Origin of the sequence: Marinobacterium arenosum (assembly GCF_019795155.1) — a bacterium.
GTDB classification, from domain to species: Bacteria; Pseudomonadota; Gammaproteobacteria; order Pseudomonadales; family Balneatricaceae; genus Marinobacterium_C; species Marinobacterium_C arenosum.
This window is the reverse complement of record NZ_JAILYN010000019.1, coordinates 1-57,671: the sequence shown is the minus strand read 5'-3', so window position 1 is coordinate 57,671 and position 57,671 is coordinate 1. Positions and strand designations below refer to the sequence as shown.

Annotated in this window: 44 protein-coding genes (1 of these 44 running past the window's edge); 18 read left to right on the top strand and 26 right to left on the bottom strand. The window is 62.8% G+C overall.

Annotated elements, in window-relative coordinates; all coding sequences use genetic code 11:
- The 4 genes in view from K6T12_RS10570 to K6T12_RS10555 are tightly spaced (at most 32 nt apart) and all read right to left on the bottom strand, a layout consistent with a single transcriptional unit that may run on beyond the window.
- Nucleotides 1-1,174, bottom strand: partial view of a multicopper oxidase family protein gene (locus tag K6T12_RS10570; RefSeq protein WP_222222232.1) — the 5' portion only. It extends 338 nt beyond the left edge of the window; only the first 1,174 of its 1,512 coding nucleotides appear in the window; its start codon is at nucleotides 1,172-1,174; its stop codon lies off the left edge, out of view.
- 14 nt (nucleotides 1,175-1,188) lie between these two features.
- A complete protein-coding gene (locus tag K6T12_RS10565; RefSeq protein WP_222222230.1) occupies nucleotides 1,189-2,958 on the bottom strand; it encodes a GMC family oxidoreductase in 1,770 nt (589 codons plus the stop codon).
- Entirely contained in the window at nucleotides 2,958-3,557 is a 600-nt protein-coding gene (locus K6T12_RS10560) for a hypothetical protein (RefSeq protein ID WP_222222228.1), read from the bottom strand. Before K6T12_RS10560 ends, K6T12_RS10565 begins: the two co-directional genes overlap by 1 nt.
- A gap of 32 nt (nucleotides 3,558-3,589) precedes the next feature.
- Nucleotides 3,590-4,678 (bottom strand): amino acid ABC transporter substrate-binding protein, encoded by a 1,089-nt coding sequence (locus K6T12_RS10555; protein ID WP_315853593.1) that lies wholly within the window; start codon nucleotides 4,676-4,678, stop codon nucleotides 3,590-3,592.
- A gap of 267 nt (nucleotides 4,679-4,945) precedes the next feature.
- Here K6T12_RS10555 and K6T12_RS10550 point away from each other — a divergent pair, with 267 nt between their 5' ends.
- Nucleotides 4,946-5,857: a DMT family transporter gene (locus tag K6T12_RS10550; protein WP_222222226.1), complete on the top strand. Its 912-nt coding sequence runs from the start codon at nucleotides 4,946-4,948 to the stop codon at nucleotides 5,855-5,857.
- 141 nt (nucleotides 5,858-5,998) lie between these two features.
- Entirely contained in the window at nucleotides 5,999-6,910 is a 912-nt protein-coding gene (locus K6T12_RS10545; RefSeq protein WP_222222224.1) for a DMT family transporter, read from the top strand.
- 6 nt (nucleotides 6,911-6,916) lie between these two features.
- On the opposite strand, the gene K6T12_RS10540 is transcribed toward K6T12_RS10545, so the two are convergent.
- Nucleotides 6,917-8,050 carry a methyltransferase gene (locus K6T12_RS10540; protein WP_222222222.1) on the bottom strand — a complete coding sequence of 378 codons (1,134 nt, stop codon included), beginning with the start codon at nucleotides 8,048-8,050 and terminating at the stop codon, nucleotides 6,917-6,919.
- A 218-nt stretch (nucleotides 8,051-8,268) separates the two neighbouring features.
- Here K6T12_RS10540 and K6T12_RS10535 point away from each other — a divergent pair, with 218 nt between their 5' ends.
- Together K6T12_RS10535 and K6T12_RS10530 are read left to right on the top strand one after the other, a co-directional pair.
- Nucleotides 8,269-10,605, top strand: coding sequence for a putative bifunctional diguanylate cyclase/phosphodiesterase (locus tag K6T12_RS10535; RefSeq protein WP_222222220.1), 2,337 nt, complete (start codon nucleotides 8,269-8,271; stop codon nucleotides 10,603-10,605).
- Nucleotides 10,606-10,694: 89 nt separating this feature from the next.
- Nucleotides 10,695-11,831 carry a response regulator gene (locus K6T12_RS10530; protein WP_222222218.1) on the top strand — a complete coding sequence of 379 codons (1,137 nt, stop codon included), beginning with the start codon at nucleotides 10,695-10,697 and terminating at the stop codon, nucleotides 11,829-11,831.
- A 15-nt stretch (nucleotides 11,832-11,846) separates the two neighbouring features.
- On the opposite strand, the gene K6T12_RS10525 is transcribed toward K6T12_RS10530, so the two are convergent.
- The 10 genes from K6T12_RS10525 to K6T12_RS10480 all read right to left on the bottom strand — a co-directional run bounded on the left by K6T12_RS10525 (nucleotide 11,847) and on the right by K6T12_RS10480 (nucleotide 25,757).
- Nucleotides 11,847-14,060, bottom strand: coding sequence for a putative bifunctional diguanylate cyclase/phosphodiesterase (locus K6T12_RS10525; RefSeq protein WP_222222216.1), 2,214 nt, complete (start codon nucleotides 14,058-14,060; stop codon nucleotides 11,847-11,849).
- A gap of 220 nt (nucleotides 14,061-14,280) precedes the next feature.
- Nucleotides 14,281-15,654, bottom strand: a complete 1,374-nt coding sequence (locus K6T12_RS10520; protein ID WP_222222214.1) for a DegQ family serine endoprotease — start codon at nucleotides 15,652-15,654, stop codon at nucleotides 14,281-14,283.
- Nucleotides 15,655-15,729: 75 nt separating this feature from the next.
- Complete coding sequence (locus K6T12_RS10515) at nucleotides 15,730-16,704, bottom strand: DUF4340 domain-containing protein (RefSeq protein ID WP_222222212.1); 975 nt, start codon at nucleotides 16,702-16,704, stop codon at nucleotides 15,730-15,732.
- Nucleotides 16,705-16,714: 10 nt separating this feature from the next.
- Nucleotides 16,715-19,588 carry a Gldg family protein gene (locus K6T12_RS10510; RefSeq protein WP_222222210.1) on the bottom strand — a complete coding sequence of 958 codons (2,874 nt, stop codon included), beginning with the start codon at nucleotides 19,586-19,588 and terminating at the stop codon, nucleotides 16,715-16,717.
- Nucleotides 19,578-20,516: an ABC transporter ATP-binding protein gene (locus K6T12_RS10505; RefSeq protein WP_222222208.1), complete on the bottom strand. Its 939-nt coding sequence runs from the start codon at nucleotides 20,514-20,516 to the stop codon at nucleotides 19,578-19,580. The genes K6T12_RS10510 and K6T12_RS10505 overlap by 11 nt, the downstream gene beginning before the upstream one ends.
- A 390-nt stretch (nucleotides 20,517-20,906) precedes the next feature.
- A complete protein-coding gene (locus K6T12_RS10500) occupies nucleotides 20,907-21,386 on the bottom strand; it encodes an Hsp20 family protein (RefSeq protein ID WP_222222207.1) in 480 nt (159 codons plus the stop codon).
- 276 nt (nucleotides 21,387-21,662) lie between these two features.
- Nucleotides 21,663-22,970, bottom strand: coding sequence for an ATP-grasp domain-containing protein (locus K6T12_RS10495; protein WP_222222205.1), 1,308 nt, complete (start codon nucleotides 22,968-22,970; stop codon nucleotides 21,663-21,665).
- Between the two features lie 321 nt (nucleotides 22,971-23,291).
- Nucleotides 23,292-24,884: a chaperonin GroEL gene (groL, locus tag K6T12_RS10490; RefSeq protein WP_222222203.1), complete on the bottom strand. Its 1,593-nt coding sequence runs from the start codon at nucleotides 24,882-24,884 to the stop codon at nucleotides 23,292-23,294.
- A gap of 26 nt (nucleotides 24,885-24,910) precedes the next feature.
- Entirely contained in the window at nucleotides 24,911-25,204 is a 294-nt protein-coding gene (locus K6T12_RS10485) for a co-chaperone GroES (protein ID WP_222222201.1), read from the bottom strand.
- A 316-nt stretch (nucleotides 25,205-25,520) separates the two neighbouring features.
- Nucleotides 25,521-25,757: a hypothetical protein gene (locus K6T12_RS10480; protein ID WP_222222199.1), complete on the bottom strand. Its 237-nt coding sequence runs from the start codon at nucleotides 25,755-25,757 to the stop codon at nucleotides 25,521-25,523.
- A 162-nt stretch (nucleotides 25,758-25,919) separates the two neighbouring features.
- Here K6T12_RS10480 and K6T12_RS10475 point away from each other — a divergent pair, with 162 nt between their 5' ends.
- Complete coding sequence (locus K6T12_RS10475; RefSeq protein WP_222222197.1) at nucleotides 25,920-27,452, top strand: carbon-nitrogen hydrolase family protein; 1,533 nt, start codon at nucleotides 25,920-25,922, stop codon at nucleotides 27,450-27,452.
- Nucleotides 27,453-27,728: 276 nt separating this feature from the next.
- Here the strand turns inward: K6T12_RS10475 and hydA are convergent, their stop codons facing one another.
- The 3 genes from hydA to K6T12_RS10460 all read right to left on the bottom strand — a co-directional run bounded on the left by hydA (nucleotide 27,729) and on the right by K6T12_RS10460 (nucleotide 32,043).
- Nucleotides 27,729-29,174: a dihydropyrimidinase gene (gene hydA, locus K6T12_RS10470; RefSeq protein WP_222222195.1), complete on the bottom strand. Its 1,446-nt coding sequence runs from the start codon at nucleotides 29,172-29,174 to the stop codon at nucleotides 27,729-27,731.
- Nucleotides 29,175-29,223: 49 nt separating this feature from the next.
- Complete coding sequence (locus K6T12_RS10465) at nucleotides 29,224-30,714, bottom strand: NCS1 family nucleobase:cation symporter-1 (RefSeq protein ID WP_222222193.1); 1,491 nt, start codon at nucleotides 30,712-30,714, stop codon at nucleotides 29,224-29,226.
- Nucleotides 30,715-30,801: 87 nt separating this feature from the next.
- Nucleotides 30,802-32,043: a Zn-dependent hydrolase gene (locus tag K6T12_RS10460; protein WP_222222191.1), complete on the bottom strand. Its 1,242-nt coding sequence runs from the start codon at nucleotides 32,041-32,043 to the stop codon at nucleotides 30,802-30,804.
- Nucleotides 32,044-32,524: 481 nt separating this feature from the next.
- On the opposite strand from K6T12_RS10460, the gene K6T12_RS10455 reads away from it, so the two are divergent.
- The 8 genes from K6T12_RS10455 to K6T12_RS10420 all read left to right on the top strand — a co-directional run bounded on the left by K6T12_RS10455 (nucleotide 32,525) and on the right by K6T12_RS10420 (nucleotide 40,086).
- Nucleotides 32,525-33,157, top strand: a complete 633-nt coding sequence (locus tag K6T12_RS10455; RefSeq protein ID WP_222222190.1) for a TetR family transcriptional regulator C-terminal domain-containing protein — start codon at nucleotides 32,525-32,527, stop codon at nucleotides 33,155-33,157.
- A 396-nt stretch (nucleotides 33,158-33,553) separates the two neighbouring features.
- On the top strand, nucleotides 33,554-34,693 hold the full coding sequence (cofG, locus tag K6T12_RS10450) for a 7,8-didemethyl-8-hydroxy-5-deazariboflavin synthase CofG (protein WP_222222188.1): 1,140 nt from the start codon (nucleotides 33,554-33,556) through the stop codon (nucleotides 34,691-34,693).
- A gap of 12 nt (nucleotides 34,694-34,705) precedes the next feature.
- A complete protein-coding gene (gene cofH, locus K6T12_RS10445; protein ID WP_222222186.1) occupies nucleotides 34,706-35,992 on the top strand; it encodes a 5-amino-6-(D-ribitylamino)uracil--L-tyrosine 4-hydroxyphenyl transferase CofH in 1,287 nt (428 codons plus the stop codon).
- Nucleotides 35,992-36,954: a 2-phospho-L-lactate transferase gene (cofD, locus tag K6T12_RS10440; protein WP_222222184.1), complete on the top strand. Its 963-nt coding sequence runs from the start codon at nucleotides 35,992-35,994 to the stop codon at nucleotides 36,952-36,954. The genes cofH and cofD overlap by 1 nt, the downstream gene beginning before the upstream one ends.
- Entirely contained in the window at nucleotides 36,951-37,586 is a 636-nt protein-coding gene (gene cofC, locus K6T12_RS10435; protein WP_222222182.1) for a 2-phospho-L-lactate guanylyltransferase, read from the top strand. The genes cofD and cofC overlap by 4 nt, the downstream gene beginning before the upstream one ends.
- Nucleotides 37,579-38,352: a coenzyme F420-0:L-glutamate ligase gene (cofE, locus tag K6T12_RS10430; RefSeq protein WP_222222180.1), complete on the top strand. Its 774-nt coding sequence runs from the start codon at nucleotides 37,579-37,581 to the stop codon at nucleotides 38,350-38,352. Before cofC ends, cofE begins: the two co-directional genes overlap by 8 nt.
- Nucleotides 38,349-39,041, top strand: a complete 693-nt coding sequence (gene npdG / locus K6T12_RS10425) for an NADPH-dependent F420 reductase (RefSeq protein ID WP_222222178.1) — start codon at nucleotides 38,349-38,351, stop codon at nucleotides 39,039-39,041. The genes cofE and npdG overlap by 4 nt, the downstream gene beginning before the upstream one ends.
- A 40-nt stretch (nucleotides 39,042-39,081) precedes the next feature.
- A complete protein-coding gene (locus K6T12_RS10420) occupies nucleotides 39,082-40,086 on the top strand; it encodes a TIGR03842 family LLM class F420-dependent oxidoreductase (protein WP_222222176.1) in 1,005 nt (334 codons plus the stop codon).
- 421 nt (nucleotides 40,087-40,507) lie between these two features.
- On the opposite strand, the gene K6T12_RS10415 is transcribed toward K6T12_RS10420, so the two are convergent.
- Complete coding sequence (locus K6T12_RS10415; RefSeq protein WP_222222173.1) at nucleotides 40,508-41,389, bottom strand: LysR substrate-binding domain-containing protein; 882 nt, start codon at nucleotides 41,387-41,389, stop codon at nucleotides 40,508-40,510.
- 107 nt (nucleotides 41,390-41,496) lie between these two features.
- Here K6T12_RS10415 and K6T12_RS10410 point away from each other — a divergent pair, with 107 nt between their 5' ends.
- Nucleotides 41,497-42,729, top strand: a complete 1,233-nt coding sequence (locus K6T12_RS10410; RefSeq protein WP_222222171.1) for an MFS transporter — start codon at nucleotides 41,497-41,499, stop codon at nucleotides 42,727-42,729.
- Between the two features lie 33 nt (nucleotides 42,730-42,762).
- Here K6T12_RS10410 and K6T12_RS10405 read toward each other — a convergent pair whose 3' ends face one another.
- Nucleotides 42,763-45,816, bottom strand: a complete 3,054-nt coding sequence (locus K6T12_RS10405; protein ID WP_222222169.1) for a sensor domain-containing protein — start codon at nucleotides 45,814-45,816, stop codon at nucleotides 42,763-42,765.
- A gap of 128 nt (nucleotides 45,817-45,944) precedes the next feature.
- Here K6T12_RS10405 and K6T12_RS10400 point away from each other — a divergent pair, with 128 nt between their 5' ends.
- Nucleotides 45,945-46,745 (top strand): ABC transporter substrate-binding protein, encoded by an 801-nt coding sequence (locus K6T12_RS10400; protein WP_222222167.1) that lies wholly within the window; start codon nucleotides 45,945-45,947, stop codon nucleotides 46,743-46,745.
- A 298-nt stretch (nucleotides 46,746-47,043) separates the two neighbouring features.
- Nucleotides 47,044-48,948: a bifunctional diguanylate cyclase/phosphodiesterase gene (locus K6T12_RS10395; protein ID WP_222222165.1), complete on the top strand. Its 1,905-nt coding sequence runs from the start codon at nucleotides 47,044-47,046 to the stop codon at nucleotides 48,946-48,948.
- A 26-nt stretch (nucleotides 48,949-48,974) separates the two neighbouring features.
- Here the strand turns inward: K6T12_RS10395 and K6T12_RS10390 are convergent, their stop codons facing one another.
- The 4 genes from K6T12_RS10390 to K6T12_RS10375 all read right to left on the bottom strand — a co-directional run bounded on the left by K6T12_RS10390 (nucleotide 48,975) and on the right by K6T12_RS10375 (nucleotide 52,537).
- Nucleotides 48,975-49,916, bottom strand: coding sequence for a LysR family transcriptional regulator (locus K6T12_RS10390; protein WP_222222163.1), 942 nt, complete (start codon nucleotides 49,914-49,916; stop codon nucleotides 48,975-48,977).
- A gap of 35 nt (nucleotides 49,917-49,951) precedes the next feature.
- Nucleotides 49,952-51,082, bottom strand: coding sequence for a M20 aminoacylase family protein (locus K6T12_RS10385; RefSeq protein WP_222222161.1), 1,131 nt, complete (start codon nucleotides 51,080-51,082; stop codon nucleotides 49,952-49,954).
- 122 nt (nucleotides 51,083-51,204) lie between these two features.
- Complete coding sequence (locus K6T12_RS10380) at nucleotides 51,205-51,705, bottom strand: hypothetical protein (protein WP_255611660.1); 501 nt, start codon at nucleotides 51,703-51,705, stop codon at nucleotides 51,205-51,207.
- Nucleotides 51,698-52,537, bottom strand: coding sequence for a DUF3100 domain-containing protein (locus K6T12_RS10375; RefSeq protein ID WP_222222159.1), 840 nt, complete (start codon nucleotides 52,535-52,537; stop codon nucleotides 51,698-51,700). Before K6T12_RS10375 ends, K6T12_RS10380 begins: the two co-directional genes overlap by 8 nt.
- Before the next feature lie 276 nt (nucleotides 52,538-52,813).
- On the opposite strand from K6T12_RS10375, the gene K6T12_RS10370 reads away from it, so the two are divergent.
- Nucleotides 52,814-54,076: a class I SAM-dependent methyltransferase gene (locus K6T12_RS10370; protein WP_222222157.1), complete on the top strand. Its 1,263-nt coding sequence runs from the start codon at nucleotides 52,814-52,816 to the stop codon at nucleotides 54,074-54,076.
- A 21-nt stretch (nucleotides 54,077-54,097) separates the two neighbouring features.
- Here K6T12_RS10370 and K6T12_RS10365 read toward each other — a convergent pair whose 3' ends face one another.
- Both K6T12_RS10365 and K6T12_RS10360 read right to left on the bottom strand, forming a co-directional pair.
- Nucleotides 54,098-54,526: an acyl-CoA thioesterase gene (locus K6T12_RS10365; protein WP_222222155.1), complete on the bottom strand. Its 429-nt coding sequence runs from the start codon at nucleotides 54,524-54,526 to the stop codon at nucleotides 54,098-54,100.
- A 248-nt stretch (nucleotides 54,527-54,774) separates the two neighbouring features.
- Nucleotides 54,775-55,869, bottom strand: a complete 1,095-nt coding sequence (locus K6T12_RS10360) for an AraC family transcriptional regulator (protein WP_255611662.1) — start codon at nucleotides 55,867-55,869, stop codon at nucleotides 54,775-54,777.
- Between the two features lie 640 nt (nucleotides 55,870-56,509).
- Here K6T12_RS10360 and K6T12_RS10355 point away from each other — a divergent pair.
- Nucleotides 56,510-57,475: a ChaN family lipoprotein gene (locus tag K6T12_RS10355; protein ID WP_222222151.1), complete on the top strand. Its 966-nt coding sequence runs from the start codon at nucleotides 56,510-56,512 to the stop codon at nucleotides 57,473-57,475.
- The last annotated feature ends 196 nt before the right edge of the window (nucleotides 57,476-57,671 follow it).

Below are 57,671 nucleotides of genomic sequence, written 5' to 3'. Positions count from 1 at the left end.
AGATATTGCCGGCCAGGCCGAACTCCAGCCGCCGACCGAAGGTAACGTCCTTCTCGTCGATATCTTTCAGCATTTCGCGCCCCGGCAAGCGACCGCTGAACAGCGGCATCTCCCGGACCTCCCCCTGAACCTCGATATCGGCGGCGATCAGATCGCGGCCATCGGCATCCTTGCCGACCACCAGCGGGTAACGGCCCGGCTTGCCGGCCTTGACCAGCAGGTCGGCACGGTTGCCCGGCACCATCGGTACCTGATCGACCCGCTTGGTCTCGTACAGCGGGTTGCCGTCATAGCAGAGCGCGGTGAACTGGTGATCGCCCAGTGCCAGCTCCATGTTCAGCTGATGGCTGGCATTGACCAGCCGCCAGCGCTGCACCTCGCCCGGCTGCATGCGGATCAGCGGTCGCAACTGGCCGTTGACATAGACCGGTCCCGGCTGGGCCAGCACCCGGTAGTCCTCGCACACGCCGTCGTCGTCGAACCGCTGGGTCTGGAAAACGATCACCTGCTCGCGGGCCGCCCGAATCTCGGGGATCCGGTCCACCTTGCCCTCGACGATCAGCGCCCCGGCCATGCCGCTGGCCACCTGCAGCGCCACCGAGCCATGGAAGTGGGCATGGTAGAAATAGGTGCCCGGTGGCTGGTCCTCGGGAATATCGTAGACGTAGTGCTGCCGCTCGTCGTGGCGGATCAGCAGCAGCACGTTGTCGGCCGGGCTGTCCGGCGAGACGTGCAGGCCGTGCACATGCATGTTGGTGACATTGAAGCCGCGCGGTGTGTTGTCGCCGATCTCCGGCACTGCGGTGCACAGAGCCTCCAGCGGATCGTACGGCAGCCGGTTGTGTAGCGACAGTCTCAGCTGGTCGCCGGCCTGAACCCGCAGCGTACGGCCCAGCGGGCCACCATCGAAGCTGCGCAGCATCACCGGCCGGCCGGCCAGGTCGTAGCGGCCGTATTTCGCCTCCATCTGCACCCGCAGCAATCCGTCCCGCGACACCTCCTCCGGCGGCTGGGCCAGCTCCGGCTGCGGCCCCACCGCCGCCAACGCGCTGCTGACCTGCGTCGGCACGCCCCAGCGGGCGCAGCCCACCACGCCGCCCAATGCGGTCGCGCCCATCCCCATCAGCAGGGTGCGGCGGTCAATTCCCGGCAATTTTCGATTCCTATTCGACATCTGACGGCTCCCGGTCAGTCCTTGAAGAAGTTGGCGGCGATCTGGTCGGCGCTGCGCAGCCCCAGTGCGGCGGCGGTCAACGAGGGCGACGCGCTGCCGATGGTCGGGTAGTTGCAGGTGCCGACGATATAGAGGTTTTGGTGATCGAAGCTGCGACAGTGGCGATCCACCACCGCGCTGGCCGGGTCATCGCCCATCCGCACGGTACCGGCGATCACCGCGTCGCCGGAGGTCAGGCTGTAGTAAGTCTTGTCCAGCTCGCCGCGTAGCAGCTTCTGCCAGTTCGCCTCGTTCGGTTGCAGCTGGCCGCCGTCGCGGCGGGCGACACCCATTTGGTTGAAAATCTTCAGATGAGCATCCCAGGCCACCCGGCAACCGCGCAGGGTGTAGTCATCCAGCTTGAAGTCGAGCTTGGGCCTCGGCAGGCCAAGTGGATCCAACTGGTCGTAGGCCAGGCTGACCCGGTTGTCCGGGTTCGGCATCACCTCGACGGTGCTGTGCAGGTTGACCTGGCGGGCGGTCATCTCGTCCACCCGCTGGCGCAACGCGCTGCCGAGATAGCCCTCGTCGATCGCCTGGGCCGCCTCGTCGAGCGGCCCGGTGCCGAACTTGAACGCGCCGTTGATGGTGAACGGGGCGATCGAGGCATACTCCTTGCGGAACTCGCCATCGCGCCAACCGCCGATGGCGCCGGTGGCGCTGACCGGCCCCCGGTAGGGGTAGACCGGATTATCGGCCGGCGCGTAGCCGACGGTGTTGATATTGGCAAAGCCCATCAGGTTGCGGCCGACCTGGCCGGAGCTGTTCGACAAACCGGCCGCCGGCACGTTCTCCTTGCCCGCCGACAGCAGCATCAAGCGCGGTGTTTCCACCGCGTGGGCCGCCAGCACGTAGATCTTGGCCCGGGCCAGGCCGAGGCTGCCCTTGGCGTCCTGATCGAAGTTGCGGTAGTAGATACCGGTCACCTGCTGTTGGCTTTCGTCCAGCGCCACCTGGACCGCCACCCGGTTGGCCAACACCCGGCTGCCCTGCTGTTCCGCCTTCAGCACATGCACATGGGCATCGTACTTGGCGCCGATCGGGCAGATCGGCAGGCAGCTGGCGTTGCCGCAGCACTGCGGCCGGTCATCGTAGGGCAGCGAGTTGCGGCAGTGTGGCAGCGGCTGGGTATCGTGACCGATCACCGCCTGGGCAACCTTGCCTACCTGGATATCCAGGTAGGAGCGCGGCACCACCGGCAGCGGGTAGGGATCTTTGCGCGGTGGCGCCACGCAGTCCGCATCGCCGGCCACGCCCCAGGCCTGCTCGACCTGGTAATAGTAGGGTTCCAGCTCATCGTAGCTGAGCGGCCAGTCGACCCCGACACCGTAAGCGCTGCGGGTACGAAAATCGTTCGGGTAGAGCCGCTCGGCATGACCGGTCCAGTGCCAGGAGGTACCGCCGACCAAGCGCATGAAGAAACCGGCGAAAGCGATCTGCTGCTTCGGCTGTTGCGGCTGGCCGGGCTTGGCCAGCCCCGGCTGGACGTAGTAGCTGAGCGGGTCTTTATCGTCCGGTACCGGCGCCCAGGGCATCATCCGGTAGGGGGAGTTGGCTTCCTTGTCCGGGTTGGCCTTGTAGCGGTTGATCGCGTCGACCCGGTCAACGCGGGCACCGGCATCCAGCACCGCCACGTTGAGGCCCTGTTCGGACAGCCGCCAGGCCATCAAGCCGCCGACCACGCCGGCGCCAATAATCACCACGTCGGCGTCGATCAGTTCCTGCGGTTGTTGTTCCATTTTCATCAGACGTTCTTCCCTGTCACTGCCACGGTTTCAGAAGGTGCCGGCGGCTCGGACCAGTAGCCGAACGGGCCGCCACAGGTGGCCGACGGCTTGGTAAAACTGCAGGCCTGCCAGCTGAGCGCCTCGTCATAGTCGATCACCGCAGTGACCGGCCGGCGCTGGTGGTCCGGGTCGATCCGCTCGCGCAGGTCGCCGCAGATGCGCTGCACCGCCGGATTGTCCAGGTCGGCCGGGCGCAGCTCGATCTGTCCCCGATACCAGACATTCAGCAGCCGGCGCGCCTCCGTTTCGAGACCGGCCCGGCGCAGCGCCTGCGGCAGGTCCTGTTCGGGCACCCGCTGCACCAGCGCCACCAGGCGCCGATAGGGCTGCTCGCCCGACAGCGTCAGCAGCGTCCAGATATCATCGGCCAGCTGCAGATAACTGCGGTCCAGCTCAATGCCGCTCAGTTTCGCCGAGGCACGTAGAAAATCCAGCCGAGCCGGGGTCGCCATCGCCTGCACGCCGCTCGGCAGCACAGACAAGGTGGCGGCCGCCGCCAGCGCCTGCAGCACCGCGCGCCGACTGGCGCTGGCGCCGTTGTTCCATTGCGAGCTCATCGTCCTTTACCTTCCCATTTCCGTTATTCAGGCTATTTAAACGGCGGCGCAAACAGCAGCCCGCCCTGCGACCAGAGCCGGTTCAGGCCGCGCTCGACGCCGATCGCCGAGCCCGGCCCGAAGTGGCGATCGTAGATCTCGCCGTAGTTGCCGACCGCTTTGATCACCCGGTAGGCCCAGGCCTTGTCCAAGCCCAACTGGGCACCGATATCGCCGCTGCTGCCGAGCAGGTTGCCGACCTCGGCTTCATTGTCGCCGTTGAGGTAGAGATCGACATTGCTCTGGGCGATCCCCTTCTCCTCGGCCAGGATCAGCGCATGCACCACCGAACGGACGATGCGCGACCACTGCGGATCATCGTTGCGCACCGTCGGGCCGATCGGCTCGCGCGAGACCACATCCGGCAGGATCAGATAGTCGGCAGGATTGTCGGCCCGGTTGGCGCGGTTGGTGGCCAGGTTCATCCGGTCGGCACTGTAGGCATCGCAGCTACCGCGGAAGAAGCTGTCGCCATTGGAGAACAGCACCTGGGCACCCAGCTGGCGGTGCTCGATCAGGTGAACCAGGTTACGGTGGCTGGTGGTGTTCTCGGTGACGCAGATCGACTTGCCCTTCAGGTCCTCGACCCGCCGGATACCGGAGCGCTTGCGGACCAGAAAGCCCTGGCCGTCGAACAGGTAGATGGTGGGGAACTCGACGTTGTAGCCGGATTCGCGGCCCAGCGTCCAGGTCGAGCTGTACATCACCACGTCGGTCTTGCGTTCCACCAGCGACGTGAAGCGGGTCTTGGCGCCTACTTCGACATACTGCACGAAGTCGGGGTTGCCGATGACCGCGGCGGCCACCGCCTTGCAGAAATCGACATAGAAACCGGCCCAGACTCCGGCGGTGGTGATCGCACTGCGGCCGGGATCATCCGGAAAAACGCCGCAACGCAGGTCGCCGTTGAGCTGCACCCGCTGCAGCGTGGAAGACGCCGCGGCGGTCTTGCTGTCCGCCGCCACGGCGGGTAGCGATGTAACCAGCGTTGCGCACAACCCCAGTGCGGCCACCAGCCGGCCTGCCATGGTCTGCCAGCCCTTCGGCTGCGTTCGCTTGATCTGTTTATCCAGTGTTTTCACCCAAACCTCCTTGTACCCTTAAATCGTGACAAGCCGGATAAACAGCACGCTACGATGATTTAGCCGGAAAAAAAAGCGCTTTCTGGTATCAGTTCCCCCTATTTCCAAGCAAGGCCCTCAGCAGAGCTGTCTTTAGACGTCGCTCTTGGGCCTACCCGCGACCTTCGCACGGTACTCAGTCGCCGCCATATTCCAGCGGCTGAACAGATTCGATACCGTGCCGCTCTGCGCTCCATATCTCTTTCAGTCCCGACAGGTAGCGGAAATATGAGCAAACAACATCTCGACAGCTTGGCGATCGGCCTGTTGACCTTACTGTGCCTGGCGTTCGGCTTACAGCAGATCGCCATCAAACTGACACTGGCCGATATCCCGCCACTGATGCAGGCCGGACTGCGCTCGGTCGGCGCCACGCTGCTGCTGTGCGGCTGGCTGGTCTGGCGCGGCGAACGGGTCTGGCAGCGGGACGGAGTCGAGCTCTGGGGCCTGCTGACGGGCCTGCTGTTTGCCGGGGAGTTCATGCTGCTGTACTGGGCGCTGGAGCACACCGGCGCCGCACGCGCCAGTGTCTTCTGGTACACCTCACCGTTCGTGGTGGCGCTGGGCGCCCAGCTGTTGATCCCCGGCGAGCAGCTGGGCCGCCGTCAACTGGTCGGCCTGCTGTGCGCCTTTACCGGCGTGGTGCTGGCGTTCGCCGACGGCTTGACCAGCGGCGGTCAGCTGCTCGGCGACCTGTTGGCGATCGGTGCGGCGATCCTGTGGGGCGCCACCACCGTGGTGGTCAAGGCCAGTCCGCTGGGTCGCCAGTCGGCCGGCCGGGTGTTGCTGTACCAACTGGCGGTGTCCGCCCTGCTACTGCCGCTGGCCAGCTGGGCCTGCGGCGAGAACGGCAGCATCCGGCTGAACTGGCTCAGCGGCGGCGCGCTGGCGTTCCAGACGGTCGGCGTCGCCTTTATCGCCTACCTGGCCTGGTTCTGGCTGATACGCCACTACCCCGCCTCGCAGATCGCCACTTTCAGCTTCCTGACCCCACTGTTCGGCGTCCTGCTGGCTTGGTGGTTGCTGGATGAACCGCTCAGCGGTTACTTCCTGGCGGCGCTGACGTTGGTGGCGGCCGGTATCTACCTGGTCAACAAGCCGAATACCCGGGTCGTGGCGGAGGCCGTCGAAGCGTCCTGAAATTGATCGTGCAACAGGCCGGCGCCGCCGGCCATGAAAGCAGCAACTCAGAGTTTCCGCGGTTCACCAGCGGTCGTGAATCCGTTACTGTGCTGCCTCGCTCCCCACATTTTCCTCCATCCCGCTACAGATACCGGATTCATGAGCAAACAGCATCTCGACGGCTTGGCGATCGGCCTGTTGACCCTACTCTGCCTGGTTTTCGGCTTACAGCAGATCGCCGTTAAGCTGGCGCTGGACGACATCTCATCGCTGATGCAGGGCGGTCTGCGCTCCATTGGCGCCACCGCCCTGCTGTGCGGCTGGATGGTCTGGCAGGGGGAGCGAATCCGGCAACGGGACGGAGCCGAACTCTGGGGCTTGCTGGCCGGGCTGCTGTTCTCGGCAGAGTTTGCCCTGCTGTACTGGGCGCTGGAGTATACCGGCGCGGCGCGGGTGACGGTGTTCCTGTATACCTCGCCGTTCGTGGTGGCGCTGGGCGCCCAGCTGTTCATCCCCGGTGAACAGCTACGCCGGACACAGCTGTTCGGCCTGCTGTGCGCCTTTGCCGGGGTGGTATTGGCCTTCGCCGATGGCCTGGGCAGCGGCGGCCAGCTGCTCGGCGACCTGCTGGCAATCGGTGCGGCGATCCTGTGGGGCGCCACCACGGTGGTGATCAAGGCTACGCCGCTGAGCCGCCAGTCGGCCAGCCGGGTGCTGCTGTACCAGTTGGCGCTGTCCGCCCTGCTGCTGCCGCTGGCCAGTTGGCTGTTCGGTGAACCCGGTGTCGAGCGGTTGCACTGGAGCAGCGCCGGTGCACTGGCCTTCCAGACCGTCTGCGTGGCTTTCGCCGCCTATCTAAGCTGGTTCTGGCTGATGCGCCACTACCCCGCCTCACGGATCGCCACGTTCAGCTTCCTGACCCCGCTGTTCGGCGTCCTGCTGGCCTGGTGGCTGCTGGATGAACCGCTCAGCGCCAACTTCCTGGCGGCCCTGGCGCTGGTGGCAGCCGGCATCTACCTGGTCAACAAGCCAAAAGCCCGGCTGGCGGCGGCGATCGAAGGGAAAGGTTAGCCCGACTCAGCGTTTGCAGGCCCGCAGAATCACGAACTTACGGTTGGCAGCCACCGTCTCGCAGTTGCCGAACAACTGCTTGAGACGGAGATGGTAACCGAGGTGGCGGTTGCCGATCACCCAGAGCTCACCGCCGGATTTGAGCACCTGCTTCGCTTCCTTGAACATCTGCCGGGCGATGAAGTCGCCGACCACGTTGTGCTGGTGGAACGGCGGATTGTTCAAGATCAGGTCGGCGCTGTTGCGCTCGATGCCGGCCAGGCAGTCGGTGGCCTGAAAACGGGCTTCACGCACCTCGCCGTGGGCGGCGATAAAGTTGTCTCGCGCCGACGCCACCGCCATGAAGGATTCGTCGACGAAGGTCAGCGTGGCGTTGGGATTGCGCTCGGCAGCGATCATCCCGACCACCCCGTTGCCGCAGCCCAGATCGACGATATGGCGCGGCGCATCGGACGCCGGCAGGTGCTGCAGCAGGAAACGGGTCCCGATATCCAGGCTGTCTCGCGAGAATACGCCGGCGTGGTTGCTGAGCCAGTAGTCGGTCTGCTCCAGCTTATAGCGACTGGGGTATTTGTCCGGCGCCGGCGGCAAATCCGGATCCGGCTCGGCAAAGATCAGCCGCGCCTTCTTCTGCGCCAGCGAGGTACGGGTCGGCCCGAGCAGCGTGTCGAACAGTTTCAACGTCGAAGTATGGATCGACTTGACCATACCGGCTCCGATCACCCGGCTGCCGGCATGCAGCAGCGGCCGCAGCCGGGCCAGTTGGTGCTCCAGCATCGCCAGGCTCTTGGGTACTTTCAGCAACACCAGATCGAACGGACCGGCGGGCTCGCTGAGGCTATCCAGCAGGGCGACCGATTCAAGGGCCACCCCGTTCTCCGCCAAGTTCGCCCTGGCGCCCTGGTGAGCCAGGTAGGAATCGCTGCTCATCACCGGCTGGTAGCTGTGCAATACAACGCTGAGCGCACCGAACTGATCGTTCAGAATCAGAATCCGTCCCCCTTGCGCCGGCAAGCCCTGCTCGGCGAGATAGTTAAGCAGGTACTCGTCGGCGGCATCCCAGGCGCGCAGAGTTTCCTTCGGACGTAACGGGTAGCGGTTCAGGCGAAATTCGCCCTGGGGAACAACGAGGGTTTGCATCGGAATCGGATAGGCTCGGCGGACAGAACAGGGGCCGCATTTTAGCACAGTGCGCCCCTGGCGCCGTAACCGGCCTTGCCCACGATCAATGATCCGGCGAGCGGGAATTGACACCACGCGGTCAGCGTTGAGATAGTGCGACACCGCTCACACGGCTCGTGCAACATTGCCGGCCTGGAGCTATGGTTATCCTTATTGTTCACTCCACTGGTGTTTGAATGCTGCCCGCCCTCCGGCGTCTCTGTAACCTTCTGCATCTGCCAGAACTACTTGCCAGCGGCGCGTTCCGACTGGCAATTCTGATCAGTCTGTTCGGCTGGCTGTTCGACGCGGTCATCGACTCTCTGCTGCAGGATACAGCCTTTCTTTCGGTTCTGATCTCGCCCTCCATAGAACATTTACATGATCGCCTGCCCGTCACCCTGATGATTCTGCTCGCCGGCCTCATCATCGGCTGCTTACAACAACGCCACCAGCATCAGCAGGAAGAACTTCAGCAACAACGCGCCCTGCTGCAACAGATCATCGACTCCGCGCCGGAGTGCGTCAAAACCGTTGCCGCCGACGGCACCCTGCTGGATATGAACCCGGCTGGGCTCCGTATCATCGGTGCCGACAACCTGCAGCAGGTGCAGAACAACAGCGTCTACCAACTGATCGCCCCCGAAGACCGGGACGCCTATATCGCCTTCAATGAAAAGGTCTTCCAGGGTCAGGCCGTTCAGCTGGAGTACGATATCATCGGCCTGGACGGCCGGCGAAAACGGGTCGACAGCCATGCGGTGCCGCTGTACGACGACCAGGGCAAGGCCAGTGCCCACCTGGCGCTGACCCGCGACATCACCGACCTCAAGCACTCCCAGCGCTGGCTCAAACAGTTCTCCAACGCCATCGAGCAATGCGCCAGCGTGGTGATGATCACCGACACCGAGGCGAAGATTACCTATGTCAATTCACGTTTCTGCGAAGTAACCGGTTACAGCCAGCAGGAGGTAATCGGGCAACCGGCCGGCCTGCTGCGCTCAGGCAAGCACAACAAGGCGCTCTACCGTCAGCTCTGGCAGCAGATCAGCCAGGGACAGGTCTGGCGTGGCACCCTGCAGAACCGACGCAAGGATGGCGGTTTCTACTGGGCCGCGCTGGTCATCTCGCCACTGCGCGACGACGCCGACCGCATCGACCGCTACCTGTGTACCCAGGAGGATATCACCACCACCCATCAGCTGAACGAGCAGCTCGACTACCAGGCCAGCCACTGCCTGCTGACCGGCCTGATCAACCGCCACAGCTTCGAACGGCGGTTAGCCCAGACCATCGAGCGGGCCCGCAGCGACAACAGCCACCATGCGGTGCTGGTGCTGGATATCGACCAGTTCAAACTGATCAACGACACCTGCGGCCATATCGCCGGCGACCAACTGCTGCGTCAGGTGGGCGAACTGCTCCAGGAGCGGGTACGCCAGCACGACTCGGTCGCCCGCCTGGGCGGCGACCAGTTCGCGGTGCTGCTGGAGTACTGCCAACCGGATGAAGCAACCCGCCAGGCGGAGAAACTGCGCCTGGCGATCGAAGCCTACAGTTTCGACTGGGACGACCAACAATACCAGGTGACCGTCAGCATCGGCCTGCTGGATCTCGACCGGCACGCCGTCGACGCCAGCAAGCTGCTGAGCCTGGCCGACAGTGCCTGCTATATCGCCAAGGAGCTGGGCCGCAACCGGATCTACCAGCACTGCGATGACGACGCCCTGCTGCGCCGCCAGGGCGAGATGCAGTGGGTGGCCCGTATCCACCATGGCCTGGCGGAACAGCGTTTCCGGCTCTATGTACAGCCGATCGCCCGGCTGAGCGACGGCCGGATTGAGCACTACGAGGTGTTGATCCGTTACCTGAGCCAGGACGGCACGCCGGTATCGCCGGGAGCGTTCCTGCCGCCGGCGGAACGCTATGGCCTGGCGCCGAAGCTGGATCGCTGGGTGCTGAGCGAAACCTGCCGCTGGCTGGCGGAAAATCCTGAGCTGAACGGCCGGCCGCTGCAACTGTCGGTCAATCTGTCCGGTCTGACGCTGACCGACAGCGACTTCCTCGAATTCGCCCGCCAGACCATCCAGGCGTCCGGTCTGCCCGCCGGCCAACTCTGCTTCGAAATCACCGAAACCGCCGCAATCAGCAGCTTCAGCCATGCCCTGCACTTTATCGAACAGCTGAAAGCTCTCGGCTGTCGCTTCGCACTGGACGATTTCGGCAGCGGCCTGTCATCGTTCGGCTATCTGAAAACCCTGCCGGTGGACCAGATCAAGATCGACGGCCTGTTTATCCGGGATATCCTCAGCGACCCGATCGACCTGGCGATGGTGCGCAGCATCAACGAGATCTGTCAGCTGATGGGTAAAGAAACCATCGCCGAGTTCGTCGAAGACCAGCGGATTGCCGACCAGTTGCGGACGATGGGAGTCAACTATGGCCAGGGCTATGGTATCGGCAAGCCACAGCCGATCGACAGCCTTCATTCAAACGCTTGCGAAGCCAAGCATCCCTACCGCGAGCACAGCTGAAGGGCCATTTTAAAACACCGGGTTATAGCTTTCACGGACGTTTTGCGGTATCAAAGCAAACGTTCAAGATATTGCACCGGGTATCGGCCATGCCTCACCGCTTCACAATTCTGATGGTCACCCGCAAGGGTGAAAAATCGTCTCCGGTTCAGGAGCTGCTGAGCCGGCATACCAAACAGCTGCTGACGGCCGAAAACGCCGAGCAGGCGGCGGCCCTGCTGAAGAAACACCAGGTATCGGTATTGCTGCTGGCGGCCGGCAGCCTGCAGGATAACCAGGTGTTTTTCCTACACTTGGTCAAGCAGGCCCCCGAACTGGAAGCGCGCATCAGCTACCGGATCGTGCTGTGCGACAAGAGCGAAGCCAAGCAGGCGTTCGAGCTGTGCCGCAAAAACATCTTCACCGACTACTTCGTCAGCCAGCCGTTGTACGACCCTTTCCACCTGCTGTTGCGGCTACGCTTCCTGAAGCAGGTATCGCTGGGTCAGCAACTGGCGAGCCCCCACAACGTGGAATCCCTGAAACAAGCCTGCGCCTTTCTGGAGCACCTCAACAGCCATGCCGAAGAGGTCGGCGGCCTCAACCGCGAGTTGATCTACACACTGGGGCAGAAGCTGAATCTATCGCTGACGCAATTGCTGGCGATGATCGACACCAGCCAGGACAAGGGCGAGGCGGCTCGGCGTGTCAGAGAGCAGGGTGCCGAGGCCCTGATCCAGCCGGTCACCGAGGCGGTCAAGCAAGCCGCCGCGCAAGTCAACCGGGCCGCCAGCCAACGGGCCGAACAGGGCGCTCAGCTGGCCGGTTCCGTGCGCCAGATCCAGCAGGGCATGGAATCCCTCGGCCGCAGCGTGGTGGTGGTATCGGCCGATACCGACCAGCGCAATTCGTTGCAAACCCTGTTGATGTACCAAGGCTACCAGTGCCACGCCTTCAACAGCGGCACCGAATTCCTGCAGCAGTTGCCACAGCTGCGCAGCGAGCTGATTCTGATCGATTGCAAACAGCAGGATCTGGCGGCCGGCCGCTTGATTGAGGAAGTTGGCCGACAGCGGGCCCGGCAAAAACACCCTCCGGCACTGATCGCGTTGATCGAGCCGGGCGATGCCGATGCGGCGCGCAACGCTCTGCACCATGGTGCCAGCGATGTGATGATCAAGCCGGTGGATGACCAGCTGATGCTGTTCAAGCTGTCGCAGAAGGCGCCTCTCTCCGAAGCGGTCTAGAGGCGGGCGCTGTGCTCAGTCCACGACATCCGCCAGCAGCGCCTCGCCGCCGCTGCGGCAAAGCACGATGAAATCCTCCAGCGGTTGCGGCTTGCCGAACAGGAACCCCTGGGCGTAGTCGCAGCCCAACTGCTCCAGCAGCTGCAACTGAGCCAGCTGCTCGACCCCCTCGGCCACCACCTGGATGCCCAGCGCCTGCCCCATGCGGATGATCACCTCCACCAGGGTGCGGTCCTGCTCATCCTCCAGCAGGTCGTTGACGAAGCTGCGGTCCACCTTGATGAAATCGACCGGGTAGCTGCGCAGGTAGTTGATCGCCGAATAGCCGGTGCCGAAGTCGTCGATCGAGAAGCGTACCTGGCGGTCACGCAGGGCATCGATCATCTGCAGCTGATTGTCATTGCCCTCCATGAAGATCGACTCGGTGATTTCGAACACCACCCTGGATGGCGGCAGCTGGTGAGTTTCCAGTATCGCCAGCCAGTGCTCATGGGCATCATTGGGGTAGAACTCGTTGACCGAGCGGTTGATCGAGATAGTGAGGTCCAACCCCGCTTCCCGGAAACGCGCGTAGTCGCGCCCCACCTGTTCCAGCAGCCAGTTGCCCAGCTTGCGGATGGCACCGGTCTGTTCGGCCACCTGGATGAAGGCCCCCGGCAGCAGCAGGCCACGTTCGGGATGCTGCCAGCGCAACAGCACCTCGCATTTGTCGATTTCACCGGTATTCATATTGAGGATCGGCTGGTAGTAGGCGCGGAATTCGCCCCGTTCGATCCCCTGGATGATGTTGTTGTGCAACTCGACCTGTCGGTGAGCCTCTTCATTCAACCGGCGATTGAAGAAGAACACCCGGTTACGGCCATCGCGCTTGGCGGCGTACATCGCCCGGTCGGCGTTGCGCAGCAGCAGTTCGCTGTTGCGACCATCGCCCGGATAGAGTGCGATACCGATACTGGCGGTGACCGCCATACTGCGCCCCTCCAACTGGTAGGGCTCGCTCAGCTCGGCCAGCAGCCGATTGGCGAACAACTCCAGATGGCTGGGCGACGCCACCTCGCGCAGCACCATGACAAACTCGTCGCCCGCCAGCCGGGCCACCAGGTCACTGCGCCGGCCGGCCGTCTTCAGCCGCTGGGCGAAAGACACCAGCAACAGATCGCCGTAGCTGTGGCCCCAGTTGTCGTTGATCTGCTTGAAATAATCCAGGTCGATGAACAGCAGCGCGAAATGGCCGTTCTCGCGCTCAGACTCCAGCATCACCCGGTCGAGCAGGTACTGGAAGTAGGAGCGGTTGATCAGCCCGGTCAGGCTGTCGAAGTTGGCGCGATAGGTGGCGGTACGCATCGCCTCCACCTTTTCGCGGTAGGTACGGCTGACCAGGTAGGCCAGCGCGGCGAAAATCAGCGGGATCAGCAGCGCACTGCCCCACAGGAACAGCAGCCGCTCGGCCGGTACCTGCCAGCCATGCCGCGGCACCGCTGCCAGCTGCCAGTTGCCGAACGGCAGGTTGACGTCAACGGTGACCGGTGCCGAACTGTATAGCGATATCGGCCCCAGGAACACCTCGCCATCGGCCCCCTTGGCATCCCGCCCGCGCAACGCCAACACCAGGTTATCCGGCGGATCATAGAGGCCGGCCTCGCGAAACAGCGCTTCGTCATCGATCGCGGCGGCGATAATGCCCCACAGCTGATCACGCTCGCGGCCCAGGAACACCGGTACCCGGGCGATCATTGCGGTACCGCCCTGAACCAGTTCCAAGGGCCCGGCCAGCACGATCTCGCGCAGCTCGACGGCACGCCGGACGGCGGCAGCCTGCGCCGGGTTGGTGCGGAAATCCAGGCCGATCACTTTCTCGTTGCCGGCGCGGGGATAGATATGGGACACCACCAGCTCCGGCGCCAGCGCGATATGGCGGATATGAACGCCGCTGTCCAGCAGCTCCTCGGTGATGGCGGCAAACTGCGCCTGGCTGAGCTTCGGGTTCAGCGCGATCTCCGCCCGCAGGCCACGCAACACCGCCATATTGGCGCTGACGATCCCCTCCAGACGGGCGCGGATGGTGGACAGCTGGCTGAACACATTGTGCTGTTGCTTGACGATCAGGGTCTGGCTCTCATAGCTGACCAGTGCCGCCGCGCAGCAAAAGCAGAACAGGAAGGTCAGCAGTGCGACCACCTTGGGGCGTTCAATCAGCCCGTTGGCCAGTACTTTGAATGGATACGTCACTTCAGTTCGGGGTACCTGATTGCCATCGATCTGGTTAACCGGCTACCGGCCTTCCTCCGGTATTGGTGGACTCGATAGTACTCCCTGTGCTCACTGCCGGCAGTTAGGGCAAACCGGCAGCTCAAGCCCCTGAAACCATCTCAACCTGTTTCAGGCATTAAACGCAGACTGTATCAAGAAAGCAACAGGCGTTCCCTGCCCGTCGCTAATTAGTTGACGTTTAGTCATCGATTACCACGAACAGGGCGCCTCGATTACGCACCAGGTGCAGCAGCAACCGGCCATCGCTGCGCAGCAGCGCGACCGCCTCGCCGACCGAGGTCACCGGCTGTTGATTGACACTGCGGATCAGGTCCCCCCGTCGCACGCCGGCCCGCCACGCCGGACTGCCGGATTGTACCGCGGCGATCATCACGCCCTGCAGCTGGCCGTTGAGCGGGTGATCGGCCGGAATCGGCACCAATTCCAGACCGCGCGCCTCGCCGCCGGCTGCCTGGGTTGCCTGTTCGGCTGCCTGCAACTGCAGCTCCAGCGTCCGGTATCGGCCATCGCGCAGCAGGGTCAGTTCGACCGCATCGCCGCGTCGCTTCAGGCCCAGCCGATTGCGCAGCTCGGCACCGCTGGCGACAGGCTCGCCATCGACCTCGACGATCAGGTCTCCCTCCCGCAAGCCCGCCTGCTCAGCCGGCGTATCCGGCAGCACCTGGGCGACCAGCACACCGCCACGCCGATTCAGCTCGAACGCCTTGGCCAGCTCCGGGGTCAGATCCTGGATCATCACCCCCAACTGGCCGCGCCGGACATCGCCATGCTCGATGATCTGTGCCATCACCACCTGCATCATGCTGGTCGGCACCGCGAAGCCGATCCCCACGTTGCCGCCGCTGGGTCCGAGAATCGCGGTGTTAATGCCGACCAGCTCACCGGCCGTGGTGACCAACGCCCCGCCGGAATTACCGGGGTTGATCGAGGCATCGGTCTGGATGAAGTTCTCGTAGCCCTCGATACCCAGCCCGCTGCGTCCCAATGCGCTGACGATACCGTAGGTGACGGTCTGGCCGAGGCCGAACGGGTTGCCCATCGCCACCACGAAATCGCCGACCCGCAACGCCTCGGAATCGCCGATCGGCACGGCGGTCAGGTCATCGGCGTCGATCTGCAGCAGCGCGATATCGGTCTCCGGGTCGGAACCGACCAGCTTGGCCTCGAAACTGCGCTTGTCACGCAGCATCACGGTGATCTCATCGGCATTGTCGATCACATGATGGTTGGTGATCACCCAGCCTTTGTCGGCGTCGACGATCACCCCTGAACCCAGCGACTGGCTCGGCCGCCGCCGAGGCCGCAGCTCGGGCGCCGGGCCGAAGAAATCTTCGAAAAAATGGCGGAAGAACGGGTCATTCAACAGCGGGTTGCGGTTCAATGAGACCCGCGACTTGGTCGAAATATTGACCACCGCCGGCAACACCCGCTCCACCATCGGCGCCAGGCTGGCACCCGGCGGCGGCGCCTTGGCCAACAACGGCGAACTGGTCAGCAGCGCCAACAGCAGCGCCACTGCGCCGGCCAGATTGATCTGGATAGCCCTATTCATCTTGCCACCTCCCTATCTCAGTGCAATTAACCCATAAGTACAGCCGCCACGGCCATCGCCGTGGCAGCCTTGCCGTCAGGTCGGCTGATCGGCGGACGCGCTGGCCGAGCCAGCCGCATCGACACCGGCGGAACGCTCACCGTTAGGGTCAGCGTCAGTCGCCCCTGTCGGCGCCGCCAGCAGCTGATCGGCAGTGAAGCCGCTCAGCCGCTCGAAACGGTGCTGCGCCAAGCGAAAGCGCAGCGGCTGGTCGTCGCGCTCGACCATGTACTGCTCACCGTCCCGATAGAAACGGTACCGGTGCTGCTGCTGATCGCTACCGACCCTTAGCTGAAAAGCCGGCTCGACGGCTTCGTCGGACGGCTCCGCCACCGCCTCCACCCGCAGGCCGTTCAGCGCCTGCAGCAGCTGGTCGAGCTGCTCGGTCACCGGCTGCTGCTCACCGTCGGCCCGCCAGCCGTCATCGTGCTTGCGCAGGCTGAAGCCCTCGCCGGCCAGCCGGGTGACCGGCTCGGCCGGGCTGAGCAGGCCGGCATCGAACCAGCGTTCCGGCTGCAGCGCCAGCTGATGGCTCTCCAGTTCGATGGCGTAAACCTCGTCGTGCCCGGCCAGCCGGACATGGGTCTGCTTGAAGCCGGGAGAAGTGCCCAGGTAGAGCGCTCCCTGCAGCTCGCCGTCGCGCTGGAAACTCAGCTTGCGCTGGAAGTTCTGCTCGGCCACCTCGAAACGCTGCCGGCCGCTCTCGGTGGTGGCCACCGGCCAGTCGGCACGGGCCTGTTCGAGCCGCTCGAACAGAGCGTCGAGCTTCGCCGCGCTGACCGGCAGATCATGATAGTCGGGCAGCTGCCAGCGGCCGTCCCGCTGCTGGAGGGTCAGCCTCACGCCCTGACCATCCTCAAGCGTCAGCTGATCCAGCGTTTCCAGTTCAAACGCCAGCAGCGGTTCCGCCGCCGGCAGGCGACTCTGCTGCCGCTCCTGCCAGAACAGGCCGCCCGCCACCAGCAGCTGGACCAGCAACAGGCCGCTCAACAGATAGATGATGCGTTTCATCGATTCCTCCTCAGGTACTCAGCAACTCCAGGTAGCGACGCCGACGGGACTTCATCCGTTGGCGCTGCAACAGCGCCACACCGCCCAGTGCCAGCACCGCCAGGCCGTAGTTGAGGTACTCCCAGGTCAGCTGACTGTCGGCATCCAGCGGCGGCAGCGTGCGGTTGAAGTGACTGCGACCACGGATCGCCAGCAGGGCGCGATCTTCCAGCGACCAGTCGACCGCATTGGCCATCAGCTGCAGACCGCTGAGGTCGCGGATACCGTCCCCGGCGCCCACCAGTTGCAACACCTGGTCGCTCAAGAAGTCGTTGGAACCAAACAGGATGATGCGGGCCGACTCCGGTGAGCGCTCGATCACCCCGGTCGGCGCCGGCGTGTGGCTGGCGTCATCCGCGTCCTCGTCGGCTGTCGCCTGCCCGGTCAGCTTGGCGGGCAGTGGCTTGCCGGCGAAGTAGGAGTCGAAACGCCCTTCGCTGACCACCGCCAGCAGCTGGCGGCCCACCTCGCCCTGCGGCCGGTAATCGACCCGCCCGTCGGCATCGAGCCGCGGCATCACATCCAGCGAGTCGGAACGCCAGGCGCCGGCCGAGCTGCGGATCAGTTCGGTGACACTGCGGTTGGCGTTCTTGTCAGCGTCCACCTGCAGCGGCGACGCCCAGGCCAGGGTCAGGCGCGGCAGATTGGCGGTGATGGCGTTGTCGCCGTTGAGCTCGGCCGGGCCCGCCTCGACCAAGTACGGGTAGTCCAGCATATGCAGTTCCTGGAACCGGAAACCGCCCGCCTGGCGGGTGACCGGCACCGGCAGCGCGCTGTTCTGCGGGTCCAGTACCAGGCTGTCGTCGATACTCAAGCCATGATGCGCCAGCCACGCCTGCAGGCCGCTTTCGTGGCGGCTCAGGCTCAGCCGCCGGTCGGCCAGTTCGGCCCGGAACGGCGAGCTGGCAACGATCACCGTGCCGCCGCGCATCAGGAACTGGTCGACGGCGAACAGCTCGGCTTCGTCGAGCTGTTCGGGAGCCATCAGCATCAGCAGGTCGGCGTCGCCCTCGACCCGGCCGTCGGACAGCTCCTCGTCGCGCACATTCAGTTCTTGGGCCAGGAAATCCTGCAACTGGTAGAACTGGGCACCGCCGCCATAGCCCATCGGGCCGGCGGCCGGCTGCGGGGTTACCAGCGCCACGGTCTTGGTGAAACCGGCGGCAAAGCGTTTGATCGCCGCCTCCAGGTTACGCTTGAAGCTCTCTTCGCTAAGATCGGCCAGCGGGATCTGCACCACCTGGTCGTCCCGGCTGAGGGTCAGATAGAAATAGAAGCTGCGTTCACTGAGCAGCCCCTCGACCATCGGCTGGAAGCCGTACTCCTCGGCGATCCGACGCGCCACCTGGCCGCCGTCCGCTTGCGGATCGACGAAACTGACCTCAAGCCGCTCGCCGGCCTGTTCACGCAACGCCTCGAGCTGGTCCTGCACCAGCGCCCGGAAGCCGGCCAGCGCCTCCGGCAGCTGCTCGTCCGGCGAGACGTAGCCGGTGAAGGTCAGACGGCCCTGCAGACTGTCGAACAGGTTGCCGCCGCTCTGGTAGCTCTGCAGCACCTTCTTGATGGCGCGGGTGATATCGTACTCCGGGTTGCGCAGGCGTACGTCGAGCTGCGCCTCGCCCTGCGACTTCACCTCGATCAGGTCGCGGAAGCCAAGCGTCTGGTAGTCGTCGCCGTACTGGATCAACAGGTTGAAGTAGGAGTTGACCAGCGACGCCTGGTGACGGTCGGCGATCTGGAACGGCACCGGTTGGATACCGTACTTCTGGTTGGCCTCCTGCTCCAGCGCCGGCTGTTCGGCCGGGTCGATCAGCTCGACCCGTACCCGGCCTTCGCCGGCCACGCCGTACTCCTTGACCAGGTCATGCAGCTGCGGCACCAGCGGCGCCAACAGCGGATGGGTGTTACTGCTGAAGTAACCGCGAATCAGCAGCGGTTCGCGCAGTTGCTGCAGCTGTTGCCGGCTGGCGTCGGACAGCGAATAGAGCCGTCCCTCGGTGGCGTCGATGCGCAGCCCATTGAGACTGCCCAGCCAGAGGTTGGCGCAGAGCGCGTTCAGCACCACCAGCGTGGTCAGCCCGTACCAGGCGCGGTGACGGCGGCGGTCGCCGGTAGCGGCCCAGCGCTCGCGCTCCAGGCTGAACAGGTTCAGCATCAGGAAAGCAGCGATCAGGCTGAAGTAGTAGTAGAGGTCACGCAGGTCGATGACACCGCGGCTGATCGACTCGAAACGGGCGCCGGTCCCCAACAGGCGCAGCAGTTCCGCCCAGCGGATGCTGACCAGCTCGGTCAGCAGCGGGCTGCCGATCAGGTAGAGCAAACCGCACAACAGCATCGAGCCGATCAGGCTGACAATCTGGTTGCTGCTGCGCGCCGACACGAACAGCCCTGTACTGAGGTAGGCCGCGCCCAGCAGCAGGGTGGCCAGGTAGCCGGCCCAGACCGGCCCCCAGTCGAGGTCGGCCAGCAGCGCCACGGTAATCGGCAACGGCAGGGTGATCAGCAGCGCCACCGCCAGCAGCGCCAGACAGGCAGCAAATTTTCCGACCACGAAACTCCACAGCGGCACCGGCTGGGTCAAGACATGCTCCAGGGTGCCGGTGCGGCGCTCCTCGCTCCACATCCGCATGGTCAGGGTGCTGCACAGGAAGATCAGCAGCAGCGGCAGCCACTCAAACAGCGGCCGCACGTCGGCGATATTACGGGCGAAGAAGGCCTCACCCCAGAAGAAGGCAAACAGGGTTACCGCGGCGAACACGCCGAGGAACAGATAGGCCACCGGCGAGGCGAAGAACAGCGTGATCTCCTTCGCCGCTACCCGGCGGGCTGAACAATCAAGCAGCATCGGCCACCTCCGGTTGCTCATTCACTTCACGGAACAGGGTTTCCAGGTCACGCTGCAGCGGCGCCAGCTGAATCAGCCGGCCATCGGCGGCCAGCACCGCCCGGGCCAGCTCGGTGCTCAGGCTGGCCAGCGGCTGCCCCTCTGCCGGCCGAATCCGGTAACGGTAGTGGCCATCCTGCTGGCTGCTGTGCTGCAGGCAGGCGCCGCCGGGCAGCAACGGCTCCAGCACGCCCGGCGCCAGGTCGGTGGCCAGCAACAACTGATCGATACTGCGCAGCTCCGCCAGCTTGGCGTCCACCACCAGCCGGCCACTGCGCATCATCAGCACCCGGTCGCACAGGGCATCGACCTCCTGCATGATATGGGTCGACAGGATCACGGTGGCGTCCTGCGCCAGCTCGCGGATCAAGCTGCGCATCTGCTGGGTCTGGGCCGGGTCCAACCCGTTGGTGGGTTCATCGAGGATCAGCAGCCGGGGCCGGCCAAGGATCGCCTGGGCCACGCCGACCCGTTGCTTGAAGCCGCGCGACAGGGTGGCGATCGGCGCCAACAGCTTGCTGCCGATATCGGTGGCCTTGACCGCCCGGCGGATCTCGTCGCGGCACGGGCTGCCACGCAACCCCTTCAGGCGGGCGGCATAGTCCAGGTAGTCGGCAACCAGCATCTCCGGATAGACCGGCAGGTTCTCCGGCAGATAGCCAAGCCGGCGCTGCACCGCGCGCGGTTGCTGGCCCAGCTCAATACCGTCGATCCAAACCCGGCCGCTACTGGGCTCCAGGTAGCCGCTCAGCATCTTCATAATGGTGGTCTTGCCGGCGCCGTTATGGCCCAGCAGACCGACGATCTCGCCACCGCCGATCTCGAATGACAGCTTGTCGACGGCGACAAAATCCCCATAACGCCGCGACAGTTCTATTACCTCTATCATGAGTCTCTCCTAAGCTCCCGCCATGGCCGGCTGACGGCCACGGTCGACACGTTCGGCTCGCGTTCGTCAGGCTCGGAAAGTTATCCACAGGCAGTCACCGGCGACCGGCAAAGGACGCGGACGAACGCGAATGTCAGTAGATCGGGGATTATCGCGGCGGGCTGCTTCGGGCACCGGTCGCTGTTAGCGTTTGGCGAGGGATGACACACGTAGTGCTCATTGTTCATAACCTCCTTCAGTTGTCGGGAACAGCCCCAATGAACAAAAAACTCAACGATATGCTTGCCGCGCTCGGCGGCGAAATCAGCCGCCAATGAGCGGCGTTGGTATGACCTGAGGTTGTTAACAAAGTTCCGGCACCGACCGCAGACGGGCCGGCGCCGGCAGGGCTCAGGCGGCGCTGTCCTTGCTGGACGGCTGGGCCTGGTGTTCAATCGCCGCGGTATCGCTGTCGATACGGATCTCGCGCGGTTTCATCGCTTCGGGCAGTTCACGGAACAGCTCGACGGTCAGCAGGCCGTTGTCGAGTTTGGCGCCGCTGACCTCGACATGATCCGCCAGATGGAACTTGCGCTCGAAAGTCCGGGTAGCGATCCCCTGGTACAGGTAGTTGTGGTTTTCTTCCGCGTCGGCGGACTTGGCGCCGCGGACGGTCAACACCCCCTGCTCCAGCTGGATCTGCAGTTCGTCACGCTGGAAGCCGGCCACCGCCAGGGTGATGGCGTAGCGGTCCTCGGCGATCAGTTCGATATTGTAGGGCGGATAACCGCTGCCGGCCTGGCCCTGCTGCTGTGACTGGTTGAGCAGGTTTGCCAGCCGATCGAAGCCTACGAAACTGCGGTATAACGGGGAGAGGTCGATAGTGTTCATCACATATCCTCCATCAGAAGCAATATGAATCAAAACAATGGATAGCCTGTGGGAATCTGACTTCAGCATTCCCGGCCACACTATCTGAGATAGGGTTCTTTGGGGCCGTTTCAAGGGCCGGCCGGGACATTTTCAATTGGCAGACAAGGCGGGAACGGCTGCAGTCACTCTGTGTGCCTGTCAACTCGGTACTGTTAACTCAAAACTGTTAACTCAGAAAAAACCCCGACTGCATCGCAGCCGGGGCTTCCTCTTGTGGGGAAACAGGCAAAAGTCTTACAGGCCGGGCCTTACCTGCCGCTCGCCACGGGCGGCATTGAACGGCAGGATCTGGCCCATCCGCTGTAGACCGCTATCCTCCTTCAAGCGGTGTTCCAGCATCTGCAGGAAACCGTTGAACAATTTGCGCATCGGCGGCTGTTTGTAGGGAAACAGGTCAACCGGGTCCATCGCATGAGCGCTCATCGCCGTGCCGGCTTCGAAAATAAGCAGCTGACCGCCGCGGGTCTCGGCGCAGTCCATGCCGAAATATTCCACCCCCAGTTGCTGTTGGATAGCGGCCAGCGCCCGCGCATGACGGCGGGCGAAACCCTGGTCGAAGGTGCGCATGACCGCCGCCTCTTCAGCGCGTTTGTCGGCGCTTTCGGTCATGCCGGCATTAAGGTAGTGCACCATCCAATGATCGGAGATCGCCATATGTCCCAGGTAGGGCCGGCCGTTGATCATCATCACCCGGTACTTGCGGAACTGGCCGTCGCGGCTGCGGTAGTCGACGAAACGGGCGACGAAGAACTCCGCCTCCGGCTGGTTCTGTAGATAGGCGGCAAGATCGGCGGCCGATTCCAGTTTGCACAGCCCCTTGCCGGCATGGGAGTCCACCGGCCGGATGATCGCCGGCAGATCGCCGTCGCTCAGGTAGTTCGCTAACGCCTCCTCACCGGCAGCGATCCGCGCCAGGGTGGCACGATCGAGCCGTACCGTCAGCGGCATGCTGACGCCGGGCAGCGCCTGCAGGGTACGGCTGATCCGGTCACGGCCCATCTTCGCCACCGCCTGCGGCCGGTTCAGCAGCGGTCGCGGCCAGTCGGCCAGCACAGCTTCCAGCCAGTGCAAGGTCGGCAGGTTGCGATCCAGCTCGGACAGCGCGACGATAGCCAGATCGTGTTCCGGCAGCTCCGCCGGCAGCGGCTGGCCCGGTGTCAGGTAGAGTAGATCGAGCCGGAAGCCGGCCCCCTGGGCGAGAAATTCCAACGGCACATTGGTCATCAGATCGCCTGCCGCCATGATCGCCAGCAGGCGGATCGGACTGGCCTGACGGTCCGGCAGCAACGGATAGTGCCGCTGCAGTTCAAGCGCATGGGGCTGCAACGCCAGCGCGGTGGCCGGATCGCCGCGCAACTGCAACAGAGTGCAGAGATCCATCATCGCCGCGGCATCGTCCAGGCCGGCCCGCGCCAGCAGTTGTTGGCCGAGCCCGCTGAGATCCTCACCGCGAAACGCCATCGCCATCAAGCGGGCCAGGCCGATCAGGCTGGAATGATCTTCATGCTGGACACTGTTGAGGGCCAGTGCGGTCGGACTCATAATTTTCTCCGGGTGGTGCTGCACCCATATATGGCAACAGATGGGCATCAGAAAAGGGCAACTTCGTCCCTACCAAGCAAAATACGCGCCAGAAGCATGAGAAGTAGCGCAACCAAGCGTCAGCCGGCGACTGGCGTCACCTGCACCCGGCCGTCGACGCCGCCGCCAGGGCGCTGTGGCGGTAGCAGCCTGCCGGTTCGGGCGTTTGCGGCTCGGTAAGCGGCCGGCAAACCGGCAAGTGGCTGCCGATCGCCTGGCACAAAAAAGGGTGGCCTCCCGGCCACCCTTGGATCAGCTATCCATGGCGTTATAGCGCCGTCATCAGGCCTCTTTCTGCTCGACCTGCTCACTCACCATGCACTCGGTGGTGATCATCAGGCCCGCCACGGAGGCGGCGTATTGCAGGGCACTGCGAGTCACCTTGGTCGGGTCGATAATCCCCGCGTCGAGCATGTCGACATAGCTGTCGTCAGCGGCGTTGTAGCCGTAGTTGCCCTCATGCTGCTTGACGGCATTGACCACCACCGACGCTTCGGCGCCGGCGTTGCTGACGATCTGCCGCAGCGGCGCTTCCATCGCCCGGATGGCGATCTGGATACCGTGGTTCTGGTCGTCGTTGGCGCCCTTTAGCTCGGCCAGCTTGGCCGCCGCCCGAACCAACGCCACACCGCCACCGGGCACCACACCCTCCTCGACCGCCGCGCGGGTGGCGTGCAGGGCGTCGTCGACGCGATCCTTTTTCTCCTTCATCTCGACCTCGGTAGCCGCACCGACCTTGATCACCGCAACACCGCCGGTCAGCTTGGCCAACCGCTCCTGCAGTTTTTCCTTGTCGTAATCGGAGCTGGTACGCTCCAGCTCCTGACGAATCTGACTGCAGCGGGCCTTGATCGCCTCGCCATCGCCGGCGCCGTCGATGATGGTGGTGTTGTCCTTGTTGATCTGCACCCGGGTGGCTCGGCCAAGTTGCTCCAGGCCGGCCCCTTCCAGGCTCAGGCCGACATCCTCTGCGATGACTGTAGCACCGGTCAGCACCGCGATATCCTGCAGCATCGCCTTACGGCGGTCGCCGAAGCCCGGCGCTTTCACCGCAGCCACCTTGACCACACCGCGCAGGTTGTTGACCACCAGCGTCGCCAGGGCTTCGCCCTCGACATCTTCGGCGATCAGCAACAGCGGTTTGCCGGACTTGGCCACCGCCTCCAGCACCGACAACAGTTCACGAATGTTGGAGACTTTCTTATCCACCAGTAGCAGATAGGGGTCTTCCAGTTCGACCGCCCCCTTGTCGGGATCGGTGATGAAATAGGGTGAAAGGTAGCCACGGTCGAACTGCATCCCTTCGACCAGCTCCAGCTCATTGTGCATCGAGCGGCCCTCTTCGACGGTGATCACCCCGTCACGGCCGACCTTCTCCATCGCCTCGGCGATGATCTTGCCGATCTCGGCATCGGCATTGGCCGAGATGGTGCCGACCTGGGCGATCGACTCGGAGCTGCTGCAGTCACTGGACAGCTGCTTGAGCTGCTCCACCGCCGCGCGGAGCGCCTGATCGATACCGCGCTTCAGGTCCATCGGGTTGAGACCGGCGGCTACCGCCTTGAGCCCCTCGTTAACGATCGCCTGGGCGATCACCGTCGCGGTGGTGGTACCGTCACCGGCGGCATCGCCGACTTTGGAAGCCACCTGTTTGACCATCTGGGCGCCCATGTTCTCAAACTTGTCCTTCAGCTCGATCTCCTTGGCGACCGAGACGCCGTCCTTGGTGATGGTCGGCGCACCGAAGGATTTGTTCAGAACCACATTGCGCCCCTTCGGCCCCAATGTCACCTTGACCGCATCGGCCAGGATGTTGACACCGGCCAGCATCTTTTCGCGGGCATCCAGGCTGAAACGAACATCTTTCGCACTCATTGTCTTACTCCGATCAAGAACACAGATTACTCTTCAATAACCGCCAGAATGTCGCTCTCGGACAGCACCAGGAACTCCTGTTCCCCCTGCTGTTCACTGTGGCTGCCGTAGCCCTCCTTGAACAGCACCCGATCGCCGACCTTCAGGTCGATCGGCCGCAGTTTGCCGTTATCCAGTACCTTGCCCGGCCCCACGGCCAGTACCTTGCCCTGGTTGGATTTGTTGGCCGAGCTGCCGGTCAGCAAGATGCCCCCTTCATTTTTCGGCTCGGTATTCAGGCGTTCTATCAATACGCGCTCATGCAAAGGACGAAGTTTCATCGGTCACTCCATACAGTTACACAGTCACAGTTTTAAGAAGATTAACGAGTTCAAGCTTTCCTGCTTGCGCTATGGATTTAGGTACGCTGTGAAGCCATTTCAAGAGGGGCGGCGGCAGAAAATTGCTATTTCATCAGAGCAGGGCCACGGGAGGGAAAAGGGTCCAGGCAGCAGTCGCGGCTGACCGGAAAACGCCCGCGGGTTTACTGATCTGTTCTGCTGCTTTGCAATGGGGAGAGATGGGAACGGGGGAGCGATGAGGCGCGGGTTACCGGCGAGCGTACCGGCCGGAGCATTGTCCGGCCGGTCTCGGAGATCAGGCCAGGTGGGCCTTTTCCCGGCGGTACGCCTCGCTGGCGCCAACGCGGCAACCGTAGACACCGTACTCGCCCTTCCAGCGCATCCAGGTGATGAACTGACCGGCGGCGTGCCAGATATCGGCCAGCTTGCTGTCGCGTTCCTCGGCGGGCTGATCGAAGGCGCCCATCGCCTGGAGTTCAGCGGCGATACGGCGATCGTCGTTGGCGATGCCGGTGTAGATCTGCTGAGTCATGACATATCCCTCTGAACAAGGTAAAAAATTCGACGATAGTTTAATGCCGACTTGTGCAGCGCACAATTGATGGCGCGCAATTTTTATACACAACACCAACAGCCGGCCCTCCCGATCTGGCCGGCTATGCTTTAAGGATCTGTAGCGGACATGGAGAACATCATGGCGGCGGAAGAACTGCATCTGAACCTCAGAAACCTGACCGAACAAGACTACCCGGCGATCAAGCGGCTGATGGACCGGGTCTACGACGATATCGGCGGCGCCTGGCCGGAAGCGACCATCGCCAAGCTGGCGGCGGAGTTCAGCGACGGTCAGATCTGTATCGAGGACGGCGACGAAATCGTCGGCATGGCGCTGACCGTACTGGTGGATTACCAGCGGTTCAGCAACCCGCACACTTACGACGACCTGATCGGCAAGCGGATGCAGGTGCTCAACAATCCGAAGGGCGACGCGCTGTACGGTCTGGACGTGCTGATCCACCCCGATTATCGCGGCTACCGGCTGGGCCGGCGGTTGTACGAGGCGCGCAAGGAGTTGTGCCGCCAGCTCAACCTGCGCGGTATCCTGGCCGGCGGTCGGATCCTGAACTACCACCAGCATGCCGACGAGATGGGGCCGCAGGAGTATATCCAGCGGGTCGGCCGGCGCGAAATCCACGACCCGATCCTGTCGTTCCAGCTGGCCAACGATTTCCAGGTCAAGCGGGTACTGCGCCAGTACATGCCGGAGGATGAAAAGTCCCAGGGCTACGCAACCCTGCTGGAGTGGAACAATATCTTCTACCAGCCCGACACCTCGCCGCTGCAGCAACCGAAAAGCCAGGTACGGGTGGGGGTGGTGCAGTGGCAGATGCGACCGTTCCACAGTGTCGAGGAGGTACTGCAGCAGGTGGAGTACTTCGTCGACGCGGTATCGGACTACAAGAGCGATTTCGTACTGTTCCCCGAATTCTTCAATGCCCCGCTGATGGGGCTGACCGATTCCAAGCAGCAGATGCAGGCGATCCGTTTCCTGGCGCAGTACACCGACCGGTTCCGCGACGAGATGCTGCGCATGGCGGTGGAGTACAACATCAACATTATCACCGGTTCGATGCCGCTGCTGGAGGGCGAGCGGCTCTACAACGTCACCTACCTGTGCCGTCGCGACGGCACCCTGGACCAGCAACTGAAGATCCATATCACGCCGCACGAAAAGCGCGACTGGGTGATCGAAGGGGGTGACCATATCCAGGTGTTCGACACCGACGCCGGCCGCATCGGTATCCTGATCTGCTACGACGTCGAGTTTCCGGAGCTGGCCCGACTGATGGCCGCCGACGGGATGGAGATCCTGTTCGTACCGTTCTGGACCGACACCAAGAACGGCTTCCTGCGGGTACGCCACTGCGGCCAGGCGCGGGCGATCGAGAACGAATGCTACGTGGTGATCTGCGGCTCGGTCGGCAACCTGCCGTCGGTGGAGAGCCTGGACGTACAGTACGCCCAGTCGGCGGTGTTCTCGCCGTCGGATTTCTCCTTCCCGCATGACGCGGTGCTGTCGGAAGCGACCCCGAACACCGAGATGATCCTGTTCTCCGACCTCGACCTGGACCGCCTCAAAGTGATCCGCAACGAAGGCTCGGTGACCAACCTCAAGGATCGCCGCCACGACCTCTACCACCTGCGCTGGCAACGACCGCGTAAATAACCCCCCTCCCCTGACGCCAGCCCGCGCCGCGGGCTGGCAGACAAGTTGACCGAGCGGCTGCCGGGTGATCGGGCGAGCTGAAGATTGCCGCTCGCGCCGGGCTCAGTTTCAGGTGCACCGGGCGAGCGGGCTTCCGGATAGTGCCTTGGCGGCGGTATCACCGCGGTTCGGTTGTTCTGTATCTGCCAGCGATTGAAGACAGTGTGGCAATGCCAATAGATATTCAGATACTAAAAAACCGGCCCGGCGGTTTGCCGGGCCGGTCGTTGGCGGCGGTTATTTAGCGCGCACCACCGCCGTCGGCGCGTTACGGGCGTTGCGCTTGCCCAGCGCGTCGTAATAGGACGGATAGGCGGGGCGGTCGTAGTAGCGGCCGTCGCCGGCCTGGGCCCGCAGTTCGCCCTGCTGCCAGGCCACCTTGCCGTTGGCCACCGTGCAGCTCGGGATCCCCTTCACCGTCATCCCCTCGAAGATATTGAAGTCGATGCGCGAACGCTGGGTCTCGACCGACAGGGTCTTGCTGCCCTGCGGGTCCCAGACCACCAGATCGGCATCGGCGCCGACCTGGATCGCGCCCTTGCGCGGGAACAGGTTGAAGATCTTGGCGGTATTGGTGGAGGTGATGGCGACGAACTCGTTGGGGGTCAGCTTGCCGCTGTTGACGCCCTTCTCCCACAGCACGCTCATCCGCTCCTCGATCCCGGCGGTGCCGTTCGGGATCTTGCTGAAGTCATCCCGGCCGGCCGCTTTCTGCTCGGCGCAGAAGGCACAGTGGTCGGTGGCGGTGGTCTGCAGGGTGCCGCCCTGCAGACCCTTCCACAGCGCCTCCTGATGGCCCTTCGGACGGAACGGCGGGCTCATCACGTGGGCCGCGGCGCGGCCCCAGTCCGGGTCGCGGTAGACGCTGTCGTCCAATACCAGGTGACCGGCTAGGCACTCGCCGTAGACGTGCTGGCCGTTGTCGCGGGCATAGCGGATCGCATCCACCGATTCCTTGGCCGACACATGCACCAGGTAGATCGGAGCGCCCAGCGTATTGGCGATGCTGATCGCCCGGTTGGACGCCTCCGCCTCCACCACCGGCGGCCGCGACATCGGGTGAGCTTCCGGCCCGGTGATCCCCTGCGCCAACAGCTGCTGCTGCAGGTGGAACACCAGCTCGCCGTTTTCGGCATGCACGGTGGGAATGGCACCGAGCTCCATACAACGGGAGAAACTCTCCACCAGGATATCGTCGGTCGCCATGATGGCGTTCTTGTAGGCCATGAAATGCTTGAAGCTGTTGACGCCGTGGCTGCGCACCAGCTCGCCCATCTCCTCGCGTACACTGTCATCCCACCAGGTGATGGCAACGTGGAAGCTGTAGTCGGCCACCGACTTCTCCGCCCAGCCACGCCACTGGTGGTAGGCCTCCAGCAGCGACTGCTGCGGCGCCGGGATGACGAAGTCGATGATCGAGGTGGTGCCGCCGGCCAGCCCGGCAGCGGTGCCGCTCTCGAAGTCGTCCTTGGCCACGGTGCCCATGAACGGCAGCTGCATATGGGTATGCGGGTCGATGCCGCCCGGCATCACCAGTTGGCCGCCGGCATCCACCACTTCGGTGTTGGCCGGTACGTCCAGGTTTTCGCCGATGGCGGCGATCCGGCCATCGACACAGTAGATATCCGCACGGTAGCTCTGGTCGTGGGTGACCACCGTGCCGCCTTTGATCAACAATGACATAACGCTCTCCTTAAAACTGATGTCCGTTCCGGTTACCCCTGAGTACACCTCAGGAAGTCACCGGCTTACCCTCGTCCAGTGCCACCGCACGGGCCTTGCTTCCGGCAACGACGTAGTAGATCACCGCGCCGGAGGCGGCACCGGTAAACCAGCCGTAGTTGTAGAACCAGTTCAGTACGTCGAAGCTCAGCGAGATCAACGTCAGCCCGACCGGCAGCAGGAAGGCGACAAAGCCGGCGACGTTGAAGGCCGGGTAGCGGCCGTTGCCGGAATAGAGCGCCACCAGGTCGAGCTTCTGGCGCTTGATCAGGAAGTAGTCGACGATCATGATGCCGGCGATCGGCCCCAGCAGGCTTGAGTAGCCCAGCAGCCAGTTGGAATAGAGGCTCTCGACACTGACGTCTGACTGGATCCAGCCCAGCTTCTTCAGCAGTTCCCAGCCCATCAGCAGGATACCGACCAGCCCGGTCAGCAGTACGCCACGGGTGTTGTTGATATATTTGGGCGCGATGTTCTGGAAATCGTTGGTCGGCGACACCACGTTGGCGGCGGTGTTGGTAGACAGCGTGGCGATGATGATCAGCACCATCGAGATCACTACCCAGAACGGGCTGTCGATCTTGCCGATCAGGCTGATCGGGTCGGATACGGTCTCCCCCACTAGAGTGGCCGAGGCGGCGGTCAATACCACCCCGAGAGCGGCGAAGAAGAACATCGTCAACGGCAGGCCGATAATCTGGCCCAGCACCTGATCCCGCTGGGAGCGGGCAAAGCGGCTGAAGTCGGGAATGTTCAGCGACAGCGTGGCCCAAAAGCCAACCATCGCGGTCAGGCCGGCAAAGAAATAGCCGAACACGCTGGCCCCTTCCGGACGATTGGCCGGGGTGGCGAGCACTTCGCTGACCGACACCTTGCCACCGGCCCAGATCATCAGACCGACACCGACCGCCAGCAGCAGCGGCGCGGCGACGGTTTCCAGCCATTTGATCGATTCCGAGCCGCGGATCACGATGTAGATGTTCAGCGCCCAGAAGATGAAGAAACCGATCACCTCGCCGACCGGACCAAGGCTGGCCCAACTATCGGACAACGCCGAAAGCAGCAGGTGGATCGCCAGCCCGCCGAACATGGTCTGGATGCCGAACCAGCCGCAGGCCACCAGCCCGCGGATCAGGCAGGGGATGTTGGAGCCGACGATGCCGAACGAAGAGCGCAGCAATACCGGAAAGGGCACCCCGTATTTGGTGCCGGGGAAAGCGTTCAGGGTCAGCGGCAACAGCACCACGATGTTGGCCAGCAGGATGGTCACCAGCGCTTCCACCACCGACAGGCCGAAGTACGCGGTCAGTACGCCGCCAAGGGTGTAGGTGGGCACGCAGATCGCCATGCCGACCCAGAGCGCGGCAATATTGGTCTTGTTCCAGGTTCGATCGGCCACCCGGGTGGGCGCCAGGTCTTCGTTGTAATAAGCGCTGTCGGCCAGGTCGTCCTGGGCGTCCAGCTCGTAGAATTCACCGACTTTCACTGCCTTACTGGTCATTGGTAGCCTCGCAACAGTTATTCTTGTTTTTGCAATGGAGGTAGCGCCCGGCATTTTTCGTGCCAGGCGCAAGCAGTTGGTACTCAGTTATTGGCGATCGTTTGCGATCCGGGCACTGGCGCCCAGCATCGCGTGCAGCAGCACGTTGGCGCCCGCTTCGCACTGTTCCGGCCTGGTGTTCTCCACCTCGTTATGGCTGATGCCGTTCTCACAGGGGGTGAAGACCATGCCGGTCGGCACCAGGTCCGCCATGTAGCAGGCGTCGTGGCCGGCGCCGGCGTAGATATCCATATGGGAGTAACCCAGCGCTTCGGCGGCAGCCTTCACATCGTCCGAGGCGTTGAACTCGACCGGTGCGAAATACCAGAAGTGGTCGACCTCGATCTCCAGGCCGCGCTGGCCGGCGAGCTGATCGCAGAAGGCGACCAGCTGGTCATGCATGGTCTGCAGTACCTGCGGATCGGGGTTGCGCAGATCGGCACTGAAGGTGATCTCGCCAGGAATGGTGTTACGGGAGTTGGGATAAACCTGCATGAAGCCAACGGTGCCGAGACCGTTCGGGTGGCGATGGGCGATATTCTCAATCTCGCTGACCACCGCGGCGCTGGCCACCATACTGTCTTTTCGCAGGTGCATCGGCGTGGTGCCGGAGTGGGACTCGCGGCCGCGTACCTTGATGTTGTACCAGCGGATCCCCTGGCCGAGCCGGACTACACCGATGGTCTTGTCCTCATCCTCGAGGATCGGCCCCTGCTCGATATGGGCCTCGAAGAAGGCGCCGACATTGCGGCTGCCGGGCTCCTCGTCGCCGAGATAACCGATCCGTTCCAGCTCGTCCTTCAGCCGGATGCCGTTGACGTCGGTCTTGTTCCATTCGGTCTCCAGGTCGAAGCGGCCGACATAGACCCCGGAGCCCTGCATCGCCGGCTGGAAGCGGGAGCCCTCCTCGTTGGTCCAGACCGAGAACTCCAGCGGGGCTTCGGTCTCGATGTTGTTCTCATGCAGCGTGCGCAGCACTTCGACCCCGGCCAGTACGCCGAACACGCCGTCGAACTTGCCGCCGGTCGGCTGGGTATCCAGGTGGCTGCCGGTGCCGACCGCCGGCAGATCGTCGTTGCGGCCCGGTCGGCGGGCGAAAATATTGCCGATCTTGTCGACGCTGATGGTGCAGCCGGCCTGCTGGCACCAGCTGACGAACAGGTCACGCGCTTGGCGATCCAGGTCGGTCAGCGCCAATCGGTTGCAGCCGCCCTTCTCCGTCGCGCCGATCTGAGCCATCTCCATCAGGCTCTGCCACAAGCGTTCGCCGTTCACTCTGAGATTATCCATGACGTTTCCTCACACTTCGTCAATTGATGAATCGATGTTTCAGGCAATGAATCACAGGATCAGAGTTCTATTAAACAGTCTTAACGGCAACGCCCACCGGCTCTGGCAAGCCGCAATAGTAGGCATCAGGCGTCAAACCCTGTTTTTATTATTAAATGCGGTTAGCAGCCTGTCGGATTTTCCGAAGTAGATCTTCGCCAAACCCTAGAGACTGCTGGAAAACATTGTTGGCAGCCATTTTTCACCGCAAATTTCGTTTACCGTATGGTAAAAACTAAACTCAAGTTATTACGTGTTTTACCAAAAAGTCAAACACAAATTTCACAGTTTTGTCATCGCCGAAACAGCGCTGACAATTGCCAGATCGCGCTACCGCTGCGCCCCTTGCCCGGTACAGATGCGGTACCATGGCGGCTGTGTTAGAGTGCGCCCGCCCGGGCCCTCAGCAGGCTGATGCCCGTTCACCACAGCGAGACAGCAGATGACAGAGAAGACCTCCCGCAAGCCCTCCCCCGCCCGACTGCGCCAGGAAGCCCGCATTCTGAGGGCCGCCGAGAAGGTGTTTGCCGGCAAGGGATTCAGCGGCAGCTCGATGGATGCGGTAGCCGAGGCCGCCGGCCTGTCCAAGCAAAACCTGATCTACTACTTCCCCTCCAAGGAAACCCTCTATCACCGGGTGCTGCAGGATATCCTCGACCTGTGGATGGAGAAGATGGCCTTTATCGAGGACCCGCAGGCCGAGCCGGCCGAGCTGATTACCGCCTACATCCGCGGCAAACTGGAGCTTTCACGGGATTATCCCGATGCCTCGCGGGTGTTCGCCCATGAGGTCATCAACGGCGCGCCGGTGCTGAAGAATTACCTGCTCAGCCATTTGAAGCCGCTGTTCGAGCGCGACAGCGCCAGGGTCCGCCAGTGGATCGCCGACGGCAAGATCGACCCGATCGAGCCGGAGCACCTGTTCTTCTGCATCTGGGCCTCCACCCAGACCTACGCCGACTTCGCCAGCCAGATCCAGCTGCTACTGGGCAAAACCAAGCTGGAGCAGGAGGACTTCGACAAAGCGGCCAGCCTGCTGACCCGCATGGTGTTGAACGGCATCGGCGCCAAGTAACGGCCCTGCGCCACCCTGCACAAAAAAAGGGCGAAAAATTTTTTTCGCCCTTTTTTACGCCTGTTTTCCCACCTATTTTGCACTCTTTTTTTGCACAGCATCTGCCAGCTTTTCCAGCCTGATTTCCAATTATTGAACCACTGGATTACTGATAGAAAACCGTTGATCCGTCATAGAGTTAATCAATTTAACACTCGCTTTCCGAGCGCTTGAAAAACCGCTTCGCGCTGACAAGCTGCATGGCTGTATTACGCAACTGCACCATCAACCGCCCCAACATCGTGCATTGAAAAAAGTGTTTACCATCCGGTAAAACTCGTGCTAATCGTAATTTATACCAAACGGTAAAACTTTCGATTTCAGCAACGGCAGCAGCGATCCACGGGAGGTTGCAGGATGTTAAAGCGACAGGAAGCGATCCAGCTTGGCGGGGCCACCGGGCCCGACTTGCACCAGCTGTGCAACACCGCCGCCAGATTGCGGGACCAGCACTGGGGCGAGCGTATTACCTACTCCCGCAAAGTGTTCATCCCGCTGACCAACATGTGTCGCGACCGCTGCGGCTACTGCACCTTCGTCCAGTCGCCGGACTCGCCGCAAGCCAACCTGCTGAGCCCGGCCCAGGTGATGGAGATCGTCAACGACGGCGAACAGCTGGGCTGCAAGGAAGCGCTACTGAGCCTCGGCGAAAAGCCGGAACAGCGCCACCAGCGCGCCCGCGACCTGCTGGTAGCCCAGGGCCACCAAAGCATGGCCGGCTACCTGCGCCAGATCGGTGAACAGATCCTCCGCGACAGCAGCCTGCTGCCCCATATCAATGCCGGCACCCTGAGCCGCGACGAACTGCGGCTGCTAAAACCGGTCGCCGCCAGTATGGGGATGATGCTGGAGTCGGTCAGCCGACGGCTGCTGGCCAAAGGGATGGCGCACCATGGCTGCCCTGACAAGGTGCCGGTGCAGCGGCTGCGCACGCTGGAGCGGGCCGGCCAGCTGGATGTGCCGTTCACCACCGGCATCCTGATCGGCATCGGCGAGAACTGGCAGGAGCGGATCGACAGCCTGCTGGCGATCAACGAACTGCATCTGCAATACGGCCATATCCAGGAAGTGATCGTACAGAACTTCCGCGCCAAGGCCGGTACCGCGATGGCCGCCCACCCCGAACCCGATCTGGACGATATGCGCCGCACCCTGGCGGTGGCCCGGCTGCTGCTGCACCCGACCATCAGCCTGCAGGCGCCGCCCAATCTGGCGCAGCGCTACGGCAGCTATATCTCCGCCGGCATCAACGACTGGGGCGGCATCTCACCGCTGACGCTGGACCATATCAATCCCGAGCGCGCCTGGCCGCAGATCGACAGCCTCGGCGCCGCCTGCCAAGGACTGGGCTACCGGCTGCAGGAGCGGCTGACGGTCTACCCGCGTTACCAATCCGAACAACCGCAGGGCGGCCATCGCTATCTGGCCGCCGGCATCGCCGCACGGCTGCCCACACTGGCAGCCGGCGACGGACTGGCCGCCCATCAGTGGCAGTGACAGGAGCTCACCATGAACAGCATCACCCGTATCGAAACGCCGTTTATCTCCACAGCTGTTCCGACAGCTAATCCGACAGCTATTCCAACAAAGGTCCCGACCGAACTGGACGCCCAGCTGAGCCGCATTGACGCCGGTATCGCCCGGATCCTGCGCCGGTCACTGCACGGCGAAACCTTGAGCACTGCCGACGCCTGCCTGCTGTTCGAAACCGGCGGAGATGAATACCGCGCCCTGCTGGCCTGCGCCGACCAGGTGCGCCACAACCGGGTCGGCGACAGCGCCAGCTTCGTGATCACCCGCAATATCAACTTCACCAACGTCTGCTACATGGGCTGCCGGTTCTGCAATTTCGCCAAGAGCCGCGAACACAGCGAAGCGGAGTTCCTCTCCTTCGAGGAGATCGCCGACCGCGCCGAACAAGCCTGGCAGCGAGGCGCCACCGAGGTCTGCGTGCAGGGCGGCCTGCACCCGGACATCGACAAGGACTTTTACCGCAACCTGCTGATCGCCATCAAACAGCGGGTGCCGGATATCCATATCCACGCCTTCTCGCCGTTCGAGATCTGGTACGGCGCCAAGAAGGCGCGCCAGACGCCGGATGCGTTCCTGCGGGATCTGAAGGCGCACGGCCTGGGCTCGATGCCCGGCACCGCCGCCGAGATCCTCGACGTCGAGGTGCGCAAGCAGCTGACCAAGAACAAGCTGACCACCGAAGCCTGGGTCGAGATCGTCAAGGCCGCACACCGGGTGGGGATCCGCACCACCGCCACCATCATGTACGGCCATGTCGACCAGCCGCGCCACTGGGCGGAACACCTGGCCCTGCTGCGCGAGATCCAGCAACAGACCGGCGGCTTCACCGAATTCGTGCCGCTCGGTTTCATCCACTACGAGACTGCGCTGTACAACGACAACCCGGACCAGGTGCGGCCCGGCCCAACCCGCGAAGAGCACTTCAAGATGCACGCCGTGGCGCGGTTGATGCTGCAGGGGCAGATCGACAACATCCAGGCCTCCTGGGTCAAGATGGGGCCGGATGTCGCCTCCCAGATGCTGCGCGCCGGCGCCAACGACCTGGGCGGCACGCTGATGAACGAGAGCATCTCGCGGGCCGCCGGCGGCAGCCACGGCCAGGAGGTGCAGCCGGAAGACATGGTGGCGCATATCCACCGCGCCGGCCTGCGGGCGGTGCAGCGCCGTACCCTCTACCAGACCGAGCGGGTTTATCCACAGGCCGAGTCGCAAGCGGCGTTCTGCCCGCCGGCACGGCAGATCGCCGTCGCGGAGGGATTCTGATGAGCCGCTGCCCGAAGATCACCCTGCTGGCCGGTGGTGTCGGCGGCGCCAAGGCCGCCGAGGGACTGGCCAGCAGCCACTACCGCTGGAACCTGCAGATCATCGGCAATGTCGCCGACGACCAAGAGTTTCACGGTCTCTGGGTATCACCCGACATCGACACCCTGACCTATTCACTGGCCGACCTGATCGATCGCCAGCACGGCTGGGGGCTGCGCGGCGACAGCAGCAACACGCTGCACTGCCTGGAGCGGCTCGGCGCCGAGACCTGGATGCAGCTGGGCGACATGGACTTCGCCACCCATATCTTCCGCACCGAACAGCGTCGGCTGGGCCGGCGGCCGACGGAGATCGCCACGCAGATCGCCAAGCGGCTGGGCGTCGAGATCCCGCTGCTGCTGCCGACCGACGACCGGGTACAGACCCGCATCGGCACCGATAGAGGCTGGCTCAGCTTCCAGGAGTATTTCGTCCGCGAGCGTTGCGCGCCGCAGGTGCTGGAGGTCCGTTTCGACGGCATCGAGCAGGCCCGGCCCACCGCCGAGGCGCTGGCGGCGATCCGCGACGCCGAGCTGATCCTGATCGCCCCCAGCAACCCAATCGTCAGCATCGGGCCGATCCTGGCGACGCCGGGGATCCGCGACGCCATCTCCCGGAGCGACGCCTACTGCATCGCCATCTCGCCGCTGATCGGCGGTAAGACCGTCAAGGGACCGGCTGATCGGATGATGAGCAGCCTCGGTTACCAGAGCGACCTGCTTGGCATCGCCGAGCTCTACCACGGTCTGATCGACGCTCTGGTAATCGACCGGCAGGACCAGCCACACCAGGCGGCACTCGAGTCGCTCGGCCTGGCGGTATCGGTCACCGACACTCTGATGAGCCAGCCGCAGCAGAAGCAGGCGCTGATGGAGCACTGCGTCGAGTTTGCACTGGCACAACAAGACAGGAGCGCGGCATGAACGACACGCTGATCAATATAGTGATTCCGATGAAGGATCCAGCCGCTGCCAAGCAACGGCTGAGCCAGGCGCTGGATGACCGGCAGCGCAGCCGACTGGCGTTGGAGCTGTTCGAAGAGACGCTGTACTTCTTCAGCAACCACTTCCCCCAGCTGCATCTGCTGGTGGTCACCGACTCGCGGCGGATCCGCGATATCGCCGACCGATTCGGCCACCGCGTGTTGCTGGAGCCGGCCGCCGACGGACTGAACAGCGCCATAGAGCGCGCCACCGACTGGAGTCTGCGCCACCAGTTCCGCCAGCAGCTGGTCGTGCCGGCCGACATCGCCGAGCTGGATGCCGGCGAAATCCGCCAGCTGCTGGCCAGCCTGGACGGCCAGCGCGGGGTGGTGATCGCCGAAGCCAAGGACCTGGGCACCAACGCCCTGCTCTGCGCGCCGCCGGATGCGATCCCGTTCCGCTTCGGCCGCCACTCGGCCCGCGCCCACCAGCGTCAGGCGCTGAAGGCCGGGCTGCCCTGCCGACGTCTGCGTCTGGCACGGCTGAGCCAGGACATCGACCAACCGCAGGATCTGCGGCACTGCCCGATCAATCCACTGCAAACCGACGGAGGCCAAGCCCGCTATGCCTGACCGTATGGAAGTATTCAGCCTGCCCGGCCTGCCGGACTTCGCCCCCGGCGACGACCTGGCCGGCGCGATGATCGACGCGCTCAAGCACCACAACCTGAGCTTGCAACAGGGCGACATCCTGGTGGTGGCCCACAAGATCGTCTCCAAGTGTGAAGGCGCGGTGATCGACATCGCCGACGTTCAGCCAGGTGTCGGCGCCAAGGCGCTGGGCCAGGAGGTCAACAAGGACCCGCGCAAGGTGCAGGTGATCCTCGACCAGTCCAGCCGGGTGATCCGCGCCAATAAGCGGGTCGACCAGCAGGAGGGCACCCTCATCGCCGAACACAGGCTGGGCTTCATCTGCGCCAACGCGGCGGTCGACGAATCCAACGCCGACCGGCCCGGCCAGTTGATCACCCTGCCGGACGACCCCGACCGCAGCGCCCGTCAGCTCTGCCAAGCGCTGGAGCAGGCCTTCAACTGTCAGCTGGGGGTGGTTATCAGCGATACCTTCGGCCGGCCCTGGCGGCTGGGCCAAGTCAACGTGGCGATCGGCCTGGCCAACGTGCCGGCCTGCATCGAGCTGGCCGGCGAAGCCGACGCCTTCGGCCATCAACTGAAAGTGACCGCACCGGCCTTCGCCGACGAGCTGGCGGCAGCCTCCGGGCTGCTGATGAGCAAGCACGGCCGCTGCCCGGTGATTGTTTTCCGTGGTCTGCACTGGCCCCGCCGCCAGAGCAGCGCCAGCGACATTCTTCGTCCCCATAAGGAGGATCTGTTCCGATGACCATCGCAATAATCGGGGGCACCGGCCCCCAGGGCCAGGGGCTGGCGCTGCGCTTCGCCTTGGCCGGCATCCCGGTGGTGCTGGGCTCGCGCGACGGCGCCAAGGCCGAACAGTGCGCCGCTGAGCTCAATCAAAAACTGAGTCAGACACTGCCGACCGGCGCCGCCACCATCGCCGCCAACATCACCGGCAGCGATAACGCCAGCGCCGTCCAAGCGGCGACCGAGCAGGTAATCCTGGCGGTACCGGTCAGCGCCCACAACAGCACCCTGGCGGAGCTGAAACCGCTGCTGGCAGGCAAGATCCTGGTCGACATCGTGGTGCCGCTGGCAGCGGGCAACCCCAAGGCGGTGGAGATGCCGCCGGAGGGCTCGGCCACCGAGGCCGCCCAGGCATTGCTGGGCGACGAGATCGCCGTGGTCGGCGCGCTGCACAACGTCTCGGCCACCACGCTGAACAACCTCGACCGGCCGATCAACTGCGACATCCTGGTCTGCGGCAACCAGCTCGAGGCCAAGAAGAAGGTGATCGCCAGCCTGCAACAGCTGGACATCAAGGCCTATAACGCCGGCCTGGCGGACAGCGCCCGCTGCATCGAGGCGATCACCCCGATCCTGATCAGACTGAATATCTCCAAAGACGTGCCCTTCAGCCATGCCGGTATCCGGATCTGGGCGCCACAGCACTAATAAGAAGCTGATAAGACACTAATAACAAGAGGATCTCTCCATGGAATTCGGTATTACCTTCAAAGGCTTCGTCAGCCCCAACCGCGCCCGCAACCTGGTCCGTCAGGCGGAAGAGGCCGGCTTCACCTACTGCTGGTTCTACGACTCCCACATCCTGTGGCGCGAATCGTTCGTCGCCATGGCGATGTGCATGGAGCACACCAGCAAGATGCGCTTCGGCCCCTGCGTGACCAACCCCAACATCCGCGACTGGTCGTTGGCCGCCAGCCTGTACGGCAGCCTGGCGCTGCAGAGCGAGGGCCGCTTCGACATCGGCCTGGGCCGCGGCGACTCCTCGATGCGGGTGATGGGCAAGAAGCCGGCGCCGCTGTCGCGGGTGGCCGAGTTCACCCAGAAGGTGAAGGCGATGGTGCGTGGCGAAGAGGTGATCTACGGCGAATGCGAAAACCCGGTCAAACTGCCCTGGGCGGTCGGCTACGAGCTGCCGGTCTGGATCGGCGCCTACGGCCCGAAAGCGCTGGCCACCGCCGGAGAGGTCGGCGACGGGGTGATCCTGCAGATCGCCGAACCGAGCCTGATCAAATGGTTCGCCGACCAGTGCATCGCCGCCGGCGAGGCCGCCGGCCGCGACATGTCCAACTTCAAGGTACAGGCGGCGGCGCCGGCCTACTTCGGCAGCCGCGATTACTGCATCGAGAAGACCAAGTGGTTCCCGGCGATGGTCGGCAACCATGTGGCGGATATCGTCGAGAAATACGGCAACGACTCCGGCCTGGTGCCGCGCAGCCTGACCGACTACATCGAAAAACGGCGCGGCTACGACTACTCAAAGCATGGCCAGAGCGACAACCCGTACCTGGATTTCATCAGCGAGGAGATCGTGGAGAGCTTCTGCGTACTGGGCGAAGTGGATGCCCATATCGCCAAACTGCGTCACCTGGAAGAGGCCGGCACCACCCAGTTCAACATCTACCTGGATAACGGCGACGAGGAGAAGATCATCGCCGAGTACGGCGAACATATTATCCCGGCCTTCCAGAAGTAGGTCGACACCAACGCAATGCTGCTCACTTAAGTAGCTGTACCGGTCATTGTAGGGCTGACTTCAGTCGGCCATGAGCCCGCAGGGCTCCATTACCGCCTGCGGCGGTGGCGCACTGAAGTACGCCCGACAAGGTTCGTCACTGTTTATTCTTGGAACGGCGCCAACTTAACAGAGCAGCTTTGCAACACCAACGGGACCTCCGGGCTCGACATAGAGCCCTCGTCGTCGGCGGGTTTTAATGGCCTGGCAGCCTCCGGAACACCCGCCGTCGACAACCGTGCGTTCAGGCAACGCACAGGGTTGCCGCTTCCCCCGGGAAGCGGCTTTTTTTTTAATAGTGCCTATGCCTGCACAGAGTAATCGCAGACCAGCGGTAGATACCTTTCCTGCCGCCGGGCTTCATGCCTCGCACCTACGAAATTCAGATAGCCAGTTCATCGGTCTCGGCAAACTGCGCCAGCAGCCACTGTTTCAGCTCGGCGGCGGGCCGCGATAGCGGGGTCTCCCGGCTGTGCACCAGATAGAGGCGGCGTTGCGCCGGCTGCGGCTGGTCGAGCAGCCGTACCAGCTTGCCGGCGGCCAGCGCGTCCGCCACCAGCAATTGGTCGCACAGTGCGATCCCCAACCCCTGCTCGATCGCATCCAGCGCCATCAGGCACTGGTCGAAATGCAGTGTGCGGCATTGGCGCGGATCGATCTGCAGCAGGTCGTAAAACAGGTGCCAGTCGGGATGCAGGATATCGTGGATCAGGGTATGGCGCTGCGCCGGCTCTGACTGCATCCGCTGCTGATAGTCCGGGCTGCAGACCGGCGTCAGCCAGAGCTTCTGCAGCGGCACGCACTCGAGCTTGGGGTCCGGCGCCACCAGGTAACGGATCGCCAATTCGAAGCTGTCTCGGCCCAGTTTCACCGGCAGTGACGAGGCGTGGGTGCGCAGGTCAAGTTCGGGCTGCGCGGCCAGCAAGCCGGGCAGGCGGGGACTGAACCAGCGCACTCCAAACGCCGGCGGCAGCGCCAGCTTGACCGTGCGCACCCGCGACAGCTGCTTCATCGAGTGAGTGACGCCGACCAGCTCCTGCATCATCGGACTGATCCGCTTGAAATAGGAGTTGCCCAACGCGGTCAACGCGATGCTGCGGGTGCCACGCTCGAACAACTGCACCCCGAGCCAGGCCTCCAGGGTACGGATCTGCTGACTGATCGCCCCCGGCGTCACCGACAGCCGTTCCGCCGCTTGCTTGAAGCTCAGGCACTGGGCCGCGATGCAGAAGTACTGGACGGCTTTCAGTGGTGGCATATCCATAGGTTAGAAATTCTATTTTATGAGTCACTAATTTATCGTTTGTAGAACGCTTGATCATTGATAACTATAGGGCCGACTTCAATAGCCCAATGGTTATGGTTAAGACAATGTCCACAACAAGACTGAATCCCTGGTGGCTGGTGGCAGCCGGCGCGTTGCTGCTGGCCTACAGCATGGGAGTACGACAGACCACCGGGCTGCTGCTGCCGGATATCAGCAACGGCCTGCAGCTGGCAACGGCAGAGCTGTCGTTCGGCTTCGCGATGCAGAACCTGGTGTGGGGCGCGGTGGCGCCGCTGGCCGGCATGCTGGCCGAGCGTTTCGGCACCGTGCGGATCCTGTTGGCGGGCGCGCTGCTGTACTGCCTGGGGCTGGTAGTCGCCGCGCTGGCCCAGAGCGGCCTGCTGTTCTTTATCGGCAATGCGCTGCTGATCGGCATCGGCGTTGGCGCCACCACCTTCCCGATCGTACTGGCGGCGGTCGGCAAGCGGTTCCCGGCCCACAAACGTACGCTGGCGTTGGGCGTCGCCAGCGCCGGCGGCTCGCTGGGCCAGTTCGGCTACGCCAAACTGCTGGGCGAGTTGCGTCCGATATTGGACTGGTCCGACATCTTCCAGCTGTTCGCGGCCAGCACGGTGTTGGCGGTGGCATTAGTCTGGATGCTGGCCGATGAGCGCAAACCGGCCACAACCGGGCAGATGGGTAAGTCCGGTCCGTTCGATTGGCGACAGATCCGCATGGCGCTGCGGGTACGTGAGTACCAGCTGCTGAATATCGGCTTCTTCGTCTGCGGCTTCCATATCGCCTTCTTCTCGGTACATATGGCCGGCCTGGTCTCGTTCTGCGGCCTGCCGCCGTCGGTCGCCTCCGATTCGCTGGCAACGATCGGCCTGGTCAACGTGCTGGGCACCATCCTGATCGGCTGGGCGGGTGACCGCTGGCACAAGCCCTGGCTGCTGGTGCTGGTCTACTGGCTGCGCGCCTGCCTGATCATGATGCTGCTGTTGCTGCCGAAAAACGACCAACTGTTCCTGATGTTCGGTGCCCTGATGGGGATGCTGTGGCTCTCCACCCTGCCGTTGACCAGCGGTTGCGTCGCCCAGCTGTTCGGCACCGGTAACCTGGCCTCGCTGTTCGGCATCGTGATGTTCAGCCACCAGATCGGCGCCTTTTTCGGCAGCTGGTGGGGCGGCCTGCTGTTCGACTGGTATGGCTCCTACGACCTGGCACTGGTCATCAGCGCCGCACTCGGCCTGCTGGCCGCCGCCGTACACCTGCCGATGACGCCGGCACGCTTCCAGGCCCAACAGATACAACAGGCGCAACTGCAGCCGGCCTGACCACCCCAGGCCCGCCTGTTACCGGGCGGGCCCTCAATCAGGGCAGATTTCGCCGAACTTCGGCTGGGCGGCGCCAGCCGGCAAGTAGCTGGCCTCGAACGCCGCCTGGGCCAACGGCGGGCTAAGCAGGAAACCCTGGTAGGCATGGCAGCCGTGGGCCTGCAGGAACGCCAGCTGGCCGCCGGTCTCGACCCCTTCGGCAATCACCCGCAATTTCAGTGCCTTGGCCATCTGGATGGTGGTCCGCACAATGGCGGCGCTCTCTTCACTGCTGTCCAGGTCGCGTACGAAGGAGCGGTCGATCTTCAGGCCGTCGATCGGCAACGACTTCAGGTAGTTCAGCGACGAGAAACCGGTACCGAAGTCATCCAGTTCGATGCCCATCCCCAGCCGGCGCAAGGCACTCATCGCGGCCCGGGCAGCGTTGATATCCTGCAGCATCAGGTTTTCGGTCAACTCCAATTTCAGCAGCCTCGGCGATATATCGTGTCGACGGAGAATCTGCAGCAGATTGTCAGTGAAGTCCGGCTGCGAAAACTGCTTGGCGCTGATATTGACGGCCAGTTGGAACCCCGCCGGAATACCGCGGTGAGAGATCTGGTTCAATTGCCGGCAGGCCTCCTCCAGCACCCAGTCGCCGAGCGCCAGAATCAGATCGCTGCGTTCCGCCAGCGGAATAAAGCGGGCCGGCGAGACAAAATCGTCCGCCATCGGCCAGCGGATCAGCGCCTCGGCCCCGATCATCCGCATTTCGTGGTCGAACTGTGGCTGCAGGTACAACAGCAACTGCCGTCGCTTGAGCGCTTCGCGCAGTGCCTGCTCCATCTCCACCAGTTGGCTCAACTCCTCCATCATCTCAGTGGAGAACAGGCTATAGCCGTTACGGCCGGCATCCTTGGTGGCATAAAGGGCGATATCGGCATGCTTGAACAGTTCCTCCGCCGCCAGCGCGGTTCCCTGGAACGGAGCGATGCCGATACTGGCGCTGATACGTAACGCCTGCTCGCCATGGCTATAGGGCTCGCGCAGCCGCGCGCAGATCTTGTCGGCCACCCGCTCGGCCTGGCCACAGGCGCTCTCCGGTTGCGGGTCGAGGTTTTCCAACAACACCACAAACTCGTCGCCCCCCAGCCGGGCGACCGTATCGGCTTCCCGCAAGCAGCCGCGCAGGCGGCTGGCGGCTTCGATCAGCAAGGCATCGCCGACATCATGGCCGCGGGTATCGTTGACCGTCTTGAAGTAATCCAGATCGATGAGCAGCAACGCGCAATGAGCGCCGGTGCGCTGGCTGGTGTGCGTGGCGTGCGGCAGCCGCTCGTTAAACATGCGCCGGTTGGGCAGCTGGGTCAGCGGATCGTAAAACGCCAGGTGGATGATCTGCTCCTCCGCCGCCTTGCGTTCGGAGATATCGTTGAACGCCGCTACATAATGGCTGAGTTCGCCCTGCTCGTCCTTCACCGCGCTGACCACCAACCACTCCGGGAACACCTCGCCGTTCTTGCGCCGGTTCCAGATCTCCCCCTCCCAGTAGCCGGCCTGTGCCAGCGCCAGGTACATCTCGCCATAGAAGCGATGATCATGGCGACCGGACTTCAATACCGCCGGCGTCTTGCCGATCACCTCATGGGGCTGGTAGCCGGTGACCTTGGTGAAGGCCTGGTTGACCCGTAAAATGACCGCATTACGATCGGTCACCACCATGCCGGCCTGCACCTCGAAAGCCGCCGCAGCGATCCGCAGCTCTTTTTCCGCATCTTTCTGATGCGTAACGTCGCGCATCACGCCGATATGATGGGTCACCTCCCCGCGCGCCTCGACCAGCGACGAGATCGTCCCGAACACGGTAATGATCTCTCCACCACGGGTACGGTTGATGAATTCCCCCTGCCAAGCTCTGCCCTGATTCAGGCTGTCCTTCAGTGACCGGTAGGTGCTATCCGGCGTCAGGCCGCTTTTCAGCATACTGGCCCGTTGTTGCAGTACTTCGGATTCGCGATAACCCATCAACGAGCAGAACGCCGGATTGACGTACTGAATGACCTTGTTGCGATCGGTGATCATCACACTGACCGGTGATTGGGCGATCGATGCCGACAGCAGATCGACCTTCTGCTGCAGCGCCCGGCGCTGCCGGCTGCCGCGGATATGCCAGATACTGGTGATCACCCCCATTATCGTCGCCAGACCGAGCAGGCTCAGCAGCAGCCTATTGTCGTAAACCCATGTAGCGATAACGGCATGCTGCCTTACCCGCTGGACGATACCGACCGGATAGCGACTGGACAGCCGGGCAACCGCGAACTCGGACGGCGCGCCGTAGGCGGTCTGTTGCAACGGCCGTTCCTCATGGCCCGAGTCAATCAGCGCCTGTAACACACGGCCGCGTTCGGCGGGTAACTCGTCACCGATCAGCGGCTGGCCATCGACCAGGTACAAACCGATCTGAGCCTGTCGGTCCGCCCGCCCCTCTTCGATCAGTTGTTGCAGATATCCGGTATTCAGCGCAGCAATGAGGTAGATCCGCTGGCCATTGCGCAGCGTGAAGGAATAGGAAACCGGTACCAGCGTGTGGCTGGTCGCAGGGGCAGGTTCAGCGGATGCCAGCGGCAGGAAACGCTGCTGAATAAGTGAACCGATCTGCAGTCCCGCCGCCAATGGACTGGTGGAATCAGCACCACTCAACAGCAGCGGTGCCGGCGGCTGCCCCTCGGCCTTGCGCCGGCTGTCGATCAGCACCTCGCCCTGATGGACGAGAACCAGCTGGCGGATATGGGGACTAAAACGGATCGATTGCCGGACAGACTGGCGGACCAGGGGTATCGGTCGCAACCGGCCGTGATCGTTCACCACCTCCGAGGCCAAGGCATGCAGGGTGGATTCAAGGGACTGCAGTGTGCGGGTGACGCTGCGTTCGATCATCCGGGTGGTCAGTACCACGCTACGGTTTTTCTCGCTGATATGCTGGCCGAGGCTGATACCAATGGTAGCCAACAGCAACAGGATACAGCCCATTGCCAGGATCAGCGTCCAGGCAGTGAGTGAAAACCGGCCTTTCATCGAGAAAACGGATAAATCAGGAATACGCACCGGTCCTTTCCAAGTACAACTACGACTTGAGGCAGATCAATTTTGCTGACGTAAAGGATCATAGCAGTTTTTACCACAGGCGATCATGTTTACTATTTCGTATCTCTTAGTTTTTACGGACGTCGATGATGAAGTATTCCGCTACTCTGCTGCTTTCACTGACATTCAGCGCACTGCTGAGCAGTTCGACCGTAACCGCCGACAGCCAAAATCGACTGGAGCGAATCAAATCCGCCAATCAACTGCGGGTCTGTATCTGGCCGGACTATTTCTCGATCACCTACCGCAACCCGCGCACCCAGCAACTGGAAGGGATCGACATCGATATGGCAAAGGCCTTCGCCGACCAGCTGGGAGTTAAACTCAAATTCGTCGACAGCTCGTTCTCACACTTGGCGCAAAACCTGAAAGAGGACCGCTGCGACATCGCGATGCACGGCGTTGGCGTGCGCGAAAGCCGCCAGCCACACATGGACTTTACCCAACCCCACCTGGTCAGCGGGATTTATGCGGTATCGGATAAGAACAATCCACATATCCAGCAGTGGTCAGACATCGACCAGCCGGGCCATATCGTGGTGGTCCAAAAAGGCACCTATATGGAGCCGGTCATGAAGGACTACCTGCAGCAGGCGGAACTGAGCGTGGTAGACAATTTCAAGGCCCGTGAACAGGAGGTGGAAAGCGGCCGCGCCGACCTGTTCATGACCGACTATCCCTATGGCCGGCGGATGACGTCGCTGACCACCTGGGCACAGCTGATGGCACCACCGACAGCAATCGCCCCGACCCCTTACGCCTACGCCGTCCCCAAGGGCGAACCCGAATGGCTGGCGGTGGCCGACAAGTTCGTCGCCACCGTCAAGGCAGACGGGCGGCTGCGCGCCGCCGCCGAGCGGCATGGCCTCGGCCCGATCGTGGCGGAATGAACCGACCGTTTAGCGATCGTAGATGAGCCGCCGGGGATATTCACAGCGTCCCCGGCGGACCAAAATCCGCACCGTCCGTTCCAGCCAACCGGCTATTGCCCAATGCAACCGTCCCGATTAGTCTCTTCTCCATTGGTAGTAGATCGTGGGGCCTGTGGCCAGCATTGACCAGGGATAGCCGGCAATGTTCACCGCTATGCAGATATAAGGCCCCACTGACGATCACCACCGCCCGTCCGCCAGCGCGGGCTAACGGACGGGGATCGGCACCGCAGTCAACATTGTGTAGGGAGTGACAATGAGCGACCTGATCCAGACCGCCAACATCGAGATTCCACAGGTGATGCTTGCCAGCTGGCAGAACACCGTCGACCTGATCGCCAAGCTCGCCAAGATTCCCGCCTCGCTGATCATGCGTCTGCAGCAGAGATCCCTCGAGGTGTTCGTCAGCAGCCAAAGCCCGGGCAATCCCTACCGTCCGGGTGCCCTGGAACAGCTGGACAGCGGCCTGTATTGCGAAGCGGTGATCAACGACCAGGCTGAATTGCTGGTCGCCGACGCACTGCACGATCCGCTCTGGTGCAACAATCCGGATATCAAGCTGGGTATGATCTCCTACTGCGGCCTGCCGCTGAACTGGCCCAACGGCCAGCCGTTCGGCACCATCTGCATCCTCGACTCCAAACGCAACCCCTACGATACCGCCAAACGCCAACTACTGAGCTGCTTCCGGCAGGCGGTCGAAGCGAACCTGGCCACCCTGTACCAGAAAGCGGAACTGGAGGATGCCAACAACCACCTCGAACAGCGTGTCCACCAGCGAACAGCGGAGCTGGAACAGCTGAATCAACGGCTGTCACGGGAGATCGATATCCGGCTAGCCGCCGAACGGCTGGTCGATTACCAGCAACATTTCGATGCCGACACCGGCTTGCCGAATCGCAAGCAGTTGAAGAAGAAGTTCAGCGAGCTGACCGGCGGCTCGGCGCCCGCCGACGCGCTGGCGGTACTGAACCTGAACCTGGCCAACCTGAAAAAGGTCAACGACAGTTTCGGCCACCAGGCCGGCGATCAGCTGATTCACCAGCTTGCCGCACGCTTGAGCAAACAGCTGCCGGACAGCGCCTTCCTGGCCTATTTCGGCGCCGGTGAATTCGCCATCCTGGACCAGGGGCACAGCGACACTATCGTCGAACAGTCCGCCGAACTGGCCAACCACCTGTGCCAGCTGTTCAAGACGCCGGTGCCCGCCGGCGAGCACTCGGTCACCCCGTCCGTCGCCATCGGCATCGCCGGCTACCCCCATGACGGAACGGAGATCGACGAACTGCTGCGCAAGGCCAGCACCGCCCGCTCGTTCAGCGGTTCGCCGTTGCCCGGCGACTACCAGTTTTTCAGCGGCGAGATGCAGTCCCGGCTGACCGCCCGACTACAGATCGAGTCCCAGCTGACCCACGCGCTGGAGCATAACCAGTTCCAACTGCACTACCAGCCGCTGGTCGACAGCGGTAATGGGCAGGTCGTCGGTGCCGAGGCGCTGTTGAGATGGCACAACCCACAACTGGGCCAGGTAGCGCCCGACCGTTTTATCCCGATCGCCGAACAGAGCGGCCAAATCATCGAGATCGGCCTGTTCGTGCTGCGCGCGGCGATCAGCCAGGCGGCACACTGGTGTCGCGAGCGCGAATTCTGCATCGCTCTCAACCTGTCGCCGGTCCAGTTCCGGGATCCTGACCTGGCCGGCCAGATCCATCGGCTGCTGACCACCTACCGCCTGCCGCCGCACTGCCTGGAGGTCGAGATCACCGAGGGCGTGCTGCTGCAGGATGAAGCCCAGGCGCTGCAGACCCTCGATGCGTTGACCCGTCTGGGGGTACGTATTTCGTTGGACGACTTCGGTACCGGCTACTCATCGTTGAGCTACCTGCAGAAGTTCCCGTTCGATACCGTCAAGATCGACCGCTCCTTTGTCGCCGGCCTGTCCAACTCGACGCGGAACCAGGAACTGGTGCGCGCCATTATCGCGATGGCCCACAAGCTGAATCTGAAAGTGGTCGCCGAAGGGATCGAGACCGCCGAGCAGGCGGCTTTCATCAGCCGCGAGCAGTGCGACCTGAGCCAGGGGTATTTCCACGGCCGACCGGTGCCTGCGGAGACGCTGCAGGGATTGCTGTCCGAAAGGCTTGAAGCGTCGGTCGAGTAACTGACGCAGAAACCCGCCCGATGGCGTCAGCAGTCCGGCTTCGCCGGCTGCAGCCGCTCACTGCCAAGCCCCTGAAAAGCGACCATGTTCTGACGGATATGTTCGCTGATCGCCCGGATACCGGCGCTGCGTTCACGCCCCTTGCGGATGATCAGGTCTACCGAGCAGCTGTGCTGCTGGGCCGGCGCCAGCGGAATCGCCTTCAGACTGCCGTTTTGAATCTCGCGGGTGGTGCAGAATGCCGGCAGCAGGGTGCCGCCGAGCCCGGCCAGCACAAAGATTTTCAAGGCTTCGAAGGAGTTGCACTCCAGCTGTGGCGCAAAGCGCACACCGTGCTGCTCCTCGAAGCGCCGGATCAGCTGGCGGATGCTGAACGAATCATTGAGCATCGCCAACGGCAACGACTGCAATTGCGCCAACGAGCAATACTCGAGCTGCGCCTGCGGGCTGCCCGGGTGAACAATCAGGTTCAAAGGCGGGAACGGGCAGGACAGCAGGTTGTCCAGTTGCGGGTCGGCGGCACAGTTCAGCACCAGGCCAAGATCCACCTCGTCGTCACGCACCTGGCGGATCACCTCGTCGCCGCCACAAACATTGAGCACAAAGCGGATGCCCGGGTGCTGACGGGAGAAGCTGCTGATCGCGCCGGTCAGCAGGTCGCTGATCAGGCCGCCGCCGGTGGCGATACGCAGGGTGCCGATGCGCAGCCCCTGCATGTCGGACAGCCGCGCCAGAAAGTCGTCTTCGCGACGCTGGATATCCTTGATATGGCTGAGCAGCTGACCGCCCGCCGCGGTCACCTCGATGCCGCGCCCCAGTCGTTCCAGCAGCTGGACATTCAATTCCGATTCCAGCTGCTTGACCTGCCGGCTGATTGCCGAGTGGGCGACATGAAGCACCTCCGATGCCGCCCGGATGCTGCCCAGCCGGGCCACGGTTTCAAAATATTTTAGTGCGCGTTTGTCCACAGAGTTACTTCAGGGGGTTCTTCAGCCAGGGAGTTTCAGCGTCCCAGCAGGCGGTGCACCAGGCCGATCCAGTAGTTGGCGCCCAGCGGCAGGGTGCTGTCGTTAAAGTCGTAATGCGGGCTGTGCAGGCCGTGGCAGTGCTCGTCGCTGCCGCCACCCAGCCAGATGTAGCAGCCCGGGTGCTGTTCCAGCATGAAGGCGAAATCCTCGCCGCCCATGCTGGCCGGTGGGTTAAGATGCACCTTGCCGACGCCGGGCAGCTCCTGCAGGGTCGCCAGGCATTGCCGTGCCTCGGCTTCGCTGTTGATCGTCGCGGGGTAGCGGCGAGAATAGCACAGCTCGGCATGGCACCCCAGGCCGGCACAGATGCTCTCGGCCAGCTGGCGCATGCGCTGCTCGATCTGGTCGCGCACCTCGGGGCAGAACGAGCGGGTGGTGCCGCGCAGCACCACCTCTTCCGGCAGCACGTTGTAGGTGTGGCCGCCCTCAATCTGGGTGACGCTGACCACACCGGCTTTCTGCGGGTCCAGGTTGCGGCTGACAATGCTCTGCAGCGCGCAGATCAGTTGGCCCGCCGCCTGCACCGGGTCGCTACCCAGGTGCGGCATGCCGCCGTGGCAACCCTCGCCGCGGATACGGATATCGAAGGTGTCGAAGGCCGCCATCACCGGCCCCTCGTGCACTGCCACCTCACCGGCCGGCAAGCCCGGCCAGTTATGCAGGCCGAACACCGCCTTGACCGGAAAGCGCTCGAACAGGCCGTCCTCGATCATCGCCCGGGCACCGGCTTCGTTCTCCTCGGCCGGCTGGAAGATGAAGTGCACCTTGCCGGCGAACTCGGGGTTGGCCGCCAGGGCAGTCGCCGCACCGAGCAGAATCGCGGTATGGCCGTCATGGCCGCAGGCGTGCATCTTGCCATCCAGCTGTGAGCGGTGGGCAAAGCTGTTCAGTTCCTGCAGGTGCAGGGCGTCCATATCGGCCCGCAGCGCGATCGCATCGCCCTCGCCCAAGGCGCCGTTCAGAGTGGCGACCAGACCGGTGCCGCCGAGCCCGCGCGTCACCTCGAGACCCAGCTCCTGCAGAATCGCCGCCACCTTATCGGCGGTACGAAACTCCTCGTAGGCGGTTTCCGGGTGGGCGTGCAGATCGCGCCGCCAGGCCGTCATCTGCTGGTGAAGCTGGGATCCTTGACTGATATATCTATCCACAATCTATCTCGCGACTCGGGAAATGGGTTGGCAAAGCTTGGAAAAATGGCGTGCCCGGCGGGCACGCCTCTGCTGCAATGTTACAGCATCAGGTCGGCAATAAAGGCCGAACCCACGAAGGTGCCGGTAAAGACCAGCAGTGCAATCAACAGGATTTTGACGCCGGAGCGCTTGAAGGTTTCGATCTCCAGCTTGCTGATCGCCAGGCCGGCGTACGCCAGCACCGGACTGACCAGCGACAGGAAGCTGATCTCCTTCAGATAGCCCAGCAGCCATTCGGAGGCCGGGAAAGCCGGCATGGTCATGCCAACACTGATCAACGAGATCCAGGCCACCGACGGCAGGTAGAACGGCATCAGCTTGGCCAGCACCAGGCCGGCAAACACCATGCCGTAGATGATCAGCATGCCGGGCAGCGCGGTGATCGGGCCGGTACCGGTGCCGGTCCAGTTGCTGATCAGCGCGATCAGGCAGACGATCACCAGCACCAGCGCATGATCGGCCAGGTTGATAGCGGCATTGGGGTTTCGGTTAGGGTTTGCGTTCGTCAGGGTCGCATTAGACCGGGTCGCGTTAGACATTACCGGAACTCCTCTGTTGCAGGGCGGCTGTAGTGGTCTCTTTGCTCAACAGGACATACAGCTTCTCGGCCAATGGCAGCGCGACGAACAGGCCGAGGTAAAGGCCGGTGGCGTTGGTCAGCAGGTTGCTGGCACCGGCCAGCGCCAGGATCTCATCCTTCATCGCCGGTACGCTCGACGCCAGCGCGCCGGAGCAGGCCGCGGTCATGCTGCCGCTGCCGACGCCACAGGCCATCGCCAGGGCACGGATATCGAACAGTCCGGTGGTGGCCAGGAAGGAGGCCAGCAGCGCGAAGAACAGGGTGCCGAACATGGTACCCATCACGTAAACCCCCATGACCCCGATACCTTCCGGATTCTTCAGGCCGTAACGGTCGGAGATCAGTGCGATATTGGGTTCACGGGCGATCGAGAAACAGGCGCCGATCGACTCACGACCCATACGCAGCAGCAGGATCGCCACCGGCATGGCGATCAGCAGCGTACCCAGATTGCCCAACTCCTGCAGAATCATCGCCGGCCCGACGGCCAGGATCTTTTCAAAGGCGGGCCCGATCAGAGTGCCGAATTTGGCAATAAACGGCAGCACCGAGATTAAAATCACCGGCGTGGCCATGGCCGCTTTTTCATTCGAAATAAGCGCTTTTGCTTTCTTGATAATATTGGGATTAACCAGCAATCCCATAATAAACGCGTAAAACAGGGGGAGTAATACGATACTGCCGATGCCCAGCGGAATCTTGATGATTCCGATAAGCTCCGCCAGCACCGAGATCAGCACCACCAGCAGGTGGAGGCGCCAGTTCGTCAATTGGCCGCTGAGGCTGTTCATAGAAACGATTCCCTTTGAATTTGTTATTTTTCGCCCGGGGACAAACGATTCCCGGTTATTCAAGCAGATTCAGAGCGTTGCCACCATTGCTTAAATTCTTACGAATCGGTCTAAAAAAAGCACCATCATTTGATAACCACATAAATCCCCCTTGAGTGAACCGCAGCCGTTTTTCCCTTTTGGCATCGGTGACTGGGCCGCCGCGGGCTCCGTTGACAGCCTTCATCCTCCCGGCTAGACATTAGAGAACCCATTCAAAGGATCAGGAGATCCGCCATGTGGCAGCGCACAGTCCCGTTGATTGTGCCCAAACTGCTCGGTGATAGCCGTCTTCCACTCAGTATTCGGATACCACAACAGCCGCCGATCCAGTTGGGCGACAATCCCGAGGTGGAAGTAAAGATCAACTCGTTCCGGGGCTTGCTGGCCCTGCTGTTCCCCTCCATGGGCCGCTTTGCCCAATGCTATGTGCAGGGCGATATCGACCTGGACGGTGAACTGCTGCAGATCATCGCCATGGGCGAAGCACTGAGCGAGCACAGCACCCGGCTTGGCCGCTTCATCAAGCGGCTGCCTCACCTGCCCCATCGACCAGGGCCGACCGGCGCCGAGCAGGTGCAGCACCATTACGATGCCTCCAACGAGTTCTATGCGCTCTGGCTGGACCGCCAGATGGTCTATTCCGGCGCCTATTTCAGGACGCCCGGGGATAGCCTGGAGCAGGCACAGCAGCAGAAACTGGAACATATCTTCCGCAAACTGCGGCTGCAGCCGGGCGAGCGGTTGCTGGATATCGGTTGCGGCTGGGGTGCCCTGCTGTTCAATGCGGTGAAACACCACGGCGTTACGGCATTGGGGATCACCCTCAGCCCGAAGCAGTACGATTATGTAGCCGCCGAGATCGAACGACGCGGCATCGGCGACCGTTGCCAGGTGAAGTTGTGCGACTACCGCGAGCTACCGAGTGACCAGCCGTTCGACAAGATCGCCAGCGTCGGCATGATCGAACATGTCGGCCAGGCCAATATCGGCACCTATTTCCGGCAGATCCATCGCCTGCTGGCCCCTGGCGGCCTGGTGCTGATCCAGGGGATCACCATCGGCCGGCTGCACAACAGCAGCCAATCCGGCAGCCTGAGCCGTTTCATGGAGCGTTACGTGTTCCCCGGTTCGCAACTGCTGCCAGCCCACCAGGTGGCCGAGCAGATGCAGCAGGCACAACTGGAATGCATCGACCAGGAGACGCTGCGGCTACACTATGCGCAGACCCTGAAGCACTGGGCCGCCCGGCTGGACGCGCACCACCAGCAGGCGATCGAGTTGGTCGGCGAACAGCGCTACCGGATCTGGCGCATCTACATGGCCGGCTGCGCCTACGCCTTTGAACGCGGCTGGATCTCGCTGCACCAGTTGCTGGCCGGTAAGCTGGACAACAGCCACTGGATGCAGGCGCCCTGGACACGGGAGGATATCTATCAGCCGGACAATGGCGCGATGGTGAATGACGCGACAGATCGGGACCGGCGCTATGTGGGCTGAAGCACCTGTGCCAATGCGCTTTTACTCGTCCGACGAAGCATCCCACTCCAGGGCATAGGCCGGCAGGTCTTCCGGCGCCGGTACCGGGGTCGGCTGGCCCTGCTCGTCGATCGCCACGAACTTGAAGGTCGCCTCGGTCACCTTCTCCCGCTTGCCGATCCGGCCGCGGCGCACCCAGGCCTCGACGTGGATACTGATCGAGGTCCGGCCCACCGAAGCGACATCGGTATAGACGCCGAGCACATCGCCCACCTTGACCGGGCGGATAAAGCTCATGCTGTCCAGCGCCACGGTCACCACCCGGCTTTGCGCCCGCTGACCGGCGCAGATGCCCGCCGCCATATCCATCTGTGACAGCACCCAGCCACCAAAAATATCGCCCGCCGGGTTGGTATCGGCCGGCATGGCGACGGTGCGGGTGGTCAGCCGCCCTCTGGTTTTCTCGCTCATCTGGTTGCACCCTCCTCTGAGTTGGAGCTCCATTATTCCACTTTAGTCGCAGCGTCCGCCATGACGTTTTCAGGGGAGGTAGTCGGCCTCCGGAAGATGCGCCGACAGGAAATATGGACAGAATGCTAAACCTTGCAAAAACGTCCACCTTTATATCGGTCCTAAAGAAAAAGTCGCCGCTGAAGCGCCTCCTACAAAGTACAGCCCTGTAGGAGGCGCTTCAGCGGCGACCTCTCAGTCCAAGTCGGTTAATGCTTAGTAGCATTGCCCATATGGTGCCGGCTGGCGTTCAGTTTCTGCAGCTGCTGCTGGTAGATCGGGCTGCGCCGGTAATCGCCGGGGGTCATGCCGGTCCACTTCTTGAACGAGCGGAAGAACGCCGACGGCTCGTCGAATCCCATCAACCGCGCCACCTCGTTGATCGACAGCTGCGGCGAGTTCATATAGTTCAGCGCCGCTTCCTTCCGACACTCGTCCTTGATCCGCTGGAACGAGGTCGCCTCCTCCTGCAGCCGGCGCCTGAGGGTAGAGACCGACATGTTCAGCGCCTGGGCCACCTCCTCGGCACTGGGCAGTTCACGGCTGAAATCCTTGCCGAAGATCGCCACCACCTGCGCCTTCAGGCTGCGATGGTCATCCACCATCACCAGCAGCTGGTAGGGCGCAGTATGCAGGAAATCGCGCAAGGTGGTCTCGTTCTGCACCAGCGGATAATCCAGGAAACGGGCGGCGAACACCAATGCATTTTGTGGCTGTCCGAATTTGACGTTGGTCTGGAACAGGGTGCGATACAGCTCCTGATCCTGCGGTGGTTTGCTGGTGAAGGTAACCGCCTTCAGTTCCAGCCGGGTACCGATCAGCCAGCTGATGAAATGGTGCCACATCGACAGCGAAGTACGCACCTGCTCCGGCGGCAGCTGCGAGAGCGGCGTCTCGGCGCGCTCCTCATCGGTCAGGCTATCGAGCATTGCAAATGACAGCCGCGCATAGCGACCACTGCGCTCCAGCGCCGGCTTGTAGCGGGCGCCACGACAGATCTCATGGAAATCCCCGACGCGCTGAATCGCCTTACCCAGGTTGGCGCAGTGAATGATGCTATGACACATCATGCGGAAGGTACCCAGCGGCACCCTACCGCCACTGAGCATGCCAAAGTATTCATCTTGAGTGATGTACATCACCCGCTGGTAAAGTTGGCCAAATTTGACCGCCGAGAACTCGGTATCGCGCTCTATCTCATCCGGCGCTATCCCTACTTGCGACAGCAGGGCTTCAACATCAAAGCCCTGAGCCGCGACCTGATCGAGCAGATAACGCACATAACCGGTCGGCACTGTAATCATCCGTCCCATAAGCCACAGCCCACGTTATGACCGTTAAACTGACGTTTTAATACAGTGTAGACAAAGATTGCCGATAGCCCGTTTATTTGATGGTCATAGCCGTTCAAGCACCCAGGCGCCCTACTGGCCGCCAGTGCTCGCAATTAGCCTGCTCTGTGAGCGCAGTACGTTCGCCGCCGGTCGGCATGGCACGGGAATAACTGGCAACCTGCGGCAGCCCGTCATTCCACCACCACACGGAGACCGCACCATTAGGGTGCATAGCAGGAATCAATCGACCTGTGGAACAGTCATAACAGGGCACCGAGACACTGACAGGTTCGCTCAACCATTAAGCTTTGCCTGTCCGACCGGTCAACTTGAGTAATAGATAATGCGGCAAGACCACCGTTCCCTGTCTGCACGAGGACGGCGGCAGAGCCCTGTCCCTCTCTGCCACTGCACAGCGATGTCAGCAATCGCAAGGCAGTCATTTCAATGACCTGTTGATCGCAGCTGGCTGTTTCAGACAAGCTCGCACTACCGCAGACAGTCTCAAGCCCGGCACCCGACAGAGCTTGAAAGAGCTGTTGCCGCTCAGCCCGTCTGCCTCTATAACGGAGACAACCGGATACCAATACACCTGTAGAAACAGCTACCCATGACCAACCGAATCCGCCGCTTGATTCCACTGTTCCAACTGATCTGTCTACTGACAATAGTGCTCGGCAGCAGCGCCCGGGCGGAACCGCGCTGGCAGGCGCCGGAACAACAGCACCACCCTCTCACCGGGCGAATCTACGACCTGAACGCCGGCTCTTTTATCAGCGAGACGCAGCTGATTGTGAGACTGACAGCGACACGACAGGTATTGATCGGTGAAAAACACGACAACCCCGATCATCACCAGTTGGAAGCCAAGCTGCTGGGCCTGCTGCTACCGCAGAGCGGCCAAGGCGGCGCGGTATTTGAAATGCTGGAACGCGGTCAACAACCGATACTGGACCGACTGGCACCGACGGACAGCCTCGATAGCATCAAACAGACACTCGAATGGCGCGACAACGGCTGGCCCTGGGCGGACTATGGCCCGCTGTTTCAGGCAACCCTGCAGAGCGGCCAGCCGCTGATTGCCGGCAACCTGGATCGCCAGCAGATCAAAGCGCTCTACAAGGACGCCGCGACGACAACCAGCACTGCCTACCTGCAGACCGTCAGCAGCATCGCCGAGCCGGTGCGCCAGCGCATCCATCAACAGGTCTACGAAAGCCATTGCGAGCTGATGCCGAAGGAACAGCTCTGGCCGATGGTCGAGATCCAGCTGGCCAAGGACGCCAGCATGGCGGACGCTCTACTGGAAAACAGCGGACAGGGGCGCGCGCTGCTGGTTGCCGGTGCCTACCATGTCCGCAAGGACCGCGGCGTGCCGCTGCACCTGGTTGCCCGCGACGAGCAGGCGAAGCCGGCGGTGTTGATCCTGCAGGAGGTGGACGGCGAACAACTGGACCCGGCCGACTATGCCTCAGCGGAGCAGGCCGATTACCTCTGGTTCACCCCGCGCCAGCCGGCCGAGGACCACTGCGCCGGACTGAAGGCGAAGTTCGGCAACAAAGCGGAGAAGGACTGAGGCCAGGGGGCTTGGGTTCGCCAACAACCCGTTTGGCGGGCTATAGCGCGCCAAGTAGAGGAGCAGAAAAGAGAAATCGAGTAGGAGGAGGCCTCACGGCCTCCGTCCTCTCACACCACCGTACGTACGGTTCCGTATACGGCGGTTCACGTCATACATTTGAGCCGATGGTATTGTCCCATCAGCGATACCAGTC

Coding starts and splice junctions, on each gene's coding strand:
- K6T12_RS10565 (WP_222222230.1), bottom strand. CDS start 2,958: ATGAAAATGGAACAACAACCGCAGGAACTGATCGACGCCGACGTGGTG.
- K6T12_RS10560 (WP_222222228.1), bottom strand. CDS start 3,557: ATGAGCTCGCAATGGAACAACGGCGCCAGCGCCAGTCGGCGCGCGGTG.
- K6T12_RS10550 (WP_222222226.1), top strand. CDS start 4,946: ATGAGCAAACAACATCTCGACAGCTTGGCGATCGGCCTGTTGACCTTA.
- K6T12_RS10545 (WP_222222224.1), top strand. CDS start 5,999: ATGAGCAAACAGCATCTCGACGGCTTGGCGATCGGCCTGTTGACCCTA.
- K6T12_RS10540 (WP_222222222.1), bottom strand. CDS start 8,050: ATGCAAACCCTCGTTGTTCCCCAGGGCGAATTTCGCCTGAACCGCTAC.
- K6T12_RS10535 (WP_222222220.1), top strand. CDS start 8,269: ATGCTGCCCGCCCTCCGGCGTCTCTGTAACCTTCTGCATCTGCCAGAA.
- K6T12_RS10530 (WP_222222218.1), top strand. CDS start 10,695: ATGCCTCACCGCTTCACAATTCTGATGGTCACCCGCAAGGGTGAAAAA.
- K6T12_RS10520 (WP_222222214.1), bottom strand. CDS start 15,654: ATGAATAGGGCTATCCAGATCAATCTGGCCGGCGCAGTGGCGCTGCTG.
- K6T12_RS10515 (WP_222222212.1), bottom strand. CDS start 16,704: ATGAAACGCATCATCTATCTGTTGAGCGGCCTGTTGCTGGTCCAGCTG.
- K6T12_RS10510 (WP_222222210.1), bottom strand. CDS start 19,588: ATGCTGCTTGATTGTTCAGCCCGCCGGGTAGCGGCGAAGGAGATCACG.
- K6T12_RS10505 (WP_222222208.1), bottom strand. CDS start 20,516: ATGATAGAGGTAATAGAACTGTCGCGGCGTTATGGGGATTTTGTCGCC.
- K6T12_RS10500 (WP_222222207.1), bottom strand. CDS start 21,386: ATGAACACTATCGACCTCTCCCCGTTATACCGCAGTTTCGTAGGCTTC.
- K6T12_RS10495 (WP_222222205.1), bottom strand. CDS start 22,970: ATGAGTCCGACCGCACTGGCCCTCAACAGTGTCCAGCATGAAGATCAT.
- groL (WP_222222203.1), bottom strand. CDS start 24,884: ATGAGTGCGAAAGATGTTCGTTTCAGCCTGGATGCCCGCGAAAAGATG.
- K6T12_RS10485 (WP_222222201.1), bottom strand. CDS start 25,204: ATGAAACTTCGTCCTTTGCATGAGCGCGTATTGATAGAACGCCTGAAT.
- K6T12_RS10480 (WP_222222199.1), bottom strand. CDS start 25,757: ATGACTCAGCAGATCTACACCGGCATCGCCAACGACGATCGCCGTATC.
- K6T12_RS10475 (WP_222222197.1), top strand. CDS start 25,920: ATGGCGGCGGAAGAACTGCATCTGAACCTCAGAAACCTGACCGAACAA.
- hydA (WP_222222195.1), bottom strand. CDS start 29,174: ATGTCATTGTTGATCAAAGGCGGCACGGTGGTCACCCACGACCAGAGC.
- K6T12_RS10465 (WP_222222193.1), bottom strand. CDS start 30,714: ATGACCAGTAAGGCAGTGAAAGTCGGTGAATTCTACGAGCTGGACGCC.
- K6T12_RS10460 (WP_222222191.1), bottom strand. CDS start 32,043: ATGGATAATCTCAGAGTGAACGGCGAACGCTTGTGGCAGAGCCTGATG.
- K6T12_RS10455 (WP_222222190.1), top strand. CDS start 32,525: ATGACAGAGAAGACCTCCCGCAAGCCCTCCCCCGCCCGACTGCGCCAG.
- cofG (WP_222222188.1), top strand. CDS start 33,554: ATGTTAAAGCGACAGGAAGCGATCCAGCTTGGCGGGGCCACCGGGCCC.
- cofH (WP_222222186.1), top strand. CDS start 34,706: ATGAACAGCATCACCCGTATCGAAACGCCGTTTATCTCCACAGCTGTT.
- cofD (WP_222222184.1), top strand. CDS start 35,992: ATGAGCCGCTGCCCGAAGATCACCCTGCTGGCCGGTGGTGTCGGCGGC.
- cofC (WP_222222182.1), top strand. CDS start 36,951: ATGAACGACACGCTGATCAATATAGTGATTCCGATGAAGGATCCAGCC.
- cofE (WP_222222180.1), top strand. CDS start 37,579: ATGCCTGACCGTATGGAAGTATTCAGCCTGCCCGGCCTGCCGGACTTC.
- npdG (WP_222222178.1), top strand. CDS start 38,349: ATGACCATCGCAATAATCGGGGGCACCGGCCCCCAGGGCCAGGGGCTG.
- K6T12_RS10420 (WP_222222176.1), top strand. CDS start 39,082: ATGGAATTCGGTATTACCTTCAAAGGCTTCGTCAGCCCCAACCGCGCC.
- K6T12_RS10415 (WP_222222173.1), bottom strand. CDS start 41,389: ATGGATATGCCACCACTGAAAGCCGTCCAGTACTTCTGCATCGCGGCC.
- K6T12_RS10410 (WP_222222171.1), top strand. CDS start 41,497: ATGTCCACAACAAGACTGAATCCCTGGTGGCTGGTGGCAGCCGGCGCG.
- K6T12_RS10400 (WP_222222167.1), top strand. CDS start 45,945: ATGAAGTATTCCGCTACTCTGCTGCTTTCACTGACATTCAGCGCACTG.
- K6T12_RS10395 (WP_222222165.1), top strand. CDS start 47,044: ATGAGCGACCTGATCCAGACCGCCAACATCGAGATTCCACAGGTGATG.
- K6T12_RS10385 (WP_222222161.1), bottom strand. CDS start 51,082: ATGACGGCCTGGCGGCGCGATCTGCACGCCCACCCGGAAACCGCCTAC.
- K6T12_RS10380 (WP_255611660.1), bottom strand. CDS start 51,705: ATGTCTAACGCGACCCGGTCTAATGCGACCCTGACGAACGCAAACCCT.
- K6T12_RS10375 (WP_222222159.1), bottom strand. CDS start 52,537: ATGAACAGCCTCAGCGGCCAATTGACGAACTGGCGCCTCCACCTGCTG.
- K6T12_RS10370 (WP_222222157.1), top strand. CDS start 52,814: ATGTGGCAGCGCACAGTCCCGTTGATTGTGCCCAAACTGCTCGGTGAT.
- K6T12_RS10365 (WP_222222155.1), bottom strand. CDS start 54,526: ATGAGCGAGAAAACCAGAGGGCGGCTGACCACCCGCACCGTCGCCATG.
- K6T12_RS10360 (WP_255611662.1), bottom strand. CDS start 55,869: ATGATTACAGTGCCGACCGGTTATGTGCGTTATCTGCTCGATCAGGTC.
- K6T12_RS10355 (WP_222222151.1), top strand. CDS start 56,510: ATGACCAACCGAATCCGCCGCTTGATTCCACTGTTCCAACTGATCTGT.